The organism is Pseudomonas sp. S09G 359, from assembly GCF_002843605.1.
In the GTDB taxonomy this organism is placed as follows: Bacteria; Pseudomonadota; Gammaproteobacteria; order Pseudomonadales; family Pseudomonadaceae; genus Aquipseudomonas.
In genome coordinates this window covers 3,576,587-3,630,472 of record NZ_CP025263.1, presented here as the reverse complement: position 1 = coordinate 3,630,472, position 53,886 = coordinate 3,576,587, and the positions used below count along the sequence as shown (strand labels likewise).

Below are 53,886 nucleotides of genomic sequence, written 5' to 3'. Positions count from 1 at the left end.
GCGGAGGACTTGGGTGAGGTGATCGGCATCGTTCACTCACACCCGGACGCCACCAGCAGACCGTCACCGCACGACCTGGCCATGTGCGAGGCCACGGCCTTGCCCTGGCACATTTTGTCCTGGCCCGAGGGCGACATGCGCACGATCACACCAACGGGCAGCACGCCGCTGCTCAAACGGCCGTTCGTGCATGGGGCCTGGGATTGCTGGCAGGTCTGCGCTGACTGGTACGCACGCGAATGGGGTTTGGAGTTCGAAGCCTTTCAGCGCACCGATGGCTGGTGGGAGAGTGCGGAGAACGCGAGCCTGTACGAGCAAAACTACGAGGCGGCCGGGTTTGTACGCGTCGACCGACCGCAACGCGGCGACATGATCGTCATGCAGGTTGGCCGCACCGTTCACCCGAACCATGCTGGGATATACCTGGGTACCGATCCTGCGTTGCCTGGTGAAGATTCGGGCGCCTTCGGCCCCGGACCGTTCCTCCTGCACCACCTGTACGGCAGACCGTCCGAGATTATCGTCTACGGCGGCTCCTGGCACGACCGAACACGCTTGATTCTCAGGCACAGAGACGTAAAACAACCAACTGACGTGGTATGACCGCAGGGTGAAATTATGACTAATGCAACTAACCGGAAAGCTACTCTAGACGCGCGAGCCGATAGATCGAAAAAAACCGGCTCGCGTGATGTTCTGGCTTGGTTTGAAGTTCAAATCGCGAACACCAAACTCACTTCTTCGGCTGTGCAGCCTTTATCTCTTCGATAACCTTGAGGGCGCCGTCGATGGGGGCTTTGTAGTATCCAAGCAAGTGACCTTCGAATCCGGTGTCTTGGCTGTTGAGATAGATTTTCAACTGATCGACGAGCTTTTCACGCTCCGGAGCGTCGCGATAAACAATTGCTGCCAGCGCTTGGACTGTGCGGGTCAGTCCGAGATTGAATGCGTCGTGGCGGGTGAGCTCATTTGGATCGATTGCCATGTTGACCTCCAGGTCATAAACGCGCCGGTATTGGCGCTATCCCAGTCCTTGGGCTTGCAGGCGAAGGACTGGGAAATCCTTGCGTGTGGCAGGAGGCTACTATCGCGGGGTGATAAGGCGTTACTGAGGATTCGTACAGCTGATCCGACGAGTGGTTCTCACTCCATGGTTAAAATCTTTATGACGCGCTTATAACAGAGCCAAGCTCGCGCTGTCATGGTCTTAGCCATGTTCAAAATCGAAGTGAAATTAAACGGTGAAATGTCGAATTGGGCCGCGAATACGGCGGTAATTTCGACTGTGTTCATTATTGGCGTGGCAGTCTTCGCTGCTCTGCTGAGATGATGAAAATCCGCAAGAGATCGCCCAGCCCCGCGCTGGGCTTTTTGCATCTCCCTCCCGGTGCTACAGTCCCGCCAAACCAAAGAGGGAACGACATGCGGATTATGATAGCGGCGGTAGCGGTGGCGATGCTGGCGGGGTGTGCCTCATCGGCGATTTCGGTAAGGGATGCGAAACCGGTGCCGTCAGATGAGCTGTACGCCTTCCAGTCCAAGCCGTCCGGCGAAAGCGGGAAGATCACGGTTGTCCGTGACTCCGGCGCGGTCGGTTCGGGCTGCGATATCGTCGTCTATGTGGATGGACGCAAGGCCGCGAAAATAGGTACAGGCCAGCGAGCTACCTTCTACCTGCCACCAGGCTCCCCGAATATCGGCGCCGGTCTCGCCGGTTCAGGCCTGTGTGCTGGGGCTGCAATCCGCACCATCGCAGCGACGGTGCAGTCCGGTAAAGAAAGCCTATACCGCATTAGCGGCGATATGGCCGGGTTCTACATTGGCCCCTATGTCGACTACAACTGAACCAAGAAAGCCATGAAACCGCCTACGGGCGGTTTTTTATTGTCCGGAGAAAGTGATGCAGGCATCAGCGATCAACTATCAACCCATGACCACGATTCGTTTACATGGGCAGTTACGCCAGTTTGGGAAATCGTTCAGGCTGTCGGTGAAGTCGCCGGCAGAGGCCATTAAGGCGCTTTGCGTCCAGATCCCTGGGTTCGAGCGGTTTCTGTCTAACGCCAAGTCTCGCGGGCTTGAGTTCGCGGTGTTTCGCGACAAGCGCAACATCGGTGAAAAGGAGCTGAACTACAGCGGAGCCGGCGACATTCGTATTGTGCCCGTGGTGGTGGGAAGCAAGCGTGGCGGCATCCTTCAGACCATCGTTGGCGCGATACTGATCGTAGTGGGCGTCATCTTTTCCGCGACCCCCTTCGGCACGCCGCTTATTGGCGCCGGCATCGGCCTTGTCGCTGGCGGCGTTATCCAGATGCTCAGCCCGCAGGCTGGCGGCCTTAAGACCAGCGCGGCGCCCGAGAACACCCCCGGCTACGCCTTCGGTAGCGCCAAGAACACCACGGCCTCCGGCAATCCTGTGTCGCTGTGTGCTGGCCGCCGGCGCTGGGGTGGCGCGATCATCAGTGCCGCCGTTTACGCCGAAGACCAGATGTAACCAACAGCCGAAAAAACTGAAGCCGCCCAATAGGCGGTTTTTTTATGCCTGGAGAAAAGCATGGGCGCAGCACGCAAGATCGATGTTTATGGCGCCAAGGGCGGTTCCGAGAAGCCTAAAACTCCTACGGAGGCACCAGACAGCCTGCGTTCCGTCGCCATTGCGAAAATGCTTATTGCTGTGGGTGAGGGCGAGTTTGACGGTGCTCCTACCGCCAAGGACATCTTTCTCGACAATACGCCGCTGCAAGACCCGCAGGGGAACATGAACTTCCCGAACGTGAAATGGGAGTGGCGCAGCGGGGCTGTGGACCAACCCTATATCCAGGGCATCCCATCGGTCGAGAACGAAACTACCATCAGCACCGAGCTGCGCAGCGGAACGCCATGGGTTCGAGCGATCACCAATACCCAGCTCTCAGCTGTACGAGTGCGCTTTGCCTGGCCTGCGCTCCAATCGGTGGACGCCGGTGGCAACATCAACGGTTACGCGATCGGCTATAAGGTCGAGCTGGCAACGGATGGGGGGACTTACCAGGAGGTTTTGAACGAGGCAGTGTCTGGCAAGACCACCAGCCTGTACGAGCGAACCCGCCGCATCAATCTGCCGCGCGCGACAACCGGTTGGCTGCTGCGCATCACTCGACTGACTGCAAACCAGAACAACAATAAAATCTCCGACACAATGCAGATTGCCGGCTTCACCGAGGTGATCGACGCGAAGATTCGGTACCCGAACACTGCGCTGCTTTACATCGAGTTTTCTGCTGAGCAGTTCCGCAGCATCCCCGCGGTGACGATCGAATGTGATGGTCGGAAATGGCAGGTGCCGAGCAACTACGACACCAGGTCGCGCACCTATACGGGCGTCTGGGACGGTACGTTCAAAGAGGCCTGGACCGACAACCCTGTTTGGCACACTTACGGCATCACCACTAACGACCGTTTCGGCCTCGGGCGTCGTATCAAGCCGTGGATGGTGGACAAGTGGGAGCTGTACCGCATCTCGCAATACTGCGACCAGCTGGTGCCGGACGGGAAGGGCGGCCAGGAGCCTCGCTTCATCTGCAACCTGAACCTGCAGAGCAAGGCTGACGCCTGGTCGCTACTGCGCGATATCTCGGCGATTTACCGCGGCATGACCTACTGGGCCCAAGGCCAAGTATTCACGCTGTCGGACATGCCGCGCGCCACCGACTTCGACTTCGCCTACACCCGGGCGAACGTGATCGATGGCAAGTTCACTTACTCCAGCGCATCGGAACGTACGCGGTACAGCCGCGCGCTGGTCAGCTACGACAACCCGTTGAACAACTACGACACCGATGTCACAGCTGTGACCGATGCCAAGCTGCAGCGGCGCTACGGCGACAACCCGTTGGAGATCAGCGCAATTGGTTGTGATCGAGAGTCGGAGGCCCAGCGCCGCGGCAAGTGGGCGCTGCTCACGAACTCGAAGGACCGGGCTGTCAATTTCAAGGTTGGTCTCGATGGGCGCATCCCGCTCCCTGGCTACGTGATCCCAATCGCTGACGAGCTGCTGGCGGGCCGGCCTGTGGGCGGGCGCATCTCGGCGGTGGGCGGCAAGGTGATCACCCTTGACCGCGACACCCAGGCCAAGCCCGGCGACAGGCTGATCCTCAACCTGCCTGACGGAAAGTGCGAGGGCCGCACCGTGCAACTGGTCAACGGCCGGCAGATTACTGTGACCGTTGCTTACTCCGTTGCGCCTGAGCGCGAGTTGGTGTGGGCGCTGGATGCTGACGATCTGGCCATCCCGCTCTATCGCGTCGTGAGCGTGGCGCGCCCGGAGCCAGGTGTTTTCGAAATTTCGGCCGTGCAGTACGACCCAAGCAAGTTCGATCACATCGACACCGGCGCTCGACTGGAAGAGCGGCCAATCAGTGTTGTGCCAATCACTGTTGTTCCTGCTCCCGCGAGCGTCGACATCACGTCGAACTACTCCGTGGATCAGGGCCTGGCGATCAGCACCATGAACATCTCGTGGCCCGCCGTGAACGGCGCGGTCGCGTATGACGTGGAGTGGCGCAAGGACAGCGGCAACTGGATAAAACTGCAGCGCACGGGCGCGACAAGCGTGGATGTCACCGGCATCTACTCGGGCACCTACCTGGCCCGGGTTCGGTCGGTGAGCGCCTTCGAGATCTCGTCGATCTGGAAGAGCTCCAATCTGACCAACCTGGAAGGGAAGGTCGGCTTGCCGCCGGCAGTGGCGTTCCTGTCCACCACCAGCGAACTGTTCGGCATCGGCATTCGCTGGGGTTTCCCTGCCGGCGCCGAGGACACCCAGCGCACCGAGCTGTGGTATGGCCAGGCCAATGACTTGTCGGTAGCAACCAAGTTAGCTGACCTGGCGCACCCCCAGGCTGATTACAGCATGCAGGCCCTACAGGCTGGCGCACAGTTCTTCTTCTGGGCGCGCCTGGTGGACCGCACCGGCAACGTGGGCCCGTTCTATCCGGTCGGCAACGGTGTGATGGGCATGGCCAGTGCCGATGCTGCGCCGGTGCTGGATCTGATCGCCGGCCAGATCGGCCGCACGGAGCTTGGTCAGGACATCAACGACGAGATCGACAAGATCCCCGGTCTGCAGGCGCAGATTGATGCGCTCGACGGCCTGTCGGCATACGACCCCGAGTCGGTATATCTCGAGGGCGACCTGGTGGTGGTTGGTAAGCGAATCTACCAGGCCACACAGCTGGTGCCGGTCGATACCTCGCCGCCGAACGCCACGTACTGGGTGGACGTTGGCCAGGTGCTGGTTACCGCCAACGGGCTGGCGCGTCAGGTCGAGATTAACACCACCAGCATTACCGAATTGGATGGGGTGGTGACTGCCCAGGCGTCAAGCCTTCAGGCCTTGCAGTCGGCCTATCGGGATGACACCGGGGAGGGCGATCTCGCCGATGCGCTACAGGGATACAGCGCTTCGGCGAGCTTTGCGCAGGAAGTGAAGACGCGCGCCTCGCAGAATGCGGCCATGGTGCAGCGGCAAACCGAGCTCACCGCTTCGGTGGGTGATGTCGCCGGCACCGTGACCGAGCTCGAAAGCGTAGTAGTCAGCGACCGTGAAGCGACCGCTCAGGCGATCCAGCAGATCGGAGTGAAGATTGACGACAACTCGGCGGACATCCAGACCGTAAGCCAGGCCCAGGCCGACACCGACGGCAAGTTCTCCACGATGTACTCCGTGAAGATGCAGGTGAATGCCGACGGCCAATTGGTTGCGGCCGGCTTTGGCCTGGGTATCGAGCAGGACGAAGAGGGCGTACTGCAAAGCCAGTTCCTGGTCAGCGCTGATCGTTTCGCAATTGTCAGCACGCTCGCCGGCGGCCAGGTGTTCACGCCGTTCACGGTAGACAACGGGCAGGTTTTCATGCGCTCGGCGTTCATCCAGGACGCGTCTATCGGCGTGGCCAAGCTCACCCAGAGCATCCAGTCGGCGAACTACGTACCAGGGAAAACGGGCCTGATGATCAACTTCGTAACCGGTGAGTTCGAGCTGAACAGCACCGTCGGTGTAGGCGGTCGTCAGACCATCAACAACCGCGGCGGCAAGGTATACGACGAGAACGATGGTAAGCGCTATCAGTGGGGGGATCTTTCCGCATGAGTTACGGCGTAAGGGTATGGGGGCCAACTGGTGCTCTTGAGTTGGATGAAAACTCATTCACCGTGAGGATTGTTTACTCGGCGCTCGTTCAAAAAACAGCGGCGATTCAAGCCCGCTCGATATTTATACCAATTGCCGGGGTTACACCTGCAACGCACTCGGCAGTCTGTGTCCCTGTTGCGGCCTATCCGACCGATGCGCAGGACATTCGAGGCATTCAATACACGCCTATTGTAGGTAACGGAGGGGTAACACTGTTTTTTGGACAGCCAAGTACCAACTCTGGCCCAGTTGGTATTGCTGTTCAGAGGCTCTTGGTGATGAGGTTTAGATAATGACTTATGGCGTTCAGTTTACCAATAACAGTGATGTCGTAATTCTTGATTCAGAGTTCTCCCGGCTTGTTGTTTTACACAAAGGTACCTGGGTCAATGGCGGCTCCGGCGCAAGCGTGGGATTCCCGCAAACAATAACCACCGTTGAGCCGCCGCTTGTATTCGTGAGGCCCGACCAATCAAGCACATTGTGCTTTTGCCTGGTTAACGGCTCGCCCGGAGCTTGGACCGGATTTTCATTCCGTGGAATCGTCGGGCAGTACTCTTCTGGTTCTTGGTTTTGTGCCGCGTTTCAGTCAGCGCCTATAGCCACTTACGGGTTTCGTATTTGGGATGGTGCTGGAAAGTTGTTGTTTGATAGCGGCACTCCCGCAGCGCAGTTTACAAGAATAATAGCGGGCTGGTCTTATTTGGGGTCATCCTCTACTGGGCAAGGCACTTCTAGACTTAGCTGGACGGCATACTCTCCGCTGGATTCCGGTGACTTCATGTTGCTTAACAATATTGCGATGGATATCGCAGGCGGTACGTCGCGACAGGGAAATATGTACGCTTTTTGGGATTATGCAAATAACAGGCTGGTGATGCAGGTTGTAGGTGTTGACATACAAACATCGCTGTATACGCCGGTAGTATTTGCAAAGCCTATTTCTTAGGGGATTTATATGACCTGGTACAAAACAGGAACGGTTGCAGTAGCGCCTGGCGGTAATGCGGTTATTGGCACCGGTACAGCTTTCATTCGCAATGCTCGTGTGGGTGACGCGTTTCGCGGGCCTGATGGCGAGTGGTACGAAGTCACCAACATCGCGAGTGATACGGCGCTGTCCATCGCGCCAGGTTACCAGGGTGCCGAGGTGGCAGCGGGCGTGTACTCGCTCGCACCCATGCAGGGGTACGTCAAGGATTCGGCTGACGCTTTGCGGGCCGCCACCCAGGTGATTGCCAGTGGCGTGGCCGACATGCAGGAGCAGGTGGCGGCAGCGACCGAGGCAGCTGAGTCTGCCGGTCAATCTAAGGTGGTCGCCAGTGAGCAAGCAGGCATTGCAACCTCTGCGGCCCAGGCATCCACTGAAAACAAAGATGCGGCGCAGCAGGCCGCGCAGCAAAGCGGGACCTCTGCCCAGGCATCGGGCGAGTCAGCCGTCCGCGCCGAGACTGCCAGGGATTCGATCATCCAGTCGGAGCAAGCTGCTGCAGATTCGGCTGCCGCTGCTGAAGATTCTGCTGATCGCGCTGAAGAGGTAACGCTCGGCAAGGCAGCAAGCGGCGCCAACAACGACATAACGTCGCTGCGAGCGATCACCTCAGAAGGCTTCGACCTATTGCGCCAGGGTATTGCGCCGATGGTGGGCGCTACAGCGAATACCGCCGGCAAGAAGGGGCTTGCGCCAGCCGGTGCGGCCGGCGATCAGGATAAATTCTTAACCGCTGGCGGGGTGTACAAGGAGGCTGGCGGTGCTGGACTGCCAGTTGGCTCCATCGTGCCCTGGCCCGTTTCGCGAAATACGCTGCCGGCCGGTTGGATTGCCCGTGATGGGCAGTTGCTCAATCGCGCGGACTGGCCGGATCTGTGGGCGCTGGTATTGGCAAGCGCTGTGACCGACGCGGTATGGCTTGCTGCGCCGTACGATCAGCGCGGTAAGTATTCGAGCGGTAACGGCACCACCACCTTCCGCATGCCGGATACCAACGCCAAGCACGCCGATGGCAATACCATTGCCGCGATGTTTCTTCGTGGTGATGGGAAGAATTCTGCCGGCACTGCCGGGCTGCATGCCGCAGATCAGGTCCAAGGCATGAAGCACCGCACGATGCTCGCTGCCTCGGCAGGTGGACAGGCGGGCTTTACTGCGGACGCGGCGATAACCAATGGGCTGGTCGCAGGTGCCAGTAACGTCAACCTCTATTCCTCTCACACTGGCGGCCCTGTAACGGACAGCATCAATGGCGCCCCGCGGGTCGGCACAGAAACCCGCCCATCCGCCGAAACCGTCATCTGGTGCACCGTCGGTGCGGGCAAGGCGACCAACCCTGGATCTGTAGACGTGACGGCACTGGCTACCACGGTTTCACAGCAATCGGGTCGTCTTGATGCGCTTGAATCTTCCGCGGGGTTCACTGTTCTTTACCCGAACGGAGGTACTGCTGCCTCACCAGCTGCAATTGGTGCAAATCAGAGGTATGTCGTTACAAACCCATTCCCGGGCTTTCATGTGTTTGTGAAGGTGGATGTTCTTTGGAACGGTATTTGGTCCGATCCAGGCTGGGGGGACAACGCAGGCAGCGCTGGCAACTCTTACGGAACAAGGGTTAGTCAGTTTTTCGGAACCGGTGATATTGCAGTTCAAACTGGCATTAACGCAGTTATGCTGGCAACTTCAGCTCAAGCCGGTGGCGGGCATGGCGCAACGGGGGGCGCACTTATCGCTAGCGCTCAGTGCAGACTGAAAGTCTGGAAACTCAAGGGAGCTGCGTAATGATGAGGTATTACGGGATTTTGGCCCAAAGCATCTGCGAAGTCGATGAGACCGATAAGGGCCCTGATGAAGGCTGGATTGAGATGTCAGGCCCCCGCCCAAGCTCAATCGATTACACCGCCAAAGAGGATGGCACTTGGGAAATCACAACCGAAACCCTAACTGCGAAACTTCGTCAAACTGAGATCGCGTGGCGTGACGCTGAAATGCCTGCGGCGCAACAGAATGTGACTGCAATCGAATACGGCGAGGAAGATATCCCAGGCACCGCTCAGCAGTGGCAGAAGTACTGGCTGTCCCTGCGCAAGTGGACTAGTGATAACCCCGACTTTCCCGACAGCGCCAAGCGTCCAGTCGCGCCTACCTGATCGTTACCAGAACACCGATACCCGCCATGAGCGGGTTTTTTATTGCCCGGAGAAAATATGAACACAACTGAGAAAGACCGAGATGTTTTGGCGCGCACGCTTTGGGGCGAGGCGCGAGGCGAAGGTTTGGCAGGGCAGATCGCCGTTGCCTGGACGATCCGCAACCGAGTTTTCGACGGCAAGCCGAAGTCTTGGTGGGGGGAGGGCTATGCCGGGGTTTGCCTGAAGCCGTGGCAGTTCAGCTGCTGGAACCAGAATGACCCTAACTATGCGTACCTGAGTGGCGCCATGCCGATCCCGGACGCGCAGTTTGCCCAGGCCCAGCGAGCGGCAGACCAGGTGATCGCCGGCGCTGTGCCCGATCCAACCGGCGGTGCCACACACTACTACGCCACTACCATGCCTAAGGCCCCGGCCTGGGTGTCGGGCGCCAAGGAAACGCTGCGGCTCGGTCACCACGTTTTCTTCAAGGATGTGCCGTGATGACGCCGGGCCAGATCTTGGCGTCGATCCTTCTGGCGCTTGCCATCGGCTTTGGGGGCGCCTGGCAGGTGCAGGACTGGCGGATGGGCAAGCAGCTGGCAGAACAGGCGGGTCTGCACAAGGATGACTTGGCGGCAATCAGCAGTGCCGCCGCATCCCAGGCCCGCGGCGAACAAGACAAACGGCTGGCCCTGGAGCAGAAGCTCTCCGGCCAGGACCAACAACATACCAAGGAATTATCCGATGCCCAGCGCAATCAAGCTCGCCTGCGTGACCAGCTTGCTACTGCTGATGTACGGCTGTCAGTCCTCCTCGAGGATTCAGCCAATGGCTGCGACGTGCCTGCCGCCCCCGGTGCCGCCGGCGTGGTTCATGCAGCCCGTCGAGCCCAACTTGACCCAGCGCATGCTCAACGAATTATCGCCATCACCGACGGCGGTGACCGAGGACTGATCGCACTACGCGCGTGCCAGGCATACGTTCGTGCAATTGCACCCTGAGATCAATGAACTACTCTCTCGGGGCGGGTTCGTATTGCGATCATTTGGTTTATTGAAGGGCGCCATGGATAAGAGGCTTGCAGGTCTTTCGTTTCTGCTGACTCTGGGCTGGGTTACGGCGGTAGCGTTTGTGATGTGGTATTTCTCGGAGCCTTAGCGTAGGGGGCGGATCAGTTCGGATCCCTTGTTCCTGACGTTTCCAACGGCTGTGTCGACCTTGAACCATTCAAATACTTCGGCGGGCTCTCCCTGGTGCAGCACCATCTGCTCGGCGCGCTCCTTGGGCGTAGCCGGGTCCAACCATTCCCGGGCCAGGTCCGGAGGCAGCACCACTGGCCGACGGTCGTGGATGTCCACCATGCCGCCAGCACTGTCAGCGGTGATGATTACGAAGCCGTCATGCTCGCCTGGGCCTTCATCGGCATCCGGTAGCTGACCGATGGCCGTGCAGAGGATGGGCGCGCCATCCCGGCGGCGGATCAGATAAGGCTGCTTCTTGGGTCCGCCTTCGTCTACCCACTCAAACCAACCGTCTATGGGTGTGATAGCCCGGTGCGGCCAGATCGCCCGGAAGAATGGGCCGTTGGCTACCTTCTCGACGCGCGCGTTGATTGGCGCTGCGCGGTCCTTCGCCCAATGTGGTCGCCATCCCCAGCGGACCGGGTCGGCGTGCAGCAAATCGCCCTGCAGGTGGAGCAGTGCAACCTGAGTTGTTGGCGCGACGTTAAAGCGCTCAATCGGTTGATCGCCCACGGAGTTCGCCAAGGCATTGGGCATGCTCAAAGCTGCAACAAAGTCATGGATGCCGCGGTACTGCGTCAATCTTCCGCACATGATCGTCTCCGCTCGTCGGGATTGGTGAACAGGCAGGCTACGGCAGCCTCTACAGGGTAGACACTGGGCAAGAGCATTCGTCATGACGATCAGTAATGGGCAAGGCAATGCATTAGAGGGATCAACCCCGTCGAGCAATAGCGCAGCGATCGGATCTCTATCCCCTCAAGAGCGGTATGACATGAGTATGTCCGCTGCGAACATTTTTAGGTCGCATGGACTGATCGACGGGGCCGGTTGGATCGACTTGTCAGATAGAGCTCTCGCTGTATACGCAGACGAGCTAGGCTGAACGTTCTTTTAGATTTGTCAGCTCCATCAGCAGCCTCTGGTTCTCCCTGAACAGGTGGTCGCGCTGATCGGCGACCACGTCGAGGCTGGCAATCCTTCGCCCCATATCAGAGCTCTCCCGGTTCAACCTGCCGATATTTTCCAATGCTTTCTTGAGTGCCAATTCTGCAGATGCTTTGCCGGTGGCCAGATCGTCGCTTAATTGGACCAGGCCGGCGATATTGCGGCGCGCCTTGTTCAGCATCGCTTGTGCCTGGTTGAGTTCGTCCTCTAGCAGGGCGCAATGGTGCTTGTACATTTCCAGCGGCGTAGGGCAGCCAAGCCACGCGAAGGTGTCTTCGTCGATGTTCATGGTGTGAAACTCAAATGCTGTATGTGCATACAGTATTTGAGAGTCTATGGTTATGCGATTCCAGCCGACGAGCTGCAGGGTCACTCCGGTGACATGAGCACGGCCAGAGTGAGTTTTATGAATCTTCATTCTCGTCAATGGTGTGCAGCGCGCCTCGGATATTTTCTGCGACCTCGGCAGAGCCCCGCTGCTCCACCCAGCTTGAAAGTTCCATGATCGAGGCTTCAAGGGCCAGCTGGTTTTCGTACAGCTTGGAAAGCAGGGAGGGGAGCAGGTCTGAGTTGGGCATCGGCGTTCCTCTGGTGGAGTGAACAGCGTAGCAGTCGGTGAAACGGAGGATTTGAATTAAGTCGGCAGAACGCCGGAGAGGGGAATTGCGGAACACATCCAAAAATTGCGGAACACAAAAGATAAAGGCCTGCATGAAGTTCATCATGCAAGCCCTTGATATCTATGGTGCCCGAACCCGGAATCGAACCGGGACGCCCTTACGAGCGGGGGATTTTAAGTCCCATGCGTCTACCAGTTTCGCCATTCGGGCGGCAGCGCGGTGCAGCAGGGTTGAGAATATATAGACCCAGGCGCTTGGGCGCAAGGTTAAAAGGTCGCTTTGTTGCACCTTGAGGGCAACGAAAAAGCTCGATAGATCAGTGATCTACGGAGGCTTTCAGATAGATTTCAGAGGATTCCTACGCTGCGGGAACAAGATTCATAACTGACAGTCATAGCGATATGCCATCCCGGCTGTCTTGAAAGGAATCGGTTGATGTTCTCAGTTCGCAAGCGCTCTTGGATCGTAGTTGCAGGTTTTATGGGGATGTTGGCAGGCACGGCTCACGCGGAGAGTGCGGTGCAATGGGGGGATTTCAGCGCGGCGAGCAATGATCGCCTGACGGCGGCTTCGATGGAGGCGGGTAATCGGTATGTCTTGAAGTCGTCGCGTATTTCGGTCGGGGACGTTGAACAGTTGCAAGCTGCGCAGAAACGCACCGATGACGATCTAAAGGGCCTGAAAAGCAAGGTGGACGGGCAGGCCCGCGACTTTGATGAGTTCAAGCGCAAAGACGGTTCGAGTTCCAGTTCCAGCGACAGCCAATTGTCGAGCCTCAAACGCACGGTCGACGAGCAGAAAAGCACGATCGAACGGCAAAAAAGCGATATTGAGGGCCTGAAGCGTAGCCTGGATGACCTTAAACGCAGCGTCGATACCTTGAGCAACAAGGTCAAGTAACTCCATTGGAAGCCCAGCCTGCGCGCTGGGCTTTTTGTCGCCTAGTAGGCGCCCGCCACCGTGCTTGCACCGCTGACAATGGCTATCCCGGAACTGCTGCCCAAGCGTGTGGCACCCGCGTCGATCATTGCCTCGGCGGTGGCTAGATCCCTCACGCCGCCCGAGGCCTTAACGCCGATCACCGGCCCGACCACTTCGCGCATCAGGCGCACATCGGCCAGGGTGGCGCCGCCGTGGCCGAAGCCGGTGGAAGTCTTGACGAAGGCGACGTTGAGTTCGCGGCAAATCACGCATGCCTGGGTTTTCTGTTCGTCGTTGAGCAGGCCGGTTTCCAGGATCACCTTCAATGGCACTTCGCCGCAGGCCTGGAGGACCTGGGCGATGTCGTCGCGCACCGGGTCCAGCAGGCCATCCTTCAACCAGCCTATGTTCAATACCATATCAATTTCCCGCGCGCCGGCCTGGATCGCCAGTTGTGCCTCATAGGCCTTGGCCGCGCTGAGACCGGCGCCCAGGGGAAAGCCGACCACTGCGCACACCAGCGGCAGCGCGCCATGCAGGCATTCAGCCGCCAGCGGCACGTTGGCGCTGTTGACGCACACCGATTTGAAACCATGCTCGCGAGCCTCGGAGCAGAGTTGGCGAATACTGGCCTGGGAAGCGTCCGCGGCTAGCAGGGTGTGGTCGATATAGCTGGCGAGGTCTTGGGGCATGGGAGTGTCCTGTGGATGCGAAGAAAAGCCTGTTTGTGTTAAGTTGAATGCATTAAATGTGAAATAAATAACATTGTAAATGGATTTTGTGAGCCTGCCTGACAGCCAGTCACAGAAGAACAGGGTGAGACGCAGTGGATTCAAAGAAAAGCGAGCGCTTCAAAGCCATGCACAAAGCCCTGCAGGGCGAGGCGGCGGTGCACCTGAGGGACATGGCGGCGTTGCTCGGCGTGTCGGAAATGACCGTGCGTCGTGATCTGGTGGATAACGCCCACGGCCTGCGTCTGCTCGGCGGGCATGTGACCCGCAGCGGCGCGCCCGAGCCGGATTACCAAGTGGCCGAACAGGATCAGCGCAACATCGCCGAGAAGCGCCAGATCGGCATCCTCGCTGCACGCCTGGTGCGCCCGGGCGATACGATTTTCATCGATTGCGGCACCACCACGCCCTTTATCATCGATGCCTTGCCTGACGAGCTGGAGTTCACTGCGCTGTGCAACTCCTTGAATGTGCTGATTAAACTCCAGCAAAAGCCGCACTGCACGGTGATTCTGTGTGGCGGCATCCTGGACCGGCGTAACATGGTGTTTGAAAGCCGCGCCGAGGCCGGCATCATCGATGGCATCCGCGTGGCATGGGCGTTTATCTCGGCCGCCGGGGTCAGCGCCGCCCATGGGGTCACCTGTTACAACCTCAATGAAGTCGAAGTGAAACGCCGAGTGATGGCGCGGGCGCAGACCTGCGTGCTGGTGGCCGACCACACTAAATTCGAGCAGGTACGCGCGGCGCATTTCGCTGACCTGGCGGACTTCCAACGGGTGATCAGCGACGCCGGCCTAACACCCGCGCAGCAGCAGATGATTGAAGAGGGTGGAGCAACGCTGGTGATGTGATTTTTATTTCGTATGTTTGAATTCTAACAAAATAGCCTTGACACCCTTAGGGACAAGGCATAGTTTTTCAAATGTGATCGCTGTTCACATTTGTGAGTACGCCCTCCCTGAAGGGCGTACCCGAATCCAGACAACAATAAAAATAGGAATCACCATGCTACAGATAGCCCGTAAACCTGTTCGTGTGCTGTCCCTCGCACTGGCTGTGGCGGCCTCGGTCCTGGCGCTGAATGCCCAGGCCAAGGATCTGAAGATCGGTTTCAGCCAGGTAACCCTCCAATCCCCGTTCTATGTGCAGTTGCGCGATGGCGCCAAGGCCGCCGCCGCCAAAGACGGCGATGAGCTGATCTTCCTGGATGCCAACGGCGACATCAGCAAGCAAAACAACGATATTCAGGACCTGCTGACCCGCAAGGTCGACATCCTCATCATTAATGCGGTCAACCCGGACGCGGTCGGTGCTTCCCTCGAAGCTGCCAAGCGCGCCAAAGTCCCGGTGATTGCCGTGGACCGCGCCATCAATGCCGCCGTCGCCGCCACCATTGGCCGCAACAATGCCGAGATGGGCGAGCTGTCCGGCAAGGCGCTGGTGGCGGCGCTCAAACAAAAAGGCGTGGTCAACGGCAAGATCATCGAGATCCAGGGCGACGCCGGCGGCACCGTGATGCAAGAGCGGCGCAAGGGTTTCCACACCGCGCTGGCCGGCACCGACTTCAAGATCATCGAAGGCCCCTACAGCGAATACATGCGCGCCAATGCGGTGACGGCGATGCAGGACTTGCTGCAGGCCCACCCCGACCTCAAGGCGGTGATCGCGCACAACGACGACATGGCCATGGGCGCTCTCCAGGTGCTCAACGAAAGCGGCAAGAAAAACGTGCTGGTCGCCGGGGTCGACGGCTTGTCCGAAGCGATCACCGCGATCCAGAACGGTGATCAATACGTCGCCACCGCTCTCAACGACCCGCGTTACCTGGGCGAGGTCGCGATTGAAGCGGCGCGCGGCCTGGTCAGCGGCAAGACCATCCCGGCCTTTGTCGACGCGGGCACCAAAGTCGTGACCAAGGCCACTGCGGCCGAGGTCAAGCACGACGCCACCTTCGGCGAATACCGCCCCGGCGCACTCTGAAACGCTGATCGCTCAACTGCCTACCTGATAGGGGAAACCACTGTGAAAGCTGCCGTCATGTACAAACCGGGTGATATCCGGGTCGAAGATGTTCCAAAACCTGCCGTCAAGGCTGGCCATGCGCTGGTGCGTGTCGCCGCCTGCGGGGTGTGCGGCTCGGATATACCGCGCATGCTGAGCAAGGGCGCCCACGTGATGCCGCTGATCTGCGGGCATGAATTCGCCGGTTTTATCGAAGAAATCGGCAGTGGCGTCGAAGGCTACGCCATCGGCGAACTGGTGACCGTACCGCCGATGATCCCGGATGTGACCAGCGACCAATACGCCCGTGGCTTTCCATCGCGCTCCGAGCAATACGACTACTTCGGCAGCCGCCGCGACGGCGCCTACGCCGAATTCGTCAACGTGCCCTTGAGCAACCTGATCAAAGTGCCCGCCGGCATGGACCCGGTTGCCGCGTCCCTGGTGGACCCGGCGGCGATTGCCCTGCATGCGATCTGGAAGGCCGACTTCAAGGCCGGGCAGAGCGGGGCGGTGGTGGGCTGCGGGCCGATCGGGCTGTTTGTGATCCAGTGGCTGCGCATCATGGGCGCCAAGGACATCGTCGCCATCGACATCGCCGAAGAAAAACTCGCCATGGCCCGCCAGGCCGGTGCCACGCACACGCTGCTCAGCGGCGCTGCGGATACCGACTTGCCACGCTGCCAACTGGTGGTTGAAGCCGCTGGCCACCCGAGTTCAATCAACCAGGCCGTGCAACTGACCAAGGCCGGCGGGCATGTGGTGTTCATTGGTATTCCGACCGGCGAAGTGCCCATCAGCACCGCCACGTTCTCGCACTTCCTGCGCCAGGAAATCTCCCTGCACGGCGCCTGGAACTCGTTCTCCGCACCGTTCCCGGGGGATGAATGGACTGCCTCCATCGATAAGCTCGCGTCGGGTGAACTGCAATGGCAGTTCATGATCACCCACGACCTGCCGCTGGCTGAGTTACCGTCGATGTTCCAGCGTTACGCCGACCGCAGCGAAGTGGCCGCCAAGGTCATTTTCCGCCCGTGAGCCAACGGCCTGCGCGGTGATTTACCCAGCCCTGCAACGCATGCTGTTGCAGGGCCAAAAACAAAAAGCGTCGGCGCTACAAGACGCAGGAGGACGACCGATGACCTTGTTGTTGGGACTGGATTTCGGAACAGGTGGCGTGCGGGCCGGTTTATACGACTTGCACAGCCACAAACTGGTGCAGGTGGCCGAGGCCCCCTACGCCACGCAATATCCGCAATTGGGCTGGGCCGAGCAGGCGCCCGCCGACTGGTGGACGGCGCTGGGCAAGGCCTGCCGGCAACTGATGGCCCAGGCTGGGCACCCGCAGGTGGCGGCGGTGTGTGTCGCGACCACGGCCTCAACGGTGGTCGCGGCTCAGGCGGATGGCCAGCCCCTGGCGCCTGCGCTGTTATGGATGGATTGCCGCGCCGCCGTGGAGTCGGCGCGCACCGCCCAGGTCAGCCACCCGATGATGAACCAGGGCGGTGATGCAGTGGAATGGCTGGTGCCCAAGGCGATGTGGCTGGCCGAGCATCAGCCCGAGGTGTATCGGCGTGCGGCGCGTATCTGCGAAGCCGTGGACTGGATCAACTTTCAACTGACTGGCCGCTGGGTTGCGTCCCAGCTCAATGCCAGTTGCAAGTGGAACTACGACACCCTGCAACAGCGCTTTCCCGTGGAGCTGTACGCCGAACTGGGGATCCCGGAACTGGCGCAAAAACTGCCGCCGGAGGTGATCAAAGTCGGCGGGCGTATCGGCCCATTGACCGCTGACGCGGCCAACCACCTGGGCCTGGGCCGTGACACTCTGGTCGCCCAGGGCGGCATCGATGCGCATATGGCGATGCTCAGTGCCGGCACCACCGGCGCTGGCGAGCTGTTGTTTATCGGCGGGACCTCGGTGGTGCAACTGATGCACACCCCCAAGCGCATCGACGTGCCCGGCATCTGGGGGCCGTACCCCGGCGCCTTGCTCGACGGCCAATGGCTGATGGAGGGCGGGCAGGTCTCGGCTGGCTCGATCCTGAATTGGCTGGCGCAGAAAATGTTCGGGCTCGACGATGCCGGCCACCAGCAGCTGATTCGCCAGGCCGCCAAGCTGCAACCGGGTTCTACCGGCTTGCTGGTGCTGGATTACTGGATGGGCAACCGTACGCCGTATCGCTCGCCGGATATGCGCGGGGCGATCATGGGCCTGTCGCTCAATCATGATCGGCACGACCTGTACCGCGCTTCGGTGGAAGCGATTGCCCTGGGCTCGGCGAACATTTTTCACACCTGGCGCTCCGAAGGCATTGAGATCACCCGCGTGGTCGCCGCCGGCGGCTTCCAGAAAAACCCGTTGTGGCTGCAAGCCACGGTCGACGCCACGGGTGTGCCGTTCGAGATGGTGCCCCATGACAACCTGACCTTGATCGGCACCGCCGCTGCGGCTGCCTGTGCCCTGGGTGAATTCAGCGATTTGCAGCAGGCCGCCACGGCGTTCACCACTGTCGGCCGCCTGATCGAACCTGACCCCTACGCCCACGAGCAATACATCGAGTTGCTCGGCCGTTATCGCGCGGCCACCGACAGCGTGGCGCCGATCAGTTGCAAACCGCCAGCCAACCGTGTGCTCGGCGTAAGGCCTGCAGCATGAGTGCCGAATCGCTGTCGCCGAAACTGACCGCAGACTCCCAACGCGATGACCTGATGGTGCAGGTGGCCAAGCTGTACTACGACCTGGAAAAGACCCAGAGCGAAATCTCCCAGGAAACCGGCCTGACCCGCTGGCAAGTCAGCCGTTTGCTCCGCGAGGCCCGTGATTGTGGGGTGGTGCGCATCGACATCGTCGCTCATTCGGCCCGCGTGCCAGCACTGGAGGTGGCCCTGCAAAAGCGCTTCGGCCTGCGCGAGGCGTTGGTACTGGAGGTGGAAGATGAGGACGCGCTGAACGTGGTCACTCAAGCTGCCGCGCGCTACCTGTGCAACCTGCAGCCGATGCCCGCGCTGATCGGCGTGTCCTGGGGCCGCACCCTGACCAAAATGGCCCAGTGGCTCACGCCGCGCTGGAACGAAGGCGTCAACGTGGTGTTGCTTAACGGCGCGATCAATACGCGCTCGATGGGTGAACCCAGCCATAACGTCGCCGAACGGTTTGCCCAGGCGGCGCGCGGCCAAGCCACGCTGCTGCCGGTGCCGGCGATTCTCGGCCACGCCCATACTCGCGAGGCGCTGGAGCAAGACCCGGTGATCGCCCAGGTGATGCAATTGGGTGAGCAGGCGCCGGTGGCCTGTTTCAGCCTCGGTGAGCTGAGCGACCACTCGGTGCTGCTGGAGTCTGGCTACATCGACCGCCCGCTGCTTCAGGAGTTGGAGCGCCTGGGGGCCGTCGGCGACATCATGGGCCGCTTTATCGGTATGGACGGCCAGCCGGTATTGCCCGAGCTGGATGCGCGCACCTTGGGCCTGCGTTTGTCGGCCCTGCGCGAAAAGGCCTGGTCGATTGCCGTGTGCGTCGGCGCCCACAAGCACCGCATCGTGCACGCCAGTATCAACGCGGGTTACGTCAATGTGCTCGCCACCGACGCCGCGACCGCGCGCTATTTGCTGGAGCAGGATCATGAATGAGTTGGCCCTGGAAATCCGTCATGTCAGCAAGCGCTTTCCGCCGAATGTGGTCGCCTTGACTGACGCCTCCCTGGAGGTGCGCCCCGGTGAAGTGCACTGCCTGCTCGGCGCGAATGGCGCCGGCAAGAGCACGTTGTTGAAGATTGTCGCCGGTGCCCACCGGCCGGATGGCGGCGAGATGTTGATCGCCGGCCACAAGGTGGATCTGAAGAATCCGCAGCAGGCGCGTCAGGCCGGGATCGCGATGATCTACCAGGAGCTGGACCTGATCCCCCAAATGACCGTCGAAGAAAACCTGATGCTCGGTTACGCGCCACGGCGCTTTGGCATGATCGACCGTGGCAAGCGCAGCGCGTTGGCCAAGGCGGCGTTGCTGCGGGTGGGGGCAAATTTTGCCAGCACCGACCGCGTGGGCAGCTTGTCGATTGCCAACCAGCAACTGGCGGCCATCGCCCGGGCGCTGACCTGCGAGGCCAAGGTGGTGGTGATGGACGAGCCCTCTGCCGCGTTGAATGAAACCGAGCTCAAGCAAGTGTTTCGGGTGATCCGCGAGATCACTGCCGCCGGGGTGGCGGTGCTGTATGTGAGCCATCGCCTGAATGAAATCCGCGAGATCGGCGACCGCGTCACGGTGCTGCGCGCCGGGTGCACCTTGCAGACCTACGCGTTGGCGCAGATCGATGACCAGGCGCTGATTGCCGCAGTGGTCGGCGAGCATCGCGACCTGTTGGAACGCAGCCCGCGCCAACCGCCGCGCGACGCACTGGCGCTGAACATTCGGCGTTTGCGGGGCGCCGAGGGCCTGGACGTGCGTGAGTTGCAGGTGCGCCAGGGCGAGATTGTCGGCCTGGCCGGGCTCAACGGCGCCGGGCGCAGCAGCTTGCTCAAGGCGTTGTTTGGCGTCGGGCGCAATGACAGCGACGTCGAACTGTTCGGCGAACCTTACCGCCCGCTGACCTCACGCCAGGCAATCCGCCAAGGCGTCGGCCTGGTCCCGGAAAACCGCAAGACCGAAGGCCTGCTGCTGGACGCGCCGATTTACCGCAATGCCTGCCTGGTGCATGCGCGGCATCTGCGCTGGTTTTCCCACCGCCAGGCCAAGGACCGCGCGGGCCCGGTGCTGCAACGCCTGCAAACCAAGCTCGACAACCTCGAGCAGCCGGTGCGGCAACTGTCCGGCGGCAACCAGCAAAAGGTGGTCATGGCCAAGTGGGTGATCGATGGCGCGCGGCTGTTACTGCTCGATGAGCCGAGCCGTGGCCTCGACGTAGGCGCCAAGGCCGACCTGTACGCCTTGGCCCGCAGCCTGGCGCAGGACGGCGCGGCGGTGCTGGTGGCCAGCAGTGAGCTGGATGAGTTGTACGTCAATTGTGACCGCATCTGGGTCATGCACGAGGGCCGCAATGCGGTGTGTTTCGACCCGTTGAGCGCCAGTCGCGACCAGATCGACCAGGCCATCCTTATTGGTAGAAGAGTGTAAAGCCATGACTATTGCCAGCAACCCGACACCCGTTTTTGACAAACCCGTGGCCCTCGCGCCCAGCCGCCGCAGCGCCGTGCTGGACTGGGTGATGCGCTACAACTTTGTGTTCATCTTTCTGTTCGCGGTCGCGGTGGCGACGTTCCTGTCCGATGACTTCCTGACCTTCGGCAATATCGCCAACCTGTTCCAGCAAGGCGCGATTGTGGGGATCGTGGCCATTGGCATGACCTTTGTGATTCTGACCGCCAATATCGATTTGTCCGTCGGCAGCCTGTGCGCCTTCGGCGGCATTCTGGTAGCGGTGCTGTTGCAGCAGCAGGTCAGCGGCTGGCTGGCGGTGCCGGCGACCTTGCTGGTGGGGCTGGGGATTGGCACGCTGATGGGCAGCCTGACGGTATTCGGCAAAGTGCCGAGCTTTATCATCACCCTGGCCGGCCTGGTGTCGTTGCGCGGTGCAACGTTCCTGGCCTCCGACGGCGCGCCCATTGGCGGGCTGCCGGCGAGTTTCACCGGGTTCGGTTCGTCGATGATCGAGATCCTGCCGAGCGCCGGCATTGCGTTCCCGGTGCTGGGGCTGATCTTTATCGCGATCACCGCGATAGCCTGGCTGGTGCTGCGCTATACGGTGTTTGGCGAGTACGTGCTTGCCACCGGCGGTAATCTGGAGGCGGCGCGGCTGTCCGGGGTGCCGGTGCGCGCAGTGACCATTGCGGTGTTTGCCATTTGTGGTGGATTGGCGGCGTTTGCTGGCTTACTGATGACCTCGCGCCTGCATGTCGGCCAGCCTACTGCGGCCCAGGGGCTGGAACTGGACGCCATCGCCGCGGTGGTGCTGGGCGGCACCAGCCTGTTCGGCGGGCGCGGCAGCGTGGTGGGCACGGCGGTGGCGGTGATGTTGCTGCAGGTGTTGCGCAATATCTTCAATTTGTTGGGCTTGGGTTCGTTTTATCAGATGGCGATCACCGGCGTGATCATTGTGCTGGCTATCCTGCTCAACCGTCTGATTGACCATTACGCTGGCCGAACCTGAGGAATTACGACCCATGAGTGCACCCCGAATCAACGCCGTGATCTTCGACATGGATGGCTTGTTGCTCGATACCGAGGGCATCTACACCCAGGTGACCCAGCTGATTTCCGACCGCTACGGTGGCCGTACGTTTGACTGGCAGTTCAAGCAGAACACCATTGGGCTTGGGGCTTACGACCTGGCAAGTTATATCGTGCAGGTGCTGGAGCTGCCGATCAGCCCGGAGGATTTCCTTGAGCAGCGCACGCCGCTGATGAACCAGCGCTTTCCCCACGCCGCCGCCATGGCCGGGGCCGAGGCGCTGGTGCGGTATTTGTCGGCCAAGGGCGTGCCGATTGCGGTGGGCACCAGTTCTTCACGGCATTACTTCGACTTGAAGATCAGCCAGCACCCATGGTTTGGGTTGTTTGATGCGATCGTCACCGCGGATGACCCGCAAGTGGGCGCTGCCAAGCCTGCACCGGATATTTTCCTGGTGGCCGCACAGCGCCTGGGCGTCGACCCGGCGCAGTGCCTGGTGTTTGAAGACTCGCCGTTCGGCGTTACGGCGGCGAAAGCGGCGGGCATGTACGCGGTGGCCATTCCCGATCCGGCGATGCCAGATGAGAAGTTCCTGCATGCAGACCGCCGTTTACGCAGCCTTGAAGCGTTTGAACCACAACAGTGGGGCTTGCCGTGAGGCCCTTACACGAACGGCTGGCCGCTGAACCCGCGTGGCAAGCGCTGCAGGCCGGGCAGGTCGGTGAGGCGTTGTGTCCAGGCGCTGCGCCAGTCGCTGGCGGTGTGGGTCTTGGCTTTGCGTGAGGCACGGCGGGCGGCGTTGCGCTGGTTACGGCGCGCTTCTTTAAACGCATCGGTGTTACGGCAGGTACGGCATTTGACGCGGTTCAGCTCGACGCTGGACGGGAGGTTGGTGCCGTGGTGGCCACAGGCAAGATGCCCGGCGACCTTGAAGTGAATGACCATGTAAGCGTCTCCTTCTTATGGGGTACGCGCATCGCTAGAGCCACCATGCGCGCGGGGAGGGCGGGCGGTAGGAAAAGCCCGGCACCTGAGGTTTCGACCCCAGCGCGAAAGCGACGTTCGATCTTTCAGTCGATCAGTGCCAGCAGGTCAGTGTCGCCCACATCCTGCCCGGCCTGGCTGAGCAGGGTGGTGACCTGGCCCCGATGATGAGTCTGATGGTTGAAAAAATGCACCAGCAGGCTGTAGAAGTTTTTCTCGGCGGCCATGCCGCGCATGTTGTGGTACTGCAGGTGATGGTCCAGGTCCGCTTCCTGCAGGGTCTGGCTCCAGTCGAGAATTAGTTGATCGAGCCAGGCGCGCTGGGTGGCGAGCTCGCGCAGGTCGTTGAAGGCCAGTTGTTTCAAGTCCGCCGGTGTGGCGATGGCGTGTAAGGGGGCGAGCGCGGTAAAGCCTGCCGGGTGCAGGGCAAAGCGTTTGAGCCAGACCGTATCGCCCAAGGCCAAGTGGTTCAGCGTGCCGAGGATCGAGCCGAAAAACGCCCGGCGGTCCTCGACCCGTTCGGCGTGGCTCAGTTTGCCGGCCGCGTCATAGACCTTGCGGTTCATCCACTGGTTGTAGCTCGCCATCAGCGCGATCTGTTCGATACGGTTCACGGGCTTCATCTCTTATGGCGTGCCTTATGGGTGTAGCCGCGCCATCATAAAGCGTGCCCGCCCGGCGGTCATGGTGTTCCGGCAGCCGCGGGCTATGGTTGATAAACGCCAACCTCGCGCCCCGGGAGGGCAACACCATGAACACCAGCGATCTACTCGAACAAATGCTGCGCGCCGGGCAGGCTGGCGGCGCGTCCTCAGGCGGCGGCCTGGGTGGCGTGCTCGGCGGTTTATTGAAGGGCGGCAATGCCTCGGCTGGGGGTGGCCTGGGCGGATTGTTGGGTGGCCTCGGCGGCATGTTGGGTGGGGCCGCCACGCGGCCGACACAAGGGCGGTCCGGCGGGATGAACTATGCAGCGTTGGCATCCCTGGGGATGATGGCCTACCAGGCGTATCAGGCCTGGCAAAGCCAGCAGGCCGCCACCCCGCAACAGGCCTTCCAGACCGCCGACCAACTGGATGGCCCCGAAGCCGAGGCCCATAGCCACGCAGTGTTGCGCGCGCTGATCGCCGCCGCCAAGGCCGATGGCCGGATCGACGCAAAAGAGCAGCAGATGATCTCCACCGAACTGGGTAAGCACACGGATGACCCGCAGCTGCAAGCCTGGCTCGACGCCGAAGTCGCCAAGCCGCTGGATGCCGCGGATTTTGCCGAGTTCGCCGCCGACCCGGCGCTGGCGGCCGAGGTGTACCTGGCCAGCGTGATGCTGGTCGACGACCAGCAGGACGCCGAGCGCAATTACCTGGATGACCTGGCGGGGCAGCTGCACATCGACCCGCAGTTGCAGCTGCACCTGGAGCAACAGGTCCATCAAACGGTGTAGAGCCTGGACAGCAGGGCAAGGCCAATAACGGCGCCAACGGTCACGCCAATAAAGATCATATTGCGCCGCAATGCCCGGCGTTTCGCGGGTGGTAGCAGCAACAGGGTATGACGCGCGCCGCGATACTGGCGCGCACGGAATTTGGCAAACCCGTCTGGCTGCCGAGGGCTGTGTTTTTTGTGCATGATGCACCTCAGTTGAGTTCAGCTTTCTACCGTGAGCACCGCAATGCCGTTGGCTTTGGCCTGGCAGACCAGCTCGCAGGTGTCGTCACCGCCAGGCAGGGCGATGACCACATCCGGGCGGCTGTCGGTCAGCATGAAATGGTTGCGCTGGCGTTCCGCCTGCTTGCCGTGGCGTTGCCAATTGGGTGGGTAACGCACCACGTCGATGTCCATTTCCCGCGCCCATTCCTCGATGTCGCTGCCGAGGAACTGGTTGCCGCCGTGGATCAGTACCTGCACCGGGCGCAGGCGATGGTAAGCGTCCAGCACGTGGCGGGACTTTTTGCTGTCGGCGTAATGACGACCTGCACAGATCAAGACGCGCATAGGCAGAGTCCTTGTGTTGCACGCTGACCGTCGGGCGACGGCCAGCGTTTTCGAAAGGCGGGGGATCAGTACCACTGCTTGAAGCGGCGGATGTAGATCGTTTTCATCAGTTGGGCCACGCAGCAGTAGCTGAGCAAGGTGCCCACCAGCCATGGGAAGTACGCCAGCGGCAGCGGTTGCAGGCCGACCAGGGTGCCCAGCGGCGAGAACGGCACGTAGATCCCCAGCGCGATCACCACGCCGGTCATCATCAACACTGGCCACGCGGCCGTGCTCTGGAAGAACGGGATCTTGCGCGTACGCAACATGTGCACCACCAGGGTTTGCGAGAGCAGCCCCTCGATAAACCAGCCGGACTGGAACAGCGTCTGCATCTCTACACTGTTGGCGGCGAACACGTACCACATCAGCGCAAAGGTGGTGATGTCGAAGATCGACGAGGTCGGCCCGATCCAGATCATGAAGCGGCCGATGTTTTTCGCATCCCACTTGCGTGGCTTGGCCAGGTATTCCTTGTCCATCTTGTCCCACGGCAGGGCCAGCTGGGAGATGTCGTACATCAGGTTCTGCAACAGCAGGTGGATCGACAGCATCGGCAGGAACGGGATAAACGCGCTGGCCACCAGCACCGAGAACACGTTGCCGAAGTTGGAGCTGGCAGTCATGTTCAGGTACTTCATGATATTGCCGAAGGTTTCGCGGCCTTTGAGCACACCTTCTTCGAGCACCATCAGGCTCTTTTCCAGCAGGATGATATCCGCCGATTCCTTGGCGATGTCGGTGCCGCTGTCCACCGAGATACCCACATCGGCATCGCGCAGCGCCGGAGCATCGTTGATGCCGTCGCCGAGGAAACCCACCGTGTGACCGTTGGCTTGCAGGGCCTTGAGCACGCGGGATTTTTGCAGCGGCGTCAGCTTGGCAAACACCGTGCGTTCTTCGACGCGGCGCAGCAGGGTTGCATCGTCCATCGCTTCGATTTCCACCCCCAGCAGCGGCTGGCCAGGATCGAGACCAACCTGGCGGCAGATCTTGGCGGTGACCACGGCGTTGTCGCCAGTCAGCACTTTGATCGCGACGCCGATCTGTTGCAGGGCAGCAATGGCCGGGCCGGCAGTTTCCTTCGGCGGATCGAGGAAGGTCAGGAACCCCTGGATCACCAGGTTGCGCTCATCCGCCGTGGTGTACTGCTGGCGGGCCAACGCCTTGGGAATGTTGCGCGTCGCCACCACGAGTACGCGGAAACCGTCTTCGTTGTAGTCATTCGCAATCGCCAGCAATTCCTCGCGGCGCCGGGCGTCGAGCGGCACGGCTGCACCGGCCTCCATGACGTGGGTGGAAATGCCGAGCATTTCTTCCACCGCGCCTTTGCACACCAGCAGATGGTCGTCGGCGGCGTCCTTGACCACGATCGACAGGCGCCGGCGCACAAAGTCGAACGGCAGTTCATCGACCTTGCTGTAGGCAAACGGCACCTGGAACTTCGGATTTTGCTCCGCGAACTGCACCACCGCCTGGTCCATCAGGTTTTTCATGCCGCTCTGGTGGTAGCTGTTGAGCCAGGCCAGGGACAGCACCGCATCATCGCGTTGGCCCCAGGCATTCACGTGATGCTCGAGGATGATCTTGTCCTGGGTCAGGGTGCCGGTCTTGTCGGTGCACAGCACGTCCATCGAACCGAAGTTCTGGATCGCATTCAGGCGCTTGACCACCACCTTGCGCTTGGCCATCGCCGTGGCGCCCTTGGCCAGGTTGGCGCTGACGATCATCGGCAGCATTTCCGGGGTCAGGCCCACGGCGACCGCCAAGGCAAACAGGAAGGCATCGCCCCAGTCACCCTTGGAGAAGCCATTGAGCAGGAACACGATCGGCACCATCACCAGCATGAAGCGGATCAGCAACCAACTGACGCTGTTGACCCCACGGTCGAAGGCGGTTTGCACGCGCGAGCCGACAATCGCCTTGGCCAACGAACCAAAATAGGTGCGCGGCCCGGTCGCCACCACCACCGCCTTGGCGCGGCCGCTGACCACGTTGGTGCCCATGAAGCAGATGTTCGGCAGGTCGAGCAGGTTGCCCTGGTCGGCGGCCACGCTGCTGGCGGATTTTTGCGTGACTTCGCCCAGGGTGTCGTATTTTTCTACCGGCAAGGCTTCGCCGGTGAGCACGGCCTGGCTGATAAACAGGTCGCGGGACTCGATCAGGCGGATGTCGGCGGGGATCATGTCGCCGGCCGACAGTTGCACGATATCGCCGGCCACCAGGTCGCGCATTGGCACTTCGCGCAGCGTCGGCGGGCTGCCCACTTGTTCACGGCGCAGCACAGTGGCGGTGGTGCGCACCATGGCTTTGAGGGCTTCGGCGGACTTGGCCGAGCGGTGTTCCTGCCAGAAGCGCAACAGGCTGCTGAGCAGTACCATGGTCATGATGATGACCACTTTGGTCGGGTCGGCGTCTTCGCCGTCCTGCATCGGCAGCCAGCAATCGGTGAAGAAGCTGATGCCGCCCAAGGTCAGCAGCACATAGATGAACGGGTTGTTCAATGCCTGCAGGAACTGCACGACCGCGTGTGGCGGCTTGTCATGGGCCACTTCGTTGTAGCCTTCGCGTTGCAGGCGGGCAGCGGCGTCCAGTTCGGTCAGGCCGTCCTGGGTGGCACGGACGTTGGCCAGGGTGGCTTGCAGGCCGTTGTGGGCTTCGCGGGCGGCACGCATCGACAGTTTGCTGTCGCTGCCGTTTTTGGTCTGCAGTGGGGTGTTTTTTACGGCGCTCATTGTGTGTACTCCTGTCGCCAATTCTCGACAAAACATACCCGTTACTTACCTGGTTGCAGGCGAGCGAAAGCATGCCGAGCCGCGGACTTCGCGATCGGTTTAAATAAGGAGATTACATATCTACTACTGCAGCGTTAGTTAACTAACGCGCAGCCGACTACCACTGGAATTGTTCATAAGGAACTCCAGGGTATTGATCAGAAAGTTGCTGTTTTCAGCAGGCTCAGGCGGCGCGAACGCTCACGCGAAATCCAGGCTGAAAACCTTGGGTCTCTGCGGGTCTTGAGGGGAGGGCGTAGCAAAGGCCGAGCGCATCGGGAAAAACCCCACAGGGGCACGGCAGAGCTCGGTCCGCAGGGCTGCGGCCAAGCTTGGTACATCAGGTAAAACAAGGGTTTTAAAGGTCATAACACACCTCGGGACCGGACGGGCATCCGGCGAGGCAGTTACGGTGGAGCATCGAGCTCTAGCGCAGCTTACCGGACCGGGGAGGCGAGTCCTGTCATATTCTGGGTTGGGCGCCCGATGCCTGCAAACGCAGTGCACGGACAGCGACTAGATACTGTGTCCATTGGCTTCTTTTGTGAGGGTTAAAAAAGGCCCCAGTTGCGGGCACGGGCAATCTACTCAGCCAGTTACAAAATGTCAACGCATGATCAATTAAAATAACCGGCGTTCAGAGTGTATTCAGATAAGAGGCAAGTTGCAGAGTATATAACTTCATACTCCACGGGCGGCCAGAACAGCCAGATAAAGCAATACCACACCGCAGGCGCCATAACTGACGCGCTGCCACAGCGGTGATGCATTCTTGCGCAACAGGTTGACCAGGCCGGCAATCAGAAAACACGACAACAGCGATGCCAGCATAAAACCTGCAAAAAACATCAGCGTCTGCCCCTGGCTGGGTGTGGCGCCGACGATGCCGGACAAGGCGCTGCCCAGCGCGCCCCAGTAAACAATGTTCTTCGGGTTGGCCAAGGAGATCGCTGCACCTACCGCCAAGGCATTCTGCCCGGATCTGGCCGGCGCGCTGTCTGCCGCGGGCAGGTGCCAGGCGTCGATCAGGCTGCGCACGCCCAGCCACGCCAGGTACAGCGCGCACACGAGCGTCAGTGGCACGCGCACCGCGTCATGCTGGATTAACAGGGCGATGCCCGTGAGGCCGATCACCGCCCACACGGCGTCGCCCACCAGGGAGCCGACCTGCACCAGCAAGGCCGGGGTGAAACCATGCAGCAGGCCACGGCGCAGGGTCTCCGCCAGCACGGCACCGGGGGAGAGGCAAAACACAAAACCGAATACCAGCGCGTAGAAAAAGATCGTCAGCATGCCCGCGTTCCTTCAAGAGAGGGCGAGCAGTGTGAGGCGACGCGCAGGTGCTGTCTTGAACCAGATTGCGCTGTTCAGCGTTTCAACACGCTTTGATAACGCCCCGGCGTGATGCCATAGGCCGCGCGGAAATGCCGGTTGAGATGGCTCTGGTCGGCAAACCCGAGGTCGTGAGCAACTTCGCTGGCCGCCACGCCATTGCGCAACAGGCCCTTGGCCCGCCGCGTGCGCAATTGCATCGCCCATTGCCGGGGGCTGAGCCCGGTCTCTTTCTGGAAGGTGCGCAGCAGGTGAAACTTGGATAACCCCAGCTCATCGCCAAGATGCTCCAGCGGCAGTGAACGAGACAGGTGCTCGGCGAGCAGTTCCTGGGCGCGGCCGATGAGGTTTTTGCCCGCTGCCGTGCTATCGGGCAAGCGCACGCCGCTAAGGCTGACCACCTCAGCCAACAGCAGCACCAAGGCGTCTTCGCTCAAGCCCTGGCCCAGCGCATCGCCGCACAATGTGCCGCGCACCGTCGCCGCCAGGCGCCGGGCCAGGTCTGGCGCAAAACACAGCGAACGGTCGAACTCCAAGTGTGTAAGCCCCAGGTCAGCGGCCAATTGCTCTGCGGTAATGTACAGGCTCACGAACTGCCAGGGCGCGCCATCTGCTGCGCCACCGCCCTGGATCTGCCCAGGGTTGTACAAGGTGATAGAACCCGGGCCGGCCTCGAATTCGCGGCGGTCCAACCAGACTTTTTCTTCGCCGACCAGGTTCACGCCGATCACACATTCGTCATGGCTGTGACGGGCAAAGGTCAGGCCGGTGCAGGTGGTGCTGCTGATTTCGTAGTGGCCCAGCCAGGCGTGTTGCATCGTGCTCATCAGCGGCTCCGGTTACAGGGTGGCGATGCGATCAAGCTCGGCCTTGATTTCAATGGCAGTCAAGCGGGCGAAGGGGACCTCGAAAAACGCCCGGCAGCGGCGCTCGATGATCTGCAGGGTAGCCTGAAATGCGCCGTCGATGTGGGCATCATCTCCCTGTACATCGGACGGGTCCGCCAACCCCCAATGGGCCTTCAGCGCCGGCCCGAAATACACCGGGCAAGCTTCGCTGGCAGCCTTGTCGCACACGGTGATGACCACGTCCGGCGGGCTGCCTTCAAAGGCCTCATTACCCTTGCTGTACAGGCCCTCGGTGCTGATGCCCGCCGCCTGCAATGTGCTCAGGCTGCGCGGCAGCACCTGGCCCTTGGGGACGCTGCCGGCGCTGATCGCCTCGAACCCCGGCGGCGCCAAGTGGTTGAACAGCGCCTCGGACAAAATGCTCCGACAGCTGTTGGCGGTACACATGAACAGGACTTTCACTGGCATTCTCCGTCAGAAACTCAGGCGCAAGGCGAGGGCGGCAAGGGTGATCAGCAGCACCGGCAAGGTCAGCACAATCCCGACCTTGAAGTAGTAGCCCCAGGTGATGGTGATGCCTTTGCGCGCCAGGATATGCAGCCACAGCAAGGTCGCCAGGCTGCCGATGGGGGTGATTTTGGGGCCCAGGTCGCTACCGATCACGTTGGCGTAGATCATCGCGTCCTTGACCACGCCCACGGCATGGCTGGACTCGATGGACAGCGCGCCGATCAGCACGGTCGGCAGGTTGTTCATGGCCGATGACAGCAACGCCGTCAGCACCCCGGTGCCCATGGCTGCGCCCCACACGCCGTAATGGGCAAAGGTATCGAGCCAGGTCGCCAGGTAGGTGGTGAGGCCGGCGTTGCGCAAGCCGTAGACCACCAGGTACATGCCCAAGGAAAAAATCACGATCTGCCACGGTGCTTCCTTCAGCACTTTACGCGTGGAAATCTTGTGGCCCTTGGCGGCGATCACCAGCAGGAGCACGGCGCACACCGCGGAGATCGCACTGATGGGAATCCCCAGCGGTTCCAGGGCAAAGCAGCCGACCAGCAGGATGCCCAGCACCCACCAGCCGGCGCGGAAGGTGGCGCGGTCGTGGATGGCGCTGGCGGGGTCGGCCAGGTCGGCCGGGTCATAGGCCTGGGGAATATCGCGGCGGAAAAACCACAGCAACACCGCCAGGGTGGCGGCCACGCTGACAAAATTCACCGGCACCATCACCGCTGCGTACTCGTTGAAACCGATCTTGAAATAGTCCGCCGAGACGATATTCACCAGGTTCGACACCACCAGCGGCAGGCTCGCCGTGTCGGCGATAAACCCCGCGCCCATCACGAACGCGAGGGTCGCCGCCGGCGAAAAGCGCAAGGCCAGCAGCATCGACATCACGATAGGCGTGAGGATCAGTGCGGCACCGTCATTGGCAAACAGCGCCGAGACCAACGCGCCGAGCAGCACCATATAGGCAAACAACCGCCGGCCACGGCCACGGCCCCAGCGGGCTACATGCAGGGCGGTCCAGGCGAAGAACCCGGCTTCGTCCAGCAGTAGGCTGATGATGATCAGCGCGACGAAGGTGCCGGTGGCGTTCCAGATGATGTGCCACACCACCGGGATATCCGCCAGGCTGATCACGCCGCAGGCCAGGGCCAGGATCGCGCCCATGGTTGCGCTCCAGCCGACGCCGAGGCCCTTGGGCTGCCAGATGACCAGAACGATGGTGAAGATGAAAATGCCAATGGCGACAAGCATGAATAAACGCTCCGAGGGTTCAGCAGCAGGTAGTGACTCGTTGTGGTCGGTCGCCCATTGCATCCAGGCGCTGTGCGTCGTTCTGCAACCAGGGCTGGTTGGCTTGCAAGGTGGTGTCCAGCACTTGGGTGACCCAGCCGGGCAGTGCCGGGTTGATGCGGTAATAAATCCATTGTCCCTGCCGACGGTCCAGCAGAAGCCCACAACTGCGCAGTTGCGCGAGGTGGCGGGAAATTTTCGGCTGGCTGTCGTCCAAGGCATGGATCAATTCGCACACACAAAGTTCGCCTTCGCGCAGGATCAGCAGCGTCAAGCGCGCGCGGGTGGCGTCTGCCAGGCATTTGAACAGGGTGGGAGGGGAGAAAAGATCCGACATGATCATGGCCTGTATATTCGTTAATTCGAATATACGTATATCCATATATGTAGGTCAAATCCGCTTTTCATTTGATCGGGATCAATTCCGCCTCAATCAGCCACAAGTGTTTGAAATTAAAATGAAACACGAATGTCCTAAAGTGCCTGCCCATTGCTGATGAAGGAAGAACCCGCGTGACCCGTGCCACTCGCAACCTGCGCAAGACCTTGGATTCCGTCGCGGAAAATAACGAAACCGCCGCGTTTGACCTGATGCGTGCCGTCGAAAAACTCGGCGATGAAGTGCTGCGCCAACGCTTGCTCAACACCATTCACCGGCTCAACCAGGACGCCCACGAACTGCGCGAAGCGCGCGACTCGGTAGAGCAGGTGTCGGTCCGCCTGGCCTGAGCAAGATCGTTCAAGACAAGCCCCCTGTTGCGCTGGCATGCTTGTCGACTGTCTGTCGATGAGCCGTCTCCATGCCTACTGCCTTACCTCATTATGCCTTCGCTCGCGGCGCGATCGCCGTTATTCCCCTGTCCCTGGCCTGTGCACCCTGGGGCCTGCTGGCCGGTTCGATGGCCATCGATGCACAATTCACCCCGCTGCAGGCGCAGGGGTTGTCCGCCATCGTCTTCGCCGGCGCGGCTCAACTGGTCGCCATCGGCATGGTCAAAAGCGGTGCCAGCCTGATATCCATCGTGCTGACTACCTTGCTGCTGACGTCTCAGCATCTGCTCTATGGCATGCATTTGCGCCCGATTGTTTCACCACTCAAGACCCGCTGGCGCATGAGCCTGGGGTTCCTGCTGACCGACGAATTTTTTGCCTTGGTCAGCCACTACGACCGCGAAACCTTTAACCGCTGGTACGCCCTGGGTGTCGGGCTGACGTTCTACATCGCCTGGAACCTGTTTACCTTGGCCGGCATCGTGCTGGGCAAAAGCATTCCCGGCCTCGACCAGTTGGGCCTGGAGTTTTCCATTGCCGCGACCTTTATCGCGTTGATCACCCCGGTGGTGCGTGACGTGCCGACGGTGGTCTGCGTGGCCGTGTCGCTGCTGTTTTCGGTGTGGCTGAGCTTCCTGCACTGGGAGTCGGCGGTGGTGGTGTCCGGCGTGCTGGGTATGAGCGCAGGGTTTGTGTGCAAGCGACTGGGAGTCGGGCAGCGATGATTTACCTGATGATTGTGGCCATGGGCCTGGTGGTTTTCCTCAACCGTTACCTGTTTATCGAACCGCGCTTGCCGGTGCGGCTTAACCGCGGGGCGCGGGAGTTTCTCGGGTTTGCGGTGCCGGGCATGCTCACCGCTATTTGCGGGCCGATCATTTTTCTCGCCGACCACCAACTCAACCTGAGCCCGGCAAACCCCTACCTGCTGGCTGGCATCTGTGCGGTGGGGTTGATGTTCTGGACGCGCAATGTGCTGGTCACCGTGCTGTTGAGCATGGGTTTGTTCTATCTGTTTCGCTGGTGGCTATGAGCCGACACGCAGGCGAAAAAAAGCCCGCGGGAGGGCGGGCAGAAGGGAGACTTCTAAAAAATGAGCCTGCCGACTATAGGCGGTGCCCGGTCCCTTCACAGTGAAACTAAATTCATCCAGCGCACAGCAAAGCGGCCCCAATCGGGGCCGCTGTTGCATCAGCTCTTGGCGTTGAGCTTGCGCAGCTCTTCGTAGGTGGCGGACTGGACGAACCAGAAGCCGGAGATGATGCACCAGGTCAACGTACCGCCGACCAGAATCGCCAGGCCCGACAGAAAATTCGCGCTGAACATCGACACCAGGCCAATCAGCCAGACGAAGGCCAGGGCGATGTAGAGAACGGAGTTGTTTACGCTGATGACGAAATCTTTCATGACGCTTCCTTGTAGAGAATATCCCGTTGACCTCCTCAGTGAGATCAACGGCGCCATCATAAAGCCATGATCCAGGTCGCGCTACCCGGTAATCCACCCTGGCAGGTACCGGCTAATGATAGAGTCGCGTTTTTTCCATGGAGGCGATGAGATGCGCAAGGTTGTATTGGGCACATTGGTACTGGTTGCACTGGCCGGTTGCGCGGGCTCGAAGATGAAAGACGCGCGCGCAGGCAACCCCTACAAGGCCATGGCGTCGGACAAGGCCACACTGGTGGTTGCCGAGTGCATCCAGTTCGGCTGGCAGGATGAAAGCGTGTTTGGCGTGGACGCGGGGGGCTTCAAGGAGCCGACCGGGGCCGGTGGATTTACTGTCTACACCACCGGCGGCGACTATTTTGTCGATGTGCTGAGCGCCGGCGCCGGCTCTACCGTCAAGTACTACGCGGCTGAAGACAATATGCCCGCCAAGCGCCGTTTAGCTGCTCTAGCGACTTGCCTGTAATCCATTTCCCTAGTGTTTTTAGGAAATGCCCGGCGGGACAGCCGCCGGACATTCGCTTATGATGCACGCGCTCGCTCGACATGATGGCTCTTTACCAGTACACGGACGTCGAGGCCTAACCGTCGGGCGAGCACTTTTTTGTCCCTTATCGCGGCATAAAACCCAAATGCCAGCGCCGGGGGATCTTCAGTGACACCAGCCCCAACACCGCTGCCAACACACCACTGACCAGCAGCGCCTGCAGGCCCATCTGCTGCTCCAGCAGCGCGCCAATCACCGCGCCGACAAACATCCCCGCCCATGGAATCAATTGCACCCGCCAGCCATTGCGGCGTTCACCGAGCATCCAGCGCCCCAGGCCGCGGCCAAAACGCGAGAGCGCGCCAGTGACGTAGGTGAGGCCGACCGGCAAACCGTTTACCTCTTCCACCGCCGCATTAAGCATGCCCATCGCAATGATCGCCGCCAGCAACGCGGGCAGCGCATCCGCTACCGGCAGCATCGCACCGCCGCAGAGCAAGGCTGCAATACACAACAGCAGGGGCAGGGCGTGGCGCCGGCTGACGCGGCTGACCATCACCCCCAACGCATTGCCCACCACGAAGGTGGCCACCAGCAACAGCAGCCGCCCGGTCAAGCCCAGGTCGCCGGCACTGATCGCCACCGCCAGGCGGGTGGTGTTGCCGCTCATGAACGAGACAAAATCGCCACTGGCCATAAAGCCAATGGCGTCGGTCATGCCCGCCAGCACCGACAGGCTGGCCACCAGCATCAGGCCGACGCGGCCGCGCCAACGCTGTTGGTGGGCAAGGGCGGCATTGGCGATGGGCTTGCGCGGCGAAGGCAGCATGGGGCCGGGTTCCTCGGTGAGATTATCCGGCCACTACCGTAGGACGCTTTGCGGGCGCGCGCAATGACCTCAGACACACTCCAGTTGCCAGCCCTCCGGTTGCCAGCTCAAATGATGGGTAGGGCGGATCGCCTGCACCAACTCGGCGTCATGGGATACCACCAGCATCGCGCCGGTAAAACCTTGCAACGCCTGCTCAAAAGCGTGCACGGATTCCAGGTCCAGGTGGTTGGTCGGCTCATCCAGCAACAGCAGTTGCGCGGGTGTTTCGCGCCACAGGGCAATCGCCATGGCGGCTTTCAAGCGCTCGCCGCCGCTGAGGTTTGCAGCCGGTTGGGTCACCCGCGTGGCATCCAGTTGCAGCAAGGCCAGGCGTGTGCGCAATTCGGCTGCGGCCAGCGTGGTGTCGAACTGGTCGATGATGGCTCGTTGATTGTCCAGCAGCGTCAGGTGCTGGTCGATATACGCGCTGGGCACCGTCACCGAGGATTCGCCACTGACGGGCTGGTATTGGCCGGCGAGCACCTTGAGCAAGGTGGATTTACCGCAACCGTTAGGCCCCAGCACGGCTACGCGCACCGGGCCCATCAGTTGCAGCGTGAGTGCCGGGTGCTCCAGCCAGGGCAACCGCGCGTCTACCAGTCTGAGCACGTGTCGACCATTGGGCACCGCAGAACCCGGCAGGGCCAGCAACGTCGGTGTCTCATCCGCGACGCGTGCGTATGCCTGACGTACGCCGTCATCCAGCGCATGTTTGTGTGTCTGATGGGCACTGCGCACGCTGCTGACGATTTGCGTGGCGGCGCCTTTCCAGCGGGCCTTGGTGAACCGATCCACATTGGCCGTCTCTGCGTGTTTGCGCGAGTGCGCGGCATTGCGTTGCAGGCTGTCGTGGTCTTTTTGCAGGCGCCGGCGTTCGCGGCTGCGCTCCAGGCGCGCGTGGTCCAATGCGGCGACGGCGGCGTGCTGTTCGGCATCGCGTTGCTGGCGGTAGGCCGTGTAGTTGCCGCCGTACACCCGCGCACCCAGTGGGGACAGCTCGACAATGCGCGCAAGCGTGTTAAGCAATTGCCGGTCATGGCTGACCACCACCAGGCCGCCGCGCCAGGCGTTCAAGGCCTGTAGCAGCCACGCGCGTCCGGCGCCGTCGAGGTGGTTGGTGGGCTCATCGAGTACCAGCAGTTGCGGCGCGGCCAACAGCGCACCGATCACCGCCACCCGCGCCAGCTGGCCGCCGCTGAGATGCTCGGCTGGGGTATCCACCTCAAGATCCCCCAGGCCGGCTGAATCCAACGTGTTGCGCAAGCGCTCGGCAAGGTCCCAGCGGTCGTTGACCACCGCCAGGTCATCCACCCGTGCAACCCCCGACGCCAAGCGCTCCAAGGCTGCCAGCACCGCTGCGGTGCCGGTGATATCGGCGACGGTCTCGCCGGCGGCAACCGCGATGCGTTGGGGCACATACGCCACGCTGGCCGAGCGCATGAGCGAGCCGGACGAGGGGGCCAACTGCCCGGCGATGAGTTGGGCGAGGATACTTTTGCCCTGCCCGTTGCGCCCCACGATACCGGTGGGCGTGCGGTCGATGGACAGGCTCAGGTCATCCAGCAAGGTCTCGCCATTGGCGAACTGGAAGCACAGGTGTTGCAGGGAAACCAGGACGGGCAGCCGGTTGACGTCAGTCATCAGCACCTCCAGAAAAATGTCGAACAGGCCAACAAGCGCGCCGGGCGGCTCGTTGCAGATACATTTTGGAAGGCTTAGTGGTTCACGTCGGCGGTCGTCCTGAACGTCAGAAGGGAGGCAGAGCCTAACTCGCCTCGGCGTTCTTCGGCAAGTCGGCGGCGAGTCGCTCGAGGAACATTGCGAGGGCGACTTCCTCGGCTTTAAGGCCTTTGCGCACCCTCGGCTTGGGCAGCCGAGACAGTTCACCCAGGCTGAAATGCTCCAGCACCGCCGGGTGGATATAGCACTTGCGGCACACCGCCGGGGTGTTGCCCAGCTGTTTGGCCACATCCTTGACCATCGCCACCACATGCCGTTTGGCATCGGACTCCGGCTGCCACTCCAACTCCCGCAATACGGCCAGCGCCATGGCGGTGCCAGCCCACGTGCGGTAATCCTTGGCGGTGAAGTCGGCGCCGGTGAGGTCGTGCAGGTAGGCGTTGACGTCCTGGGAGCTGACGGTATGGCGCTCGCCATCGGTGTCCAGGTACTGAAACAGGTTCTGCCCCGGCAGTTCCAGGCAGCGCTTGACCACACTGGCCAGGCGCCGGTCCTTAACGCTGAGTTGGTGTTCCACGCCGCTCTTGCCGCGAAACTGAAACTTGATCTCGCTGCCCTTGATATCCACATGGCGGCTGCGCAGGGTGGTCAGGCCGTAGGATTTGTTCTCGCGCGCATACTCGACATTGCCGACGCGAATCAGCGTGGCGTCCAGCAGCATTACCACCGTGGCCAGCACCTTTTCGCGGGTAAAACCGGGCTCGGCCAGTTGCGCTTCCAGCTGCTTGCGCAATTTAGGCAGGGCATTGCCGAACTCCTGCAGGCGCGAGTACTTGTCGCTGTCGCGCACTTCGCGCCAGCGCGCGTGGTAGCGATACTGCTTGCGCCCACGGGCGTCGCGGCCGGTGGCTTGCAGATGGCCGCGCGGGTCGGCGCAGATCCACACATCGGTATAGGCGGGTGGGACGGCAAGGCTGTTGAGGCGCTTGACCTCGGCGGCATCGGTAATGCGCTCACCTTTTTGGTCGAAATACTGGAACTTGTCGCGCACTTTTTTGCGGCGAATGCCGGGCTGGGTGTCGTCAACGTAATGCAGGTCGGCGGGCAACGCGGAGTCGGACATGGCACGGTTTCCTTGGCAACAAATCAGGCCGGTATGCCTGATTGACCGCAGCCGTGCGCGGTCGTGCCAAAAGGTTTGCTAGGCCAATACCGCGACGGCCTTGATCTGCGCCCACAGCTGCTGGCCGGGGTGCAGTTGCAACTGGTCGCGGGAAAAACGCGTGATCCGTGCCAGTAGTGGCGTGCCATCGGCGTCCAGGCGCACCAGCACGTGGGCGCTGTTATCCGCCGCCACCTCCTGGGTGACCGTCACCGGCAGGCGGTTGAGGATGCTGCTGTGTTCCTCGGCCTGCAGGCTGAGGCTCACGTCCCGCGCCTGTACTTTTACCCGCAGTGTCTTGCCCACCGCCATCGGTGCATGCGCCACGCGCAGGTGCTGCGCGCTGCCGGGCAGTTGCAGCGTCAGCAACTGGTAGTGCTCGTCGTAGGCACTGACGTTGCCGTTGACCACCACGCCGGCGTCATCCCCCAGTGCCATGGGCAGGTCGAGCCGCGCCAGGGTTTCGCCAATGGGGCCGCTGGCCAGGGCCTTGCCGTCGCTGAGCAATACGATGTGATCGGCCAGGCGCGCCACCTCGTCCTGGGCATGGCTGACATACAGCACCGGAATATCCAGCTCATCATGCAGGCGTTCGAGGTAGGGCAGGATTTCGCCTTTGCGCTGGCTGTCGAGGGCGGCCAGCGGTTCATCCATCAAGAGCAGGCGAGGGCTGGTGAGCAGGGCGCGGGCGATGCCGATGCGCTGGCGCTCGCCGCCGGACAAATGCTGCGGGTTGCGATCCAGCAAGTGGCCGATCCCCAGCAGCTCGGTGGCGTGGGCCATGTCGACCCGGCGTTGCGTGCGCGGGATGCGCTTGAGGCCGAATTCCAGGTTGGCCAGTACCGACAAATGCGCGAACAGGCTCGCCTCTTGAAACACATACCCCAGCGCCCGCTTGTGTGGCGGCACGAATAACCCGCTGCGGCTGTCTTGCCAGACCTCATCGTTGATCTGGATAAACCCGTCCCCGGCGCGCTCCAGCCCGGCGATGCAGCGCAGGCAGGTGGTCTTGCCGGAGCCGGAATGCCCGTACAGCGCCGTCACGCCGCGCCCGGGCAGGTGCAGGTCAACGTCCAGGGTAAAGCCGGAATACTTGAGTTGCAGGCGCACATCAATCATCGACATCAGCTCCAGCCCATCCGGGTTTTACGGCTGGAGTACAACGCCAGCAACACGAGGAACGCGAACACCACCATGGAGCCTGCCAGCCAATGGGCCTGGGCATATTCCATGGCTTCGACATGGTCGTAGATCTGCACCGAGACCACGCGGGTTTTGTCAGGGATATTGCCGCCGATCATCAGCACCACGCCGAACTCGCCAACGGTATGCGCAAACCCGAGGATGGCCGCGGTAATAAACCCCGGGCGCGCCAGGGGCAGGATGACGCTGAAGAACGTGTCCCACGGGTTGGCGCGCAGGGTCGCGGCCACTTCCAGCGGGCGGGTGCCGATCGCGGAGAAGGCGTTTTGCAACGGCTGCACCACAAACGGCATGGAATAGATCACCGAGCCAATCACCAGCCCGGCGAAGCTGAAGGTAAGGGTGCCCAGGCCCAGCCATTGGGTGAACTGGCCGAAGTAGCCATTGGGGCCCATGGTCAACAGCAGGTAGAAACCGATTACCGTTGGCGGCAACACCAACGGCAAGGCGACGATTGCCCCGATGGGCCCGCGCCACCACGAGCGGGTGCGCGACAGCCACAGCGCAATCGGAGTGCCGATGACCAGCAGGATCACGGTGGTCAGTGACGCCAGTTTGATGGTCAACCAGATAGCGGAAAAATCGGCACTCGATAACGGCATTTACTTGGCCAGCTCGTAACCATAGGACTTGATGACGGCCGCGGCTTTTGGCCCCTTGAGGTACTCGACCAGCGCTTTGGCAGCTGCGCTGTCCTTGCCCTTGGTGAGGATTACCGCGTCCTGTTTGATCGGGTCGTGCATGGAGGCCGGGACGATCCACGCCGAACCGCTGGTGACTTTGCCGTCTTTATAGATCTGCGACAAGGCGACAAAACCCAACTCGGCATTACCGGTGGACACAAACTGATAGGCCTGGGTGATGTTCTGGCCTTCGACGATCTTGTCCTTGACCTGCTCGGTCAGGCCTTCTTTGGCCAATACCTGGGTGGCGGCCAGGCCGTAAGGCGCGGCTTTGGGGTTGGCGATGGACAGGTGCTTGAATTGGTCCTTCTTCAATACCTCGCCCTTGGCGTCCACATAACCTTCTTTGGCCGACCACAATGCCAGGGTGCCCACGGCGTAAGTGAAGCGCGAGCCTTTGACGGTGTCGCCTTCGGCTTCGAGTTTTTGCGGGGTGGTGTCGTCGGCGCTCAGGAACACTTCGAACGGCGCGCCGTTCTTGATCTGGGTGTAGAACTGCCCGGTGGCGCCGTAGGCCGCAACCAGCTTGTGCCCGGTGTCTTTTTCGAAGTCGGCGGCAATCGCCTGGATCGGCGCGGTGAAGTTGGCGGCCACGGCCACCTGGACTTCATCGGCGTGCGCCGAACCGAAGGCGAGCGCGGCGACCAGCATGGCCAGGCGTGAGGCATGAATCTTCATGAAGCAGCTCCTTGGGGATTGTCCGGCTTGTTATAGGGAGAAGGCTTAACCGCTATGTATGGGAATATATAGCGGTTGGCCATTGCCGGTACAGTGCAAAGTTGCTTCAGGTGCAGGTTCTATCGTTGGAGTTTCGCCAACGCCTGTTCGGCTAGCTCGCGGGTCAGCTCGTAAGTGCCGATGTCTTTGCCGAGCCGCAGCGCCTGGCCCGCCCACAGGTTACTGAAACCGGCTTCATCCTTGGCCTTGAGCGGAATCAGTGCACCGCCCGATGTAGGAAAAGCGGGCGCTGCGGGGTTGATCGCACCCAGCTCGCGCATCACCCGGTTGACGATCCCTCGCGCCGGGCGCCCGGTGAACAGGTTGGTCAGTGCGGTTTCGCTGGCCTGGGCGTGGCGCAGCGCATGGTGGTGGGAAGCGGTCACGTTCGCCTCGGGGGTGAACAGGTACGCAGTGCCAATCTGCACCGCCGAGGCGCCGAGGGCGAATGCCGCGACAATGCCGCGTGCATCGCCGATGCCGCCGGCGGCAATCACCGGCACGCTGACGGCATCGACGATTTGCGGCAACAGCGCAAACAAACCGATCTGGGTGTTGAGGTCCTCGCTGAGGAAAATCCCACGGTGGCCGCCCGCTTCAACGCCCATGGCGATGATGGCATCGCAGCCGTGTTGTTCCAGCCAGATCGCCTCTTCAACGGTAGTGGCGGACGACAGCACTTTGGCGCCGGTGGCTTTCACTCGGTCCAGCAGGGATTTTTCCGGCAAGCCAAAGTGGAAACTGACGACTTCCGGGCGAAACTCTTCAACCACGCGGCAGGCGGCGTCATTGAACGGTTCGCGGTTGGAGATGGGCGTTGGCGCGTCAAAATCGGCGCCCAGCTCACGGTAGTAGGGTTCCAGCAGGTCCTTCCAGCGTTTATCGCGCGCAGTGTCGGGCGCGGGTGGCTGGTGACAGAAAAAATTCACGTTGAGCGGCCGCGTGCTGGCCTGGCGAATGGTGGTCAGCGCTTCACGCAGCTGCTCGATACTCAGTGCGGCGGCAGGCATGGAACCCAGCGCACCGGCATTACTGGCAGCGATAACCATGGCGGTGGTCGTCCCTACCGCCATAGGCGCCTGGATGATCGGCACTTCAATGCCCAGCAGGTCAAGAATGCGCGTGTCTGGCCAGGTGCTCATGGGATGTTTCTCCAGCGTGAATAGGACTTTGCGCTGTTTTAACAGGGCCCTTGGCACCCGGCCACTCTGTTTTATTCACTGGACGAAACGCGCGTTTCGTGCGGTGTCATCAGTCTATGGCGTGCCCCAGCACGGCATGGATCCGCTGGGCGATGTGCTCGGCATGGGTTTCCAGGGCGAAGTGGCCGGTATCGAGCAGCTCCACCACGGCATTGGCGTTATCACGGGTGTAGGCATGGGCTCCTGGCGGGATGAAGAACGGGTCGTTCTGGCCCCAGATCACCAGTGCTGGCACCTGGGTGGCCTGGAAAAACGCCTGGAATGCCGGGTACAGCGTGAGGTTGTTGCGGTAGTCGAGGAACAGGTCCAGTTGGATCTCGTCATTGCCAGGCCGCTGCATCAGCAGCACGTCGAGCATATACGACTCCGGCGCCACCCGTTCCGGCTGGCTCACGCCGTGCAAATACTGGTAGCGCGTGCCTTCGAGGCTGATCACCGCGTTGCGAATCACCTCGCGGTTGGCCTGGCTCGGCTCGGCCCAGTAGGCGTGAATCGGCGACCAGGCATCGCCCAGGCCTTCCAGGTAAGCGTTGCCATTCTGCGAAACCAGCGCGCTGACCCGCTCCGGGTGCGCCACCGCCAGGCGCAGGCCGACCGGCGCGCCGTAATCGAAGACATACAGGGCGTAGCGGCTGAGGCCCAATGCCTCGACAAAATGCCCCGTGGTAATCGCCAGGTTGTCGAAGCTGTAGACGTAATCGCGCTCAGTGGGTACTTCGGTGAAGCCGAAACCCGGCAGGTCTGGGGCAATCACCCGGAAGCGCGTGGCTAGCAGCGGGATCAGGTTGCGGTACATATGCGACGAGCTGGGAAAACCATGCAACAGCAGCATGACCGGGGCGGCTGGGTCGCCGGCCTCACGGTAGAACATGCGCACGCCATCGACATCGACGTGACGGTAGTGAACAACGGGAGCTTGAGTAGTCATGCTGAGAGCACCTTTTGTAACTTGATAAAGTTGATATACGGGTTACCGAATTAAAAAGCTGCGCCTTAAAATGTAACCTGTCAAATTAATTTATCGGGTTAGTTTTCCGTGCTTCGTAACTATCCATGCACGTAAATAGCGGTTACGATGTCGGGGCTCTCATGAGGATTGACCATGGCTACTTCCGCACCTCCCGTTGCGCCCCTGGAACCCTATGTACTGGCCGATGACCCGGTGCTGGATATGCTTAACACGCGTGCCAATATCGACGGCGAACCCTTCGATTTCTGGCAAGGCGACGCGGATGTCGAACGCTGGCTGGTACGGTTGGGGTGGGTCGAGGAGGGCGCGGTGCCGGCCTTTGAACCGGGCGCGCTAGTGGCGACGGCCGTGGCCTTGCGAGAAGTGATCCGCGATCTGCTGGAGCAGCGCAAGGCCGGGAAACAAGGCGATCCGACTGCGCTCAATGGCTTTTTGCGCAAAGCCGTCAGCCATCCGCAACTGGCGTGGCCGGCGTCGGGCGAACTGCAGTTGGAGCGTCAGCGCAAGACGCAAACCCCGGAGCAGTTCCTGTCAACGATTGCCGAGGCCGCTGCAGGCCTGTTGGTGCTGGGTGACTTCAGCCTGATCCGCACCTGCGAGCATCCCGAGTGTGTGCTGTGGTTTTACGATCGCACCAAAGCACACAAACGCCGCTGGTGCAGCATGGCGCTGTGCGGCAACCGGCATAAGGTTGCGCAATTTCGTAAGCGCAAGTTGCTCTAGCGCTGGCGTTCGCGCTCGAGCAATTGGCGCTTGCGCTCGACGCCCCAGCGGTAACCCGACACGTCACCGTTGCTGCGCACCACGCGGTGACAGGGGATCGCAACTGCCAGGCTGTTGGCTCCGCACGCCTGGGCCACCGCGCGAAACGATTTGGGCGCGCCGATGCGCTCGGCAATCTGCGCGTAGCTGGCCGTGCTGCCTACCGGAATTTCGCGCAAGGCCTGCCATACGCGCTCTTGAAACGCGGTGCCGCGCAGGTCCAGCGGCAGGTCCAGGCCCAAGGCGGGCGCTTCGACAAACCCCACCACTTGGGCGATCAACTGTTCGAAGCGCGTGTCGGCGCCTACCAGGTCGGCTTTGGGAAATTGGTCCTGGAGGTCGCGCACCAGTTTATCCGGGTCATCCCCCAACAGAATCGCGCAGACGCCACGGGTGCTTTGCGCCACCAGAATCGCCCCCAGCGAGCACTGCCCAACGGCGAACAGGATTACATTGTTGGTGCCACCTGCCTTGTAGTCACTGGGCTTCATGCCCAGCAACTGGTCAGCCGATTCATAAAAGCGGCTGTTGGAGTTGAACCCCGCGTCGTACAGCGCATCCGTCACCGAGTGCTGGCCCTTGAGCCCGGCGCGCACCTTGCGTGAACGGTGGGCGCTGGCGTAGCCCTTGGGGGTCAGGCCGGTCACCGCCTTGAATACGCGGTGAAAATGGAACGGGCTGAGGCCGGCCTGGGCTGCCAGGGTGTTCAGTGTGGGCGGGGTGTCGGCCTGCTCGATGTGCCGGCATGCTTCGGCCACCAGTTGGCCATGGTGTGCGGCAACTTGAGTCTGGTCGCCGGCCGCGCGTTTGCTGGCGCGATAGCCGGCCGCCTCGGCTTGCGCCGGGGTGTCGAAGAACTCGATATTTTCCGCGCGCGGCAAGCGCGAGGCACTGCTGGGTCGGCAATACACGCCAGTGGTCTTGACGCCGTAGACGAACAGCGTGTCGGCCTTGGGGTCGCGGGCGAGAATCGCAGCCCAGCGGGGGTCTTGTTCGGTAGTCATGGTCGGCACTCGTGACGGGGCCAGGCCAGATTAGCCGTGCCGCACGCGCCTGGCACTCCGAAGCTTGCGGTCAAATCAGCCAGCGGTACGGAACGTCAGGTTGATGCGCTGCGGGCCCATCACCGGATGCACGCCTTCCTTGATCGGCATCACCCCATGAAAACGCAGGCGATCGACCCCGCCCCAGACCACCACATCGCCATGGAACAGCGAAACTTTTTGCGTTTTGCTGCTGCGCTCGTGACCACCAAACAGGAAAATCGCTGGCAGCCCGAGGGACACCGACACCACAGGCTCACTGTAGCGGCGTTCATTCTTGTCTTGATGCAAGGACATCTTGGCGCCCGGTACGTAGCGGTTGATCAGGCAGGCATCGGGGCTGAAGTGGGCAAACCCGGCCTCTGCCGCCGCCAGTTCGGCCAATTGGCGCAAGGTGTCCGGCATGGCGGGCCAGGCTTGCTGGCTGCGCGGGTCGATGGGCGTGTAGCGGTAGCCGGTTGCATCGGTGGTCCAGCCCAGGTCACCGCAACTGCTTAACGCCGCCGACATGGTAAAGCCACCGGGGGTGACCATTTGCCGAAACGGCGATTGAGCCAGTACACGCCGCAGCTCAGGCAGAAGGCGTTCAATCCAGGGCAGGGCGTAGCCCCTTAGCACGTAGGACTGTTCGCCGATTTGCTCGCGCCCGGCGGGTTGTTGCAGGGCGTCATCGGCGAACAGGTCGGCAGTCGGGCCAGGCATGGCCTTACAGCGCCTTACTCACGTTGATGTCGGTGATTTCATCACTGGCATCGTGAATTTTGGCCAGGGCTTGCTTGGCTTCTTCCACGCTGTTGGTGTGCAACTGGGCGAACTCAAAACGGCGTTCGCCGTTGAGCTTGTACTTGATGACGTATTTGGTGGTGGCAGTCACGGCTATTTCCTGTAGGAAGTTCGGCTCAGCTCAGCTTGGAGCTGGTACGACGTACAATGCGGATCTTGTGGGACAACGCAGGCTTTTTGGTCACGCTGATCGCCCGACGGGTGACCACGTCCAGGGTGATGTTCCAGAACCCGGTGCTCGGTGCGGTGATTTTGGCGGGGAATTTGTCGAAGGCACCACCGTGGTAGGTATGGCGGCCGCCGTTCTTGAAGCTGCGAAAGTTGGCGTCGCTCATCAGACGAATATTACATGTCTGCGAGCATTCGATGACGACAATGTCTCCCTCGTTGAGGTGCTCGCGCTGGTGGATGAATTTCATGAGGGTGTCTCCAGAAGGGCTTTTTCTGAAAAATCAGAACGATACGTAGGTTAAGATGGAGTTTATCAGCCTCAGCGCGTTTATTATCGACCCGTGTTCAACGGGATCGACAATTTAAAACAGTTATTTACCGAGTTATCAGGGATAAATCCTACGTTGGCGGGAGAAATTTACCATCCCCGCTGTCGTACGGTCTTTATCGGAGGTTTTGTATGAAGTGGAGTGTGTTGGTTCTGGCCTTGGCGATAGGTGGGTGTGCTTCGGTTGCAGATATCAAGCAGACGCCGCCGACGCTGGCAGTCATCTCAGGGAAAAAACCGCAGGAATATGCAGCCTGCGTGGTGCGTAAATTGTCCGCAACCCGTCGTCCGCCACAGATCGAGCCGCATAAAGAAGGCGTACAAGTTATCGTGCCGCAGAAGTTTTCAGCTGATCCAGCGGCGATTTTCGAGATTGAAGAACGCTCCAGCGGTAGCAGCATCAAGCTCTACGAGAGCATGTCCAATGTGCCTATTCGCCCGGCTGATGTGAAAAAAGCCGGTGAAGAGTGCATCTCCGGCTGATGCCGTTGCGGAAACCCGATATGAAACGTGAAGATGTCAAAGCCCGCCATGCCGAGGGGCAAATCTCGGCTACCCATGTCATCCAGAACCCGGCTGCCCTTGGCGAGTGGATCGTGTTTTTCAAGAAGAGCGGCGGGCGTAGCTTTTTCCTGGTGGATGATCAGGATGAGGTCGAGTCATTTGCCAGCCTGGACGGGCTGAGCGAAATCCTTCGGGAGCTGGGCATCAAGTTTGCCGAGATCCATCTGTAACCCCAGGGGTTACTTGCACACCACCACAACGCTGCGACTTTTGTAGTTGCCCACGTCCTGGCCCAGGGTCTTGTCACTTTCTTTCAGGGATGGCGTACCCTCGGTACCGACGATGCGATAGCCGGTGCCGGCGCAAGAGGCATCGGCTTTTTCGTAGCAACTGGCCCAAGAGTTGGCTTCGCCCGAGCAGTCGATGGTGAGGCCTTGCTCACCGTTTTTCAGGTAGACGTCAGAGGTGGTGGTGCAGCCGGTCATCGCCAGTACCGCAATCAGTGCCAGAATCTTGTTCATGTGGGTTCGTCGTCAAGGGTGTTGGAGGGCGCGCGCGGACACTGTCGTGGGGCGTTTGCGGAAGATTATAGCGATCTGCCATCTGGGTACAGACAAACACAAAAAAAGCCCCGTTAATGGGGCTTTTTGCATGGCACGGCGAGGCTTACTTGGTCTTCGGGCGCTTGCTCGAGGCGTGGCCCGCTTCATCCACAAACACTTCAGCTACCGCAATAGCTTGCTGTTCGGTTGCGAATGCCCCGGCGACGCTGTCTCCGTGGAAGTTGATCAGGTGCCAACCGTCCGCTCGTTTTGTGATCAGGTAGCCGTTCACGCCTTTTGGTTCTGACATCTATTAACAATCTCGTGGTCTGGTTCAAGGCCCTAATGATAGCGCCAAATGTCACTGGGCCGCGTATGTTATTGCAGGTCAGTGTTTCCAGCGCAAAAGCATGCTAAAACGGTTGCAGCCCTATTAAATGTTGAGGCGCAGGCGTTTTCTGGCGTGTCGGTGGTGAAGCTCTTCGCAAGATGTGCGGAACTTACGCCGACATTTTTTCTCTATGATGACATCGCAACGCCAGCAGGCCCCATTGTAAGGTGACTGCGGCCTGATTAGACTGCGCCGAATTTCGTACGCACAGCCCTTTGTAAGGACCCATATGATCAAGAAATGCTTGTTCCCAGCAGCCGGTTACGGCACTCGCTTCTTGCCAGCGACCAAGGCCATGCCCAAAGAGATGCTGCCGGTGGTGAACAAGCCACTGATTCAGTACGGCGTCGAAGAGGCACTGGATGCCGGCTTGAACGAAATCTCCATCGTGACCGGCCGTGGTAAGCGCGCGCTGGAAGACCACTTTGACATCAGCTACGAGCTGGAAAACCAGATCAAGGGCACCGACAAGGAAAAATACCTGGTTGGTATCCGCAAACTGCTCGACGAGTGCTCGTTCTCCTACACCCGTCAGACCCAGATGAAAGGCCTCGGCCACGCCATCCTGACTGGCCGCCCGCTGATCGGTGACGAGCCGTTCGCCGTGGTACTGGCGGATGACCTGTGTGTAAACCTGGAAGGCGACGGCGTGCTGACCCAGATGGTCAAGCTCTACCAGAAATACCGCTGCACCATCGTTGCCGTGATGGAAGTGAACCCGGAAGAAACCAACAAGTACGGGGTTATCGCCGGCGACGACATTGGTGATGGCCTGATCCGCGTACGTGACATGGTTGAAAAACCAGCACCGGAAGATGCTCCGTCGAACTTGGCGATCATCGGCCGTTACATCCTGACTCCGGACATCTTCAAGCTGATCGAAGAAACCGAGCCAGGCAAGGGCGGCGAAATCCAGATCACCGACGCCTTGCTCAAGCAAGCCAAAGACGGTTGCGTAATTGCCTACAAATTCAAGGGCCAGCGTTTCGACTGCGGCGGCGCTGAAGGCTACATCGAAGCGACCAACTTCTGCTACGAGCACTTCTACAAGACTGGCAAGGCTTACTGATTCATACAAGCCCAGCTGTTTTGAGAGAAAGCCACCTTAGGGTGGCTTTTTCGTTTTTCAGCCCCATGTAAGTCGGTATGCTGATGTCCTGCCGAGGAGAGTGAAATGGCCTACGATTTTGACCTGTATGTAATTGGCGCCGGTTCTGGCGGTGTTCGCGCGGCGCGCTTTGCCGCAGGTTTTGGTGCCAAGGTGGCCGTGGCCGAAAGCCGCTACCTGGGCGGTACCTGCGTAAACGTGGGCTGTGTGCCAAAGAAACTGTTGGTGTACGGTGCGCATTTTGCCGAAGATTTTGAGCAAGCCAGCGGGTTTGGCTGGTCCTTGGGCGAGGCGAACTTTGATTGGGCGACCTTGATCGCCAACAAAGATCGCGAGATCAACCGCCTTAACGGCATTTACCGCAACCTGCTGGTCAATAGCGGCGTGACCCTGCATGAAGGGCACGCGCGCGTGGTCGACCCGCACCAGGTGGAAATCAACGGTGAGCGTTTCACCGCCAAGCACATCCTGATCGCAACCGGTGGTTGGCCGCAGATCCCCGAGATTCCAGGGCGTGAGCACGCAATTGGCTCCAATGAGGCGTTTTTCCTTAAAGAACTGCCCAAGCGCGTACTGGTGGTGGGTGGCGGATATATAGCCGTCGAGTTCGCCGGGATTTTCCACGGGCTGGGCGCGCAAACCACGCTGCTGTATCGCGGTGACCTGTTCCTGCGCGGCTTTGACGGCGCGGTACGCACGCACCTGAAGGAAGAGCTGACCAAGCGCGGTCTGGACTTGCAGTTCAATGCCGATATCGAGCGTATCGACAAGCAGGCCGATGGCAGCCTCAAGGCCACCTTGAAAGACGGCCGGGTGCTGGAAGCCGATTGCGTGTTCTACGCCACCGGCCGCCGTCCGATGCTGGACAACCTGGGGCTGGAAAATACCGGCGTCAAACTCGACAAGCGTGGCTTTGTCGAAGTGGACGACCTGTACCAGACAGCTGAATCGTCGATCCTGGCCATTGGCGATGTGATCGGCCGCGTGCAGCTCACGCCGGTGGCCCTGGCTGAAGGCATGGCAGTGGCGCGTCGACTGTTCAAGCCTGAGCAGTATCGCCCGGTGGACTACGCCATGATCCCGACGGCGGTGTTCAGCCTGCCGAATATCGGCACCGTCGGCCTGTCGGAAGAAGAAGCCAAAGAGCAGGGCCATAAGGTCCAGATCTTCGAAAGCCGCTTCCGCCCGATGAAGTTGACCTTGACCGAGTGCCAGGAAAAAACCTTGATGAAGCTGGTGGTCGACGCCGACACCGACAAGGTGCTGGGTTGCCACATGGTCGGCCCGGACGCGGGTGAAATCGTGCAGGGCCTGGCGATCGCGCTCAAGGCGGGCGCGACCAAGCAGCATTTCGACGAAACCATCGGCGTGCACCCCACGGCGGCGGAAGAGTTCGTCACCATGCGCACACCTGTGGCCAACTGATCAAGCTTGAGGGGTTGCCTCTGGCGCCGTTGCAACGACGGCGGCCAGGCGCAATGCCTCGATCGTGGCCTGGGCCTTGATCAGGTCCAGTTCCAGGGTTTTGTGGATGCGCTGGTGTTCGGTCAGCGCGTCCTGGCGTGACTGGCTTTCCAGTGCGGCCACCCGCAGGCGTTCTTGCAGCAGCGTGCGCTCGTTGTCGATCAGGTTCATCTGCTCGCTCAGCTTGAGTTGCTGGGCCTGATCTTTGCGGGCCTGCTCCTGTTGGGCTGCCAGCTCCTTCGTGGTTACCCGGTGCTCAATCAATAGCCGCTCGTTGTCACGGTGCAGTTGGGTGATTTCATCCTGACGCACCATGGCGCTTTGCTGGGCCTGGCGCAATTCGGCCTGGAGCTGTTGCAGTTGGCCTTCATGTCGGCGCTGCTCCTGTTCACGCTGTTCCTTGATTGCATTGCGGTAATGCTCAAGGGCGTCGCGAGCGTGCAGGTGCTTTTCTTCCAGCGAACGAATCTGTTCGTCCTTGTCGTTAATGCGTAGCTCGTAATCGCTGCACGCCTGGCTGAGCCCGGCGTTACGGGTTTGTTCGGTCTGCAGGCTGGTGCTGGCGATGTGCAGTGCGGCACTTTCTTCTGCCAGAGCTGCGGCCTGGATATCGCTTTGCTGGCGGAGCTGGCCGTGGGCCTCCTCGAGTGTCGCCAGCTGGGCGAGCAGGGCGGCTTTCTGTTGTTCGAACTGCGCCTGGGCCAGGTCGATGGGCTCCTGGGCCTTGTCTTTCAGGCGTTGTGCCAGCCGCGCAACCAGTTCGCCCAGCTCGTCATCGATGGGCGCTTCGGTGATGGTCAGGCGGGTTTCGCTCTCGTCCAACTCCTTCAAATAGCGATGAATCGTGGTTTTCGAGCCGGTATTGCCCATTTCGATGCGTACCGCATCGATGCTGGGGTTTTCGCCGCGGGCGAGGATCGCCAGGCGTGCCGTTTGAACTACTGCTTTGTTGATGCCGCCGCGAGCCATGGGGTCTCCGTCGATTTAGTACTGTGGTATGTATTATGTATATACATACTATAGCACGGATAAAAACTCGTTTAAATTCATGATTTAACAGATGGGATATTGGCGTATTATCCCGTGTCATAACGGTTTTGCCCCCTGTAGCACCCCATAGCAGTACGAATAGGCCTTTCATGAGCGATCTGGATCGTTACCTCAACGCCGCGACACGCGATAACACGCGCCGCAGTTATCGCGCGGCCATCGAACACTTCGAAGTCAGTTGGGGTGGGTTCCTGCCTGCGACGGGTGACAGCGTGGCGCGCTACCTGGTGGCGCATGCCGGGGTGCTGGCGGTGAACACGCTGAAGTTGCGGCTCTCGGCATTGGCGCAGTGGCACACCAGCCAAGGGTTTCCCGACCCGACCAAGGCACCGGTGGTGCGCAAGGTGCTCAAGGGCATTCGTGCCGTGCACCCGGCACAGGAGAAGCAGGCCGAGCCTTTGCAGCTCAAGCACCTGGAGCAGGTGGTGGCGTCGCTTGAGGTCGAGGCGAAAGAGGCAACGCGCACGCACGACCAGCCGCGGCTGCTGCGTGCCAAGCGCGACAGCGCCTTGATCCTGCTGGGCTTCTGGCGCGGCTTTCGCAGTGATGAGTTGTGCCGCCTGGACATCGAGCATGTGCGGGCCACGCCGGGTGCCGGTATCAGCATCTACCTGCCGCGCAGCAAAACTGACCGCGACAACCTCGGCAAGACCTATCACACCCCGGCACTGCTGCGCCTGTGCCCGGTGCAGGCCTACAGCGAATGGCTCTGCGCCTCTGCGCTGGTGCGCGGCCCGGTGTTTCGCGGTATCGATCGCTGGGGCAACCTGGGGGAGGAGGGCCTGCACCCCAACAGTGTCATCCCGCTGTTGCGCCAGGCATTGGCGCGCGCCGGCATCCCCGCCGAGCAATACACCAGCCACTCCTTGCGTCGTGGTTTCGCCACTTGGGCCCATCGCAGCGGCTGGGATTTGAAATCACTGATGAGTTACGTCGGTTGGAGCGACATGAAATCTGCCATGCGCTATGTTGAAACGACGCCGTTTCTCGGGATGACCTTGGCGACGCAACCGCTGCTTTGAGATTTCTTCTATTAATACAGTCACCTGATAGGGAAAACCAATCGTCAGCATCAGGTTTGCCAATGAGCCATCCGCCGAGAGAGTCGGTAGGATTCACTTCATCAACTTCTTAACCCCTGACGGAGAGTCAACGATGCCTATCATCAACAGCCAAGTAAAACCGTTCAAAGCGACCGCCTTCAAAAACGGCAACTTCGTAGATGTGTCGGAAGCTGACCTGAAAGGTAAGTGGTCCGTATTCTTCTTCTACCCAGCCGACTTCACTTTCGTTTGCCCAACCGAGCTGGAAGACCTGGCTGACAATCACGCCGAATTCCAGAAACTGGGCGTCGAAATCTACAGCGTTTCCACCGACACCCACTTCGCCCACGCTGCCTGGCACAACACCTCGCCAGCCATCGGCAAGATCCAGTACACCATGATCGGCGACCCAACCCTGACCATTTCCCGCAACTTCGACGTACTGATCGAAGAAGCTGGCCTGGCAGACCGTGGCACTTTTGTGATCAACCCAGAAGGTCAGATCAAGATCGTTGAACTGAACGACGGCGGTGTAGGCCGTGACGCTTCCGAGCTGCTGCGCAAAATCAAGGCTGCCCAGTACGTTGCTGCCCACCCAGGCGAAGTCTGCCCAGCCAAGTGGAAAGAAGGCGAGGCTACCCTGGCTCCGTCCCTGGACCTGGTCGGCAAGATCTAAGTCTGTGAAGTCTCAAGGGCGGTATTCCGCACTTAAGTAAGCTGCATCCGCCCTCAAAACGCCCGGGCGAGATTCGCTCGGGCGTTTTTTTGTCTGCAATAAACCGAATTAATAGGAAATCGCCCGTATGTTGGACGCCAATCTTAAAGCTCAGTTGAAGTCATACCTGGAACGGGTCACCCAGCCGATCGAGATCGTCGCCTCCCTCGACGACGGCGCGAAATCCCAGGAAATGCTTGCCCTTTTGCAGGACGTTGTCAGCCTCACTACGCTGATTACCCTGAAAACCGATGGCGATGATGTGCGCAAGCCTTCGTTCTCCATCAACCGCCCGGGTGCCGATATCAGCTTGCGTTTCGCCGGCATCCCCATGGGCCATGAATTCACTTCGTTGGTGCTGGCCCTGCTGCAAGTAGGTGGCCACCCGTCGAAGGCCAGTGTCGAAGTGATTGAACAGATTCGCGCCCTCAAAGGCGAGTTCAGCTTCGAGACTTACTTCTCGTTGTCGTGCCAGAACTGCCCGGACGTGGTCCAGGCGCTGAACCTGATGGCCGTGCTCAACCCAAACATCCGCCACGTGGCCATCGACGGCGCGCTGTTCCAGGCGGAAGTGGATGAGCGCCAGATCATGGCTGTGCCAAGCGTGTACCTCAACGGTGTGAACTTTGGCCAAGGCCGCATGGGCCTGGAAGAAATCCTCGCCAAGCTCGACACCAGCGGTATCGAAAAAGCTGCGGAGAAAATCAGCGCCAAAGACGCATTTGACGTGTTGGTCGTCGGCGGCGGCCCAGCCGGTTCTGCGGCAGCCATCTACGCCGCACGTAAAGGTATCCGCACCGGTGTGGCCGCTGAACGTTTTGGCGGGCAAGTGCTGGACACCATGTCCATCGAGAACTTTATTTCGGTACAGGAAACCGAAGGCCCGAAACTGGCCAGCGCCCTGGAAGCCCACGTACGTCAGTACGACGTGGACATCATGAACCTGCAGCGCGCCAGTAGCTTGATCCCGGCAAAAAATGCCGGTGACTTGCACGAAATCCGCTTTGAAAGCGGTGCGAGCCTCAAGTCCAAGACCGTGATCCTGGCCACTGGCGCCCGCTGGCGTGAAATGGGGGTGCCGGGCGAGCAGGAATACAAAGCCAAGG

General features: G+C 60.7%; 60 protein-coding genes, 1 tRNA gene and 2 pseudogenes (2 of these 63 only partly in view). 31 read left to right on the top strand and 32 right to left on the bottom strand.

Annotated features, from left to right (window positions below; all coding sequences use genetic code 11):
• On the top strand, positions 1-603 hold the 3' portion of the coding sequence (locus tag CXQ82_RS16320; RefSeq protein WP_101270748.1) for a C40 family peptidase. Its footprint begins 171 nt before the window's first position; only the last 603 of its 774 coding nucleotides appear in the window; the start codon falls outside the window, past its left edge; it ends in the stop codon at positions 601-603.
• Positions 604-733: 130 nt separating this feature from the next.
• Here CXQ82_RS16320 and CXQ82_RS16315 read toward each other — a convergent pair whose 3' ends face one another.
• The gene (locus CXQ82_RS16315; protein WP_101270746.1) at positions 734-985 is read right to left on the bottom strand and encodes a hypothetical protein; all 252 of its coding nucleotides are present in this window, start codon (positions 983-985) and stop codon (positions 734-736) included.
• A 437-nt stretch (positions 986-1,422) separates the two neighbouring features.
• Between CXQ82_RS16315 and CXQ82_RS16305 the strand changes: the two genes are divergently transcribed.
• The 8 genes from CXQ82_RS16305 to CXQ82_RS16265 all read left to right on the top strand — a co-directional run bounded on the left by CXQ82_RS16305 (position 1,423) and on the right by CXQ82_RS16265 (position 10,293).
• The gene (locus CXQ82_RS16305) at positions 1,423-1,845 is read left to right on the top strand and encodes a hypothetical protein (protein ID WP_101270741.1); all 423 of its coding nucleotides are present in this window, start codon (positions 1,423-1,425) and stop codon (positions 1,843-1,845) included.
• Positions 1,846-1,900: 55 nt separating this feature from the next.
• Positions 1,901-2,494 carry a tail assembly protein gene (locus tag CXQ82_RS16300; RefSeq protein ID WP_101270739.1) on the top strand — a complete coding sequence of 198 codons (594 nt, stop codon included), beginning with the start codon at positions 1,901-1,903 and terminating at the stop codon, positions 2,492-2,494.
• A 60-nt stretch (positions 2,495-2,554) separates the two neighbouring features.
• Positions 2,555-6,127: a host specificity protein J gene (locus CXQ82_RS16295; protein WP_101270737.1), complete on the top strand. Its 3,573-nt coding sequence runs from the start codon at positions 2,555-2,557 to the stop codon at positions 6,125-6,127.
• A 334-nt stretch (positions 6,128-6,461) separates the two neighbouring features.
• Entirely contained in the window at positions 6,462-7,118 is a 657-nt protein-coding gene (locus CXQ82_RS16285; protein WP_101270733.1) for a hypothetical protein, read from the top strand.
• A 9-nt stretch (positions 7,119-7,127) separates the two neighbouring features.
• Positions 7,128-8,942 carry a phage tail protein gene (locus tag CXQ82_RS31970; protein WP_157832168.1) on the top strand — a complete coding sequence of 605 codons (1,815 nt, stop codon included), beginning with the start codon at positions 7,128-7,130 and terminating at the stop codon, positions 8,940-8,942.
• The gene (locus tag CXQ82_RS31455; protein ID WP_177409912.1) at positions 8,942-9,310 is read left to right on the top strand and encodes a hypothetical protein; all 369 of its coding nucleotides are present in this window, start codon (positions 8,942-8,944) and stop codon (positions 9,308-9,310) included. The genes CXQ82_RS31970 and CXQ82_RS31455 overlap by 1 nt, the downstream gene beginning before the upstream one ends.
• A 57-nt stretch (positions 9,311-9,367) precedes the next feature.
• Entirely contained in the window at positions 9,368-9,793 is a 426-nt protein-coding gene (locus CXQ82_RS16270; protein ID WP_101270731.1) for a cell wall hydrolase, read from the top strand.
• Entirely contained in the window at positions 9,793-10,293 is a 501-nt protein-coding gene (locus tag CXQ82_RS16265; RefSeq protein ID WP_101270729.1) for a lysis system i-spanin subunit Rz, read from the top strand. Before CXQ82_RS16270 ends, CXQ82_RS16265 begins: the two co-directional genes overlap by 1 nt.
• Positions 10,294-10,446: 153 nt before the next feature.
• Here the strand turns inward: CXQ82_RS16265 and CXQ82_RS16260 are convergent, their stop codons facing one another.
• The 4 genes and pseudogenes from CXQ82_RS16260 to CXQ82_RS16245 form a co-directional block, all read right to left on the bottom strand.
• The gene (locus CXQ82_RS16260; protein WP_101270727.1) at positions 10,447-11,127 is read right to left on the bottom strand and encodes an SOS response-associated peptidase family protein; all 681 of its coding nucleotides are present in this window, start codon (positions 11,125-11,127) and stop codon (positions 10,447-10,449) included.
• Positions 11,128-11,410: 283 nt separating this feature from the next.
• Positions 11,411-11,770, bottom strand: a complete 360-nt coding sequence (locus tag CXQ82_RS16255) for a hypothetical protein (protein ID WP_101270725.1) — start codon at positions 11,768-11,770, stop codon at positions 11,411-11,413.
• 80 nt (positions 11,771-11,850) lie between these two features.
• Positions 11,851-12,059 (bottom strand): annotated as a pseudogene (locus CXQ82_RS16250) (hypothetical protein).
• A 165-nt stretch (positions 12,060-12,224) separates the two neighbouring features.
• Positions 12,225-12,311: transfer RNA gene (locus tag CXQ82_RS16245), tRNA-Leu, on the bottom strand.
• A 276-nt stretch (positions 12,312-12,587) separates the two neighbouring features.
• Here CXQ82_RS16245 and CXQ82_RS16240 point away from each other — a divergent pair.
• A complete protein-coding gene (locus tag CXQ82_RS16240) occupies positions 12,588-13,001 on the top strand; it encodes a hypothetical protein (protein WP_241150917.1) in 414 nt (137 codons plus the stop codon).
• A gap of 41 nt (positions 13,002-13,042) precedes the next feature.
• On the opposite strand, the gene deoC is transcribed toward CXQ82_RS16240, so the two are convergent.
• Positions 13,043-13,714, bottom strand: a complete 672-nt coding sequence (gene deoC / locus CXQ82_RS16235; protein WP_101270721.1) for a deoxyribose-phosphate aldolase — start codon at positions 13,712-13,714, stop codon at positions 13,043-13,045.
• A gap of 134 nt (positions 13,715-13,848) precedes the next feature.
• Between deoC and deoR the strand changes: the two genes are divergently transcribed.
• From deoR to CXQ82_RS16195, 8 genes are all read left to right on the top strand, one after another.
• Positions 13,849-14,607 carry a DNA-binding transcriptional repressor DeoR gene (gene deoR, locus CXQ82_RS16230; protein WP_101270719.1) on the top strand — a complete coding sequence of 253 codons (759 nt, stop codon included), beginning with the start codon at positions 13,849-13,851 and terminating at the stop codon, positions 14,605-14,607.
• A 154-nt stretch (positions 14,608-14,761) separates the two neighbouring features.
• Positions 14,762-15,736 carry a substrate-binding domain-containing protein gene (locus CXQ82_RS16225; RefSeq protein ID WP_101270717.1) on the top strand — a complete coding sequence of 325 codons (975 nt, stop codon included), beginning with the start codon at positions 14,762-14,764 and terminating at the stop codon, positions 15,734-15,736.
• Between the two features lie 42 nt (positions 15,737-15,778).
• On the top strand, positions 15,779-16,795 hold the full coding sequence (locus tag CXQ82_RS16220; RefSeq protein WP_241088929.1) for a galactitol-1-phosphate 5-dehydrogenase: 1,017 nt from the start codon (positions 15,779-15,781) through the stop codon (positions 16,793-16,795).
• Between the two features lie 100 nt (positions 16,796-16,895).
• On the top strand, positions 16,896-18,416 hold the full coding sequence (locus tag CXQ82_RS16215) for a ribulokinase (protein ID WP_101270713.1): 1,521 nt from the start codon (positions 16,896-16,898) through the stop codon (positions 18,414-18,416).
• The gene (locus CXQ82_RS16210; protein WP_101270711.1) at positions 18,413-19,387 is read left to right on the top strand and encodes a sugar-binding transcriptional regulator; all 975 of its coding nucleotides are present in this window, start codon (positions 18,413-18,415) and stop codon (positions 19,385-19,387) included. Before CXQ82_RS16215 ends, CXQ82_RS16210 begins: the two co-directional genes overlap by 4 nt.
• Positions 19,380-20,867: a sugar ABC transporter ATP-binding protein gene (locus tag CXQ82_RS16205; protein ID WP_101270709.1), complete on the top strand. Its 1,488-nt coding sequence runs from the start codon at positions 19,380-19,382 to the stop codon at positions 20,865-20,867. Before CXQ82_RS16210 ends, CXQ82_RS16205 begins: the two co-directional genes overlap by 8 nt.
• Positions 20,868-20,871: 4 nt before the next feature.
• A complete protein-coding gene (locus tag CXQ82_RS16200) occupies positions 20,872-21,900 on the top strand; it encodes an ABC transporter permease (RefSeq protein WP_101270707.1) in 1,029 nt (342 codons plus the stop codon).
• A gap of 13 nt (positions 21,901-21,913) precedes the next feature.
• Positions 21,914-22,579: an HAD-IA family hydrolase gene (locus CXQ82_RS16195; RefSeq protein WP_101270705.1), complete on the top strand. Its 666-nt coding sequence runs from the start codon at positions 21,914-21,916 to the stop codon at positions 22,577-22,579.
• Positions 22,580-22,584: 5 nt separating this feature from the next.
• On the opposite strand, the gene CXQ82_RS16190 is transcribed toward CXQ82_RS16195, so the two are convergent.
• Positions 22,585-22,866 carry a hypothetical protein gene (locus CXQ82_RS16190; protein ID WP_101270703.1) on the bottom strand — a complete coding sequence of 94 codons (282 nt, stop codon included), beginning with the start codon at positions 22,864-22,866 and terminating at the stop codon, positions 22,585-22,587.
• 125 nt (positions 22,867-22,991) lie between these two features.
• Positions 22,992-23,519: a DinB family protein gene (locus CXQ82_RS16185; RefSeq protein WP_101273806.1), complete on the bottom strand. Its 528-nt coding sequence runs from the start codon at positions 23,517-23,519 to the stop codon at positions 22,992-22,994.
• 137 nt (positions 23,520-23,656) lie between these two features.
• Here CXQ82_RS16185 and CXQ82_RS16180 point away from each other — a divergent pair, with 137 nt between their 5' ends.
• Entirely contained in the window at positions 23,657-24,343 is a 687-nt protein-coding gene (locus tag CXQ82_RS16180; RefSeq protein ID WP_101270701.1) for a tellurite resistance TerB family protein, read from the top strand.
• Positions 24,344-24,345: 2 nt separating this feature from the next.
• On the opposite strand, the pseudogene CXQ82_RS16175 reads toward CXQ82_RS16180, so the two are convergent.
• From CXQ82_RS16175 to CXQ82_RS16140, 8 genes and pseudogenes are all read right to left on the bottom strand, one after another.
• Positions 24,346-24,528: pseudogene (locus CXQ82_RS16175) on the bottom strand (hypothetical protein); the annotation flags it as partial.
• An 18-nt stretch (positions 24,529-24,546) separates the two neighbouring features.
• Positions 24,547-24,894, bottom strand: coding sequence for a DUF2493 domain-containing protein (locus tag CXQ82_RS16170; RefSeq protein ID WP_101270699.1), 348 nt, complete (start codon positions 24,892-24,894; stop codon positions 24,547-24,549).
• 65 nt (positions 24,895-24,959) lie between these two features.
• On the bottom strand, positions 24,960-27,668 hold the full coding sequence (gene mgtA, locus CXQ82_RS16165) for a magnesium-translocating P-type ATPase (RefSeq protein ID WP_101270697.1): 2,709 nt from the start codon (positions 27,666-27,668) through the stop codon (positions 24,960-24,962).
• 720 nt (positions 27,669-28,388) lie between these two features.
• Positions 28,389-29,000: a LysE family transporter gene (locus CXQ82_RS16160; RefSeq protein ID WP_101270695.1), complete on the bottom strand. Its 612-nt coding sequence runs from the start codon at positions 28,998-29,000 to the stop codon at positions 28,389-28,391.
• 74 nt (positions 29,001-29,074) lie between these two features.
• Positions 29,075-29,866 carry an AraC family transcriptional regulator gene (locus CXQ82_RS16155; protein ID WP_101270693.1) on the bottom strand — a complete coding sequence of 264 codons (792 nt, stop codon included), beginning with the start codon at positions 29,864-29,866 and terminating at the stop codon, positions 29,075-29,077.
• A gap of 12 nt (positions 29,867-29,878) precedes the next feature.
• Positions 29,879-30,349, bottom strand: a complete 471-nt coding sequence (locus CXQ82_RS16150) for an arsenate reductase ArsC (protein WP_101270691.1) — start codon at positions 30,347-30,349, stop codon at positions 29,879-29,881.
• 12 nt (positions 30,350-30,361) lie between these two features.
• Complete coding sequence (locus CXQ82_RS16145) at positions 30,362-31,645, bottom strand: arsenic transporter (protein ID WP_101270689.1); 1,284 nt, start codon at positions 31,643-31,645, stop codon at positions 30,362-30,364.
• Between the two features lie 19 nt (positions 31,646-31,664).
• Positions 31,665-32,021 carry a metalloregulator ArsR/SmtB family transcription factor gene (locus CXQ82_RS16140; RefSeq protein ID WP_101273805.1) on the bottom strand — a complete coding sequence of 119 codons (357 nt, stop codon included), beginning with the start codon at positions 32,019-32,021 and terminating at the stop codon, positions 31,665-31,667.
• 176 nt (positions 32,022-32,197) lie between these two features.
• Here CXQ82_RS16140 and CXQ82_RS16135 point away from each other — a divergent pair, with 176 nt between their 5' ends.
• The 3 genes from CXQ82_RS16135 (at position 32,198) to CXQ82_RS16125 (ending at position 33,488) form a co-directional block, all read left to right on the top strand.
• Entirely contained in the window at positions 32,198-32,413 is a 216-nt protein-coding gene (locus tag CXQ82_RS16135; RefSeq protein ID WP_025856028.1) for a hypothetical protein, read from the top strand.
• Between the two features lie 71 nt (positions 32,414-32,484).
• Positions 32,485-33,180, top strand: coding sequence for an AzlC family ABC transporter permease (locus CXQ82_RS16130; RefSeq protein WP_101270687.1), 696 nt, complete (start codon positions 32,485-32,487; stop codon positions 33,178-33,180).
• A complete protein-coding gene (locus CXQ82_RS16125; RefSeq protein ID WP_101270685.1) occupies positions 33,177-33,488 on the top strand; it encodes an AzlD domain-containing protein in 312 nt (103 codons plus the stop codon). Before CXQ82_RS16130 ends, CXQ82_RS16125 begins: the two co-directional genes overlap by 4 nt.
• Before the next feature lie 158 nt (positions 33,489-33,646).
• Here the strand turns inward: CXQ82_RS16125 and CXQ82_RS16120 are convergent, their stop codons facing one another.
• The gene (locus CXQ82_RS16120) at positions 33,647-33,862 is read right to left on the bottom strand and encodes a hypothetical protein (RefSeq protein WP_101270683.1); all 216 of its coding nucleotides are present in this window, start codon (positions 33,860-33,862) and stop codon (positions 33,647-33,649) included.
• A gap of 151 nt (positions 33,863-34,013) precedes the next feature.
• On the opposite strand from CXQ82_RS16120, the gene CXQ82_RS16115 reads away from it, so the two are divergent.
• Complete coding sequence (locus CXQ82_RS16115; RefSeq protein ID WP_101270681.1) at positions 34,014-34,367, top strand: hypothetical protein; 354 nt, start codon at positions 34,014-34,016, stop codon at positions 34,365-34,367.
• A gap of 145 nt (positions 34,368-34,512) precedes the next feature.
• Here the strand turns inward: CXQ82_RS16115 and CXQ82_RS16110 are convergent, their stop codons facing one another.
• The 8 genes from CXQ82_RS16110 to CXQ82_RS16075 all read right to left on the bottom strand — a co-directional run bounded on the left by CXQ82_RS16110 (position 34,513) and on the right by CXQ82_RS16075 (position 42,834).
• Positions 34,513-35,217, bottom strand: coding sequence for a YoaK family protein (locus CXQ82_RS16110; protein ID WP_101270679.1), 705 nt, complete (start codon positions 35,215-35,217; stop codon positions 34,513-34,515).
• A gap of 69 nt (positions 35,218-35,286) precedes the next feature.
• A complete protein-coding gene (locus tag CXQ82_RS16105) occupies positions 35,287-36,900 on the bottom strand; it encodes an ABC-F family ATP-binding cassette domain-containing protein (RefSeq protein WP_101270677.1) in 1,614 nt (537 codons plus the stop codon).
• 124 nt (positions 36,901-37,024) lie between these two features.
• The gene (locus CXQ82_RS16100) at positions 37,025-38,062 is read right to left on the bottom strand and encodes a DNA topoisomerase IB (protein ID WP_101270675.1); all 1,038 of its coding nucleotides are present in this window, start codon (positions 38,060-38,062) and stop codon (positions 37,025-37,027) included.
• A gap of 78 nt (positions 38,063-38,140) precedes the next feature.
• Positions 38,141-39,226 carry a molybdenum ABC transporter ATP-binding protein gene (gene modC / locus CXQ82_RS16095; RefSeq protein WP_177409911.1) on the bottom strand — a complete coding sequence of 362 codons (1,086 nt, stop codon included), beginning with the start codon at positions 39,224-39,226 and terminating at the stop codon, positions 38,141-38,143.
• Complete coding sequence (gene modB / locus CXQ82_RS16090; protein WP_101270673.1) at positions 39,226-39,906, bottom strand: molybdate ABC transporter permease subunit; 681 nt, start codon at positions 39,904-39,906, stop codon at positions 39,226-39,228. Before modB ends, modC begins: the two co-directional genes overlap by 1 nt.
• Positions 39,907-40,665 (bottom strand): molybdate ABC transporter substrate-binding protein, encoded by a 759-nt coding sequence (gene modA / locus CXQ82_RS16085; RefSeq protein ID WP_101270671.1) that lies wholly within the window; start codon positions 40,663-40,665, stop codon positions 39,907-39,909.
• A gap of 119 nt (positions 40,666-40,784) precedes the next feature.
• Positions 40,785-41,846 (bottom strand): nitronate monooxygenase family protein, encoded by a 1,062-nt coding sequence (locus CXQ82_RS16080; protein WP_101270669.1) that lies wholly within the window; start codon positions 41,844-41,846, stop codon positions 40,785-40,787.
• Between the two features lie 109 nt (positions 41,847-41,955).
• Positions 41,956-42,834: an alpha/beta fold hydrolase gene (locus tag CXQ82_RS16075; protein WP_101270667.1), complete on the bottom strand. Its 879-nt coding sequence runs from the start codon at positions 42,832-42,834 to the stop codon at positions 41,956-41,958.
• Positions 42,835-43,008: 174 nt separating this feature from the next.
• Here CXQ82_RS16075 and CXQ82_RS16070 point away from each other — a divergent pair, with 174 nt between their 5' ends.
• Positions 43,009-43,599: an ABATE domain-containing protein gene (locus CXQ82_RS16070; protein WP_101270665.1), complete on the top strand. Its 591-nt coding sequence runs from the start codon at positions 43,009-43,011 to the stop codon at positions 43,597-43,599.
• Here the strand turns inward: CXQ82_RS16070 and ada are convergent.
• The 4 genes from ada to CXQ82_RS16055 form a co-directional block, all read right to left on the bottom strand.
• Positions 43,596-44,642: a bifunctional DNA-binding transcriptional regulator/O6-methylguanine-DNA methyltransferase Ada gene (gene ada, locus CXQ82_RS16065; RefSeq protein ID WP_101270663.1), complete on the bottom strand. Its 1,047-nt coding sequence runs from the start codon at positions 44,640-44,642 to the stop codon at positions 43,596-43,598. The two genes, CXQ82_RS16070 and ada, sit on opposite strands and share 4 nt — an antisense overlap.
• Before the next feature lie 75 nt (positions 44,643-44,717).
• Positions 44,718-45,383 carry a DNA oxidative demethylase AlkB gene (gene alkB, locus CXQ82_RS16060; RefSeq protein ID WP_101270661.1) on the bottom strand — a complete coding sequence of 222 codons (666 nt, stop codon included), beginning with the start codon at positions 45,381-45,383 and terminating at the stop codon, positions 44,718-44,720.
• 4 nt (positions 45,384-45,387) lie between these two features.
• Positions 45,388-45,555: a hypothetical protein gene (locus CXQ82_RS31450; protein WP_098467678.1), complete on the bottom strand. Its 168-nt coding sequence runs from the start codon at positions 45,553-45,555 to the stop codon at positions 45,388-45,390.
• A 25-nt stretch (positions 45,556-45,580) separates the two neighbouring features.
• Positions 45,581-45,883 carry a DUF1883 domain-containing protein gene (locus tag CXQ82_RS16055; RefSeq protein WP_065905452.1) on the bottom strand — a complete coding sequence of 101 codons (303 nt, stop codon included), beginning with the start codon at positions 45,881-45,883 and terminating at the stop codon, positions 45,581-45,583.
• Between the two features lie 212 nt (positions 45,884-46,095).
• Here CXQ82_RS16055 and CXQ82_RS16050 point away from each other — a divergent pair, with 212 nt between their 5' ends.
• Both CXQ82_RS16050 and CXQ82_RS16045 read left to right on the top strand, forming a co-directional pair.
• Entirely contained in the window at positions 46,096-46,446 is a 351-nt protein-coding gene (locus CXQ82_RS16050; RefSeq protein ID WP_101270659.1) for a hypothetical protein, read from the top strand.
• Between the two features lie 20 nt (positions 46,447-46,466).
• The gene (locus CXQ82_RS16045; RefSeq protein ID WP_101270657.1) at positions 46,467-46,697 is read left to right on the top strand and encodes a hypothetical protein; all 231 of its coding nucleotides are present in this window, start codon (positions 46,467-46,469) and stop codon (positions 46,695-46,697) included.
• A 9-nt stretch (positions 46,698-46,706) separates the two neighbouring features.
• Here CXQ82_RS16045 and CXQ82_RS16040 read toward each other — a convergent pair whose 3' ends face one another.
• Positions 46,707-46,988, bottom strand: a complete 282-nt coding sequence (locus CXQ82_RS16040) for a hypothetical protein (protein ID WP_101270655.1) — start codon at positions 46,986-46,988, stop codon at positions 46,707-46,709.
• A gap of 145 nt (positions 46,989-47,133) precedes the next feature.
• Entirely contained in the window at positions 47,134-47,319 is a 186-nt protein-coding gene (locus CXQ82_RS16035) for a hypothetical protein (protein WP_101270653.1), read from the bottom strand.
• Between the two features lie 310 nt (positions 47,320-47,629).
• On the opposite strand from CXQ82_RS16035, the gene galU reads away from it, so the two are divergent.
• Together galU and gorA are read left to right on the top strand one after the other, a co-directional pair.
• Complete coding sequence (gene galU / locus CXQ82_RS16030; RefSeq protein ID WP_101270651.1) at positions 47,630-48,469, top strand: UTP--glucose-1-phosphate uridylyltransferase GalU; 840 nt, start codon at positions 47,630-47,632, stop codon at positions 48,467-48,469.
• 105 nt (positions 48,470-48,574) lie between these two features.
• Positions 48,575-49,933 carry a glutathione-disulfide reductase gene (gene gorA, locus CXQ82_RS16025; protein ID WP_101270649.1) on the top strand — a complete coding sequence of 453 codons (1,359 nt, stop codon included), beginning with the start codon at positions 48,575-48,577 and terminating at the stop codon, positions 49,931-49,933.
• On the opposite strand, the gene CXQ82_RS16020 is transcribed toward gorA, so the two are convergent.
• Complete coding sequence (locus tag CXQ82_RS16020) at positions 49,934-50,941, bottom strand: DNA-binding protein (protein ID WP_101270646.1); 1,008 nt, start codon at positions 50,939-50,941, stop codon at positions 49,934-49,936.
• Between the two features lie 170 nt (positions 50,942-51,111).
• On the opposite strand from CXQ82_RS16020, the gene CXQ82_RS16015 reads away from it, so the two are divergent.
• From CXQ82_RS16015 to ahpF, 3 genes are all read left to right on the top strand, one after another.
• Complete coding sequence (locus CXQ82_RS16015; RefSeq protein WP_101270644.1) at positions 51,112-52,044, top strand: site-specific integrase; 933 nt, start codon at positions 51,112-51,114, stop codon at positions 52,042-52,044.
• A 133-nt stretch (positions 52,045-52,177) separates the two neighbouring features.
• A complete protein-coding gene (ahpC, locus tag CXQ82_RS16010) occupies positions 52,178-52,741 on the top strand; it encodes an alkyl hydroperoxide reductase subunit C (protein ID WP_101270642.1) in 564 nt (187 codons plus the stop codon).
• Between the two features lie 127 nt (positions 52,742-52,868).
• A protein-coding gene (ahpF, locus tag CXQ82_RS16005) for an alkyl hydroperoxide reductase subunit F (protein WP_101270640.1) crosses the window boundary here: on the top strand, positions 52,869-53,886 show its 5' portion. The gene runs 548 nt beyond the window's last position; the window shows 1,018 of its 1,566 coding nt (coding positions 1-1,018); it begins with the start codon at positions 52,869-52,871; its stop codon lies beyond the right edge, outside the window.

Bases quoted from the DNA above. Each gene is read 5' to 3' on its own strand.
- deoC (WP_101270721.1), bottom strand. From the start codon at position 13,714: ATGCCCCAAGACCTCGCCAGCTATATCGACCACACCCTGCTAGCCGCG.
- CXQ82_RS16195 (WP_101270705.1), top strand. From the start codon at position 21,914: ATGAGTGCACCCCGAATCAACGCCGTGATCTTCGACATGGATGGCTTG.
- CXQ82_RS16070 (WP_101270665.1), top strand. From the start codon at position 43,009: ATGGCTACTTCCGCACCTCCCGTTGCGCCCCTGGAACCCTATGTACTG.
- CXQ82_RS16295 (WP_101270737.1), top strand. From the start codon at position 2,555: ATGGGCGCAGCACGCAAGATCGATGTTTATGGCGCCAAGGGCGGTTCC.
- CXQ82_RS16040 (WP_101270655.1), bottom strand. From the start codon at position 46,988: ATGAACAAGATTCTGGCACTGATTGCGGTACTGGCGATGACCGGCTGC.
- CXQ82_RS16075 (WP_101270667.1), bottom strand. From the start codon at position 42,834: ATGACTACTCAAGCTCCCGTTGTTCACTACCGTCACGTCGATGTCGAT.
- CXQ82_RS16285 (WP_101270733.1), top strand. From the start codon at position 6,462: ATGACTTATGGCGTTCAGTTTACCAATAACAGTGATGTCGTAATTCTT.
- CXQ82_RS16210 (WP_101270711.1), top strand. From the start codon at position 18,413: ATGAGTGCCGAATCGCTGTCGCCGAAACTGACCGCAGACTCCCAACGC.
- modA (WP_101270671.1), bottom strand. From the start codon at position 40,665: ATGAAGATTCATGCCTCACGCCTGGCCATGCTGGTCGCCGCGCTCGCC.
- CXQ82_RS16035 (WP_101270653.1), bottom strand. From the start codon at position 47,319: ATGTCAGAACCAAAAGGCGTGAACGGCTACCTGATCACAAAACGAGCG.
- CXQ82_RS16155 (WP_101270693.1), bottom strand. From the start codon at position 29,866: ATGAGCACGATGCAACACGCCTGGCTGGGCCACTACGAAATCAGCAGC.
- CXQ82_RS16020 (WP_101270646.1), bottom strand. From the start codon at position 50,941: ATGGCTCGCGGCGGCATCAACAAAGCAGTAGTTCAAACGGCACGCCTG.
- CXQ82_RS16300 (WP_101270739.1), top strand. From the start codon at position 1,901: ATGCAGGCATCAGCGATCAACTATCAACCCATGACCACGATTCGTTTA.
- CXQ82_RS16080 (WP_101270669.1), bottom strand. From the start codon at position 41,846: ATGAGCACCTGGCCAGACACGCGCATTCTTGACCTGCTGGGCATTGAA.
- CXQ82_RS16315 (WP_101270746.1), bottom strand. From the start codon at position 985: ATGGCAATCGATCCAAATGAGCTCACCCGCCACGACGCATTCAATCTC.
- CXQ82_RS16265 (WP_101270729.1), top strand. From the start codon at position 9,793: ATGACGCCGGGCCAGATCTTGGCGTCGATCCTTCTGGCGCTTGCCATC.
- mgtA (WP_101270697.1), bottom strand. From the start codon at position 27,668: ATGAGCGCCGTAAAAAACACCCCACTGCAGACCAAAAACGGCAGCGAC.
- CXQ82_RS16225 (WP_101270717.1), top strand. From the start codon at position 14,762: ATGCTACAGATAGCCCGTAAACCTGTTCGTGTGCTGTCCCTCGCACTG.
- CXQ82_RS16200 (WP_101270707.1), top strand. From the start codon at position 20,872: ATGACTATTGCCAGCAACCCGACACCCGTTTTTGACAAACCCGTGGCC.
- ahpC (WP_101270642.1), top strand. From the start codon at position 52,178: ATGCCTATCATCAACAGCCAAGTAAAACCGTTCAAAGCGACCGCCTTC.
- galU (WP_101270651.1), top strand. From the start codon at position 47,630: ATGATCAAGAAATGCTTGTTCCCAGCAGCCGGTTACGGCACTCGCTTC.
- CXQ82_RS16110 (WP_101270679.1), bottom strand. From the start codon at position 35,217: ATGCTGCCTTCGCCGCGCAAGCCCATCGCCAATGCCGCCCTTGCCCAC.
- CXQ82_RS16240 (WP_241150917.1), top strand. From the start codon at position 12,588: ATGTTGGCAGGCACGGCTCACGCGGAGAGTGCGGTGCAATGGGGGGAT.
- CXQ82_RS31455 (WP_177409912.1), top strand. From the start codon at position 8,942: ATGATGAGGTATTACGGGATTTTGGCCCAAAGCATCTGCGAAGTCGAT.
- CXQ82_RS16045 (WP_101270657.1), top strand. From the start codon at position 46,467: ATGAAACGTGAAGATGTCAAAGCCCGCCATGCCGAGGGGCAAATCTCG.
- CXQ82_RS31970 (WP_157832168.1), top strand. From the start codon at position 7,128: ATGACCTGGTACAAAACAGGAACGGTTGCAGTAGCGCCTGGCGGTAAT.
- CXQ82_RS16145 (WP_101270689.1), bottom strand. From the start codon at position 31,645: ATGCTTGTCGCCATTGGCATTTTCATCTTCACCATCGTTCTGGTCATC.
- alkB (WP_101270661.1), bottom strand. From the start codon at position 45,383: ATGCCTGGCCCGACTGCCGACCTGTTCGCCGATGACGCCCTGCAACAA.
- ada (WP_101270663.1), bottom strand. From the start codon at position 44,642: ATGACTACCGAACAAGACCCCCGCTGGGCTGCGATTCTCGCCCGCGAC.
- CXQ82_RS16255 (WP_101270725.1), bottom strand. From the start codon at position 11,770: ATGAACATCGACGAAGACACCTTCGCGTGGCTTGGCTGCCCTACGCCG.
- CXQ82_RS16305 (WP_101270741.1), top strand. From the start codon at position 1,423: ATGCGGATTATGATAGCGGCGGTAGCGGTGGCGATGCTGGCGGGGTGT.
- CXQ82_RS16215 (WP_101270713.1), top strand. From the start codon at position 16,896: ATGACCTTGTTGTTGGGACTGGATTTCGGAACAGGTGGCGTGCGGGCC.
- CXQ82_RS16270 (WP_101270731.1), top strand. From the start codon at position 9,368: ATGAACACAACTGAGAAAGACCGAGATGTTTTGGCGCGCACGCTTTGG.
- gorA (WP_101270649.1), top strand. From the start codon at position 48,575: ATGGCCTACGATTTTGACCTGTATGTAATTGGCGCCGGTTCTGGCGGT.
- CXQ82_RS16055 (WP_065905452.1), bottom strand. From the start codon at position 45,883: ATGAAATTCATCCACCAGCGCGAGCACCTCAACGAGGGAGACATTGTC.
- CXQ82_RS16160 (WP_101270695.1), bottom strand. From the start codon at position 29,000: ATGCTGACGATCTTTTTCTACGCGCTGGTATTCGGTTTTGTGTTTTGC.
- CXQ82_RS16130 (WP_101270687.1), top strand. From the start codon at position 32,485: ATGCCTACTGCCTTACCTCATTATGCCTTCGCTCGCGGCGCGATCGCC.
- CXQ82_RS16115 (WP_101270681.1), top strand. From the start codon at position 34,014: ATGCGCAAGGTTGTATTGGGCACATTGGTACTGGTTGCACTGGCCGGT.
- CXQ82_RS16050 (WP_101270659.1), top strand. From the start codon at position 46,096: ATGAAGTGGAGTGTGTTGGTTCTGGCCTTGGCGATAGGTGGGTGTGCT.
- CXQ82_RS16260 (WP_101270727.1), bottom strand. From the start codon at position 11,127: ATGTGCGGAAGATTGACGCAGTACCGCGGCATCCATGACTTTGTTGCA.
- CXQ82_RS16125 (WP_101270685.1), top strand. From the start codon at position 33,177: ATGATTTACCTGATGATTGTGGCCATGGGCCTGGTGGTTTTCCTCAAC.
- CXQ82_RS16120 (WP_101270683.1), bottom strand. From the start codon at position 33,862: ATGAAAGATTTCGTCATCAGCGTAAACAACTCCGTTCTCTACATCGCC.
- modB (WP_101270673.1), bottom strand. From the start codon at position 39,906: ATGCCGTTATCGAGTGCCGATTTTTCCGCTATCTGGTTGACCATCAAA.
- CXQ82_RS16015 (WP_101270644.1), top strand. From the start codon at position 51,112: ATGAGCGATCTGGATCGTTACCTCAACGCCGCGACACGCGATAACACG.
- CXQ82_RS16190 (WP_101270703.1), bottom strand. From the start codon at position 22,866: ATGGTCATTCACTTCAAGGTCGCCGGGCATCTTGCCTGTGGCCACCAC.
- CXQ82_RS16105 (WP_101270677.1), bottom strand. From the start codon at position 36,900: ATGACTGACGTCAACCGGCTGCCCGTCCTGGTTTCCCTGCAACACCTG.
- modC (WP_177409911.1), bottom strand. From the start codon at position 39,226: ATGTCGATGATTGATGTGCGCCTGCAACTCAAGTATTCCGGCTTTACC.
- CXQ82_RS16100 (WP_101270675.1), bottom strand. From the start codon at position 38,062: ATGTCCGACTCCGCGTTGCCCGCCGACCTGCATTACGTTGACGACACC.
- CXQ82_RS16180 (WP_101270701.1), top strand. From the start codon at position 23,657: ATGAACACCAGCGATCTACTCGAACAAATGCTGCGCGCCGGGCAGGCT.
- CXQ82_RS16140 (WP_101273805.1), bottom strand. From the start codon at position 32,021: ATGTCGGATCTTTTCTCCCCTCCCACCCTGTTCAAATGCCTGGCAGAC.
- CXQ82_RS16205 (WP_101270709.1), top strand. From the start codon at position 19,380: ATGAATGAGTTGGCCCTGGAAATCCGTCATGTCAGCAAGCGCTTTCCG.
- CXQ82_RS16170 (WP_101270699.1), bottom strand. From the start codon at position 24,894: ATGCGCGTCTTGATCTGTGCAGGTCGTCATTACGCCGACAGCAAAAAG.